We start from the raw sequence: 57671 nt of genomic DNA, 5'->3' as shown, positions 1-57671 counted from the left end.
TACGAAAATTCTCAGAACCTCATGATTTCGTCCGAATTTATCCTTGACCCCGGTATTCAGCTTTCCGTCGGAAAAAGTACCTGCGCCGCCCTCTCCGAACTGTACATTGCTGTTCGGATCCAGTTCTCCTGTATTCCAGAAACGCTCCACCGCATTTCGCCGCTGTGAAGCACTCTCCCCTCGTTCCAGCAGGACCGGGCGATATCCATGCATCGCAAGTTCCCAGGCACAGAACAGACCGGACGGACCGCTCCCGACAATGACAGGAGGAGCAGAAAGCTCGCGGGATCCTGTTTCCGGGAAATGATATTCCGGAGCCGAATATGCGGAGATATGATTTTTGCCGCCCCGGATCAGGATCGACCTCTCCGTTTTTTCCGAAGACAGCCGGACTCCGATGGTGTATACAAAGAGAAGCCTGCTTTTGTCCCTGGCATCAATGGATTTTTTCAGGATTTTCCACTCCGTGATATCCGTGGAACGGACATGCAGCACTTTTTCTATTTTGTGGAGAAGTTGAACTTCTGTGTGAGAGACAGGAAGCTTCAGCTGAGAAATTTGTATCATAAAGAACCGCCTTTTGAAAAGTATTCAAGTTTTGAAGGAAGTATTACAGGTTAGAATTATAAAGCCGTTTATCGCAATAAGCAAATCATTCCAAGTTTGGCTTTTAACGCTTCCTGCAGGACTCCAGAAACGTTAATATGCGCTCTCTCGGCCAGCGCATTCAGCCTATTTGGCAAGGTAACGCTTCAACGCACCATTTTATCAATGGATCGTTGATATGCATAAAGTCAATATCGACAAGAGTAACAATACTTTTCCCCTTAGTTTCTCGTTTGTCTCTTTGTGTCGTGGAAATTTCTCGATTTGGTTTCCCCTGCGATAAACGTCATGATTTCCACCATGCCTTTCAAACGCAAACTCGACTTTTTTAGCCGGAGAATCAGGTCTCTTCAAGAATCACAGAAATGCTGTCCACGCTTTTATCGAAGAAAATAAGCCCGCAAGACAAAATACAGGATTTGGAAGAAAATTATGACATACCAGACACAGAGGCAATTCGCAAGGAGGCGAGCAGTATGTGTAACTATAGCAGTTATGTTTTTACTGAAGGTCGAGACAAAGGAATCATTCTAGGCGCAATTGACACGATGAGAGATGATGGTGTTTCGGAAGAAAAAATTATGCGACGAATTATGAAGAAATATCAGATCTCGGAAGATGACGCAAAACGTCTGATGGATGAGGAAAAAGAGCTTGTCTGATTTGCAAAAGCATCCAAAAGGCTGCCGCACTGTTTTTTTTAGTGCAGCAGCCTTTGGGGGTGTGATGTCTCATTTCGTGACTCCGAGTTTGGCCTTTAATGCTTCTTGTAAAACTCCGGAAACGTTAATATGTGCTTTTTCAGCCAGAACATTCAGCCAATTCGGCAATGTGACGCTTCGACGCACCATTTTTTGATCGACAGACCGACGGTATTCATCAAAATCGATATCTACCAGAGTCACAATACTTTTTCCATCTGAAGCAAATGTTCCTTTTGATGGATCTATCTTTTCAACTGGCGAAGCGCTCGGAATTTCTTCTCCGGCATCCTGCATAGACATTCCTGTTACACCAATGGCATCTCTTGCCATGTATATTGCATCGTTGTAATCTTTACCCTCTGTTAAAATATCCAAATCTGGAACTTCAACGAGCATGCCGCCATTGTTGGTTTGTGTAATGATTGTTGGATAAGCATCTTTCATAATCAATCCCTCCTCATGCGTTCCACTTTCTAAGTATAGCCTGAGCAAGTTTTTCGTTAATCTCTTGGTCTCTTGGAATTTTGCGGACAGACCGATCGTCGGTTTGGGCGCGATATTGCAAGGTATCAATCTGTATATGCGATTTTATCGTTCCATTAGATACATCAAGCATGTCCTGTGGCGATGGCGGATTAATTGTATCTCCATTATCCTCTGCAACCACAAGCCAGCCACTTGCGGCGTCTGTAATCTGATCAATGGCATCGCTGAGGCTGTTTCCGGTTGTAATACATCCCGGAAGATCAGGGACACGGGCAAAAAACTTTTTACCGTCATCAGAGGGGGTAAAGGTTGCAGTGTAAATATATTTCATCTATAGCCCTCCTTTCAGAGGAGAGTGCTTTATCTCTCCTGATTGTGTTTAATTTCTTTCTCGATATACCGCAGATCACTATCGTCATCTCTTTAATACCGCACCGGCCACGTACGGAAGGAATTCTAATCGCAGTTTCATTCCCATACCGGCGGCAAGACGCTGCAGTGTGCGGATAGATGGATTGGCATTTCCTCTTTCCAGCTTGCTGATATCACCTTGCGCAATACCGGTTCGTTCTGACAATTCTTTCTGCGTTAATCCAGACTGTTGCCGGGCATCGATGATGGCTTGTATGATTGCATGTTCAGGCTGTAGAGCTTCATATTCTTTTTTGAATTCGGGATCCTGAAGCTGCTCCTGAAGAAAATCATCAAATTTTACACTCATTTGCTGCTCTCCTTCCTGCGCAGATAGTCTGCGCGATATTTCTTTGCCTGTTCGATTTCTTTCGGCGGGGGTTCTGTGTCTTCTTGATATTCACCTCGTATCAATGTGATATAGGATCAATCCTATATTGTCAACAATAATACATCAAGCGTTATTTTTTTGCCAAAGAAAATGCCAGCCCTCACGAGCCGGCACTTTCCTTTTTACTTCTTCTTAATTTTTTCTGCTCTTTTTTGCAAAAACTCCTCTTGAAGACAGTGTTATGACTTTTTTCTCTTTGTCTTTGCCGTATATACCGCCAGAATCAGACAGCCGATTGCCGCAGACGCATAAACGATATATCTTCCCGTTCCTCCTGTCAGCAGAGTAATGGTTTTATCATTTTTCACCGTCAAAGATGCCACACCATTGTTTTTCCCTTTTGCGGAAGCCCCTGTATACGACTGTTCGTTGTTGTAGGTTCCGCCAAGCTTCATGGTGACATTCCGGGTATTCCCGGTCGTGACGGTCGCCTGTGCCAGCTGTCCGTTCACATGGTTCACGGCAAGGCCGTTAGCTGCCAGGTAATTGGTTGCCGTGCTGGAGCTTTGGATCTGCTCCTGCGTCAGCCCGTTGCCCCCGCCCTTCTGCGTGCCTTCCTGATCGGTCTGGGAAAGCGGCGAAAGCGTGATATCAAAGGTCTGCGAAAACAGACTGAACCTTGTGTCGGTATCGGTCTCCTGAAAACGGTAGGTCTCCGAATCCAGCCCCTTGATCTGAAGCTTTCCGGATTTTGCCGGATGGATGGTAGTTACTGGCGTATTAGAAGAATCCGACGTTTTGGAATATACGTGGTAAACGCCGTCACTTTCCTTTACAAACCGCACGTAATCCGTATCCCCGCCCGTCTTTCCGTCCAGATGTCCGAGATTATTCGCATTGGCCAGAAGTCCTTGTACCTGTCCCGCCGTATCTGCCGTGTGTCCTTTCTGCAGATATCCCTTCTCACCCGCGTATCCGTGGCCAGACGTAACCATCTGTCTTACCGTAAAGGCGGCCTGGGACGGGTCGAAGCTGCTCTTGTTGGCATTGCCGGATGTCCCGCTTCCCGGGGTCTTTGTCAGATCCAGTTCATAGGTGAAAATACGGGTTTCATTGGATTTCTTGGTATGGGTTGACGTGTTGCTGTGCTTCCAGGTGAGCGTAGCCTGGTTGGTGTTTTTGAAATCCGTGCCGATTCTGGCTTTCGGTGTCACCATACTGGTGAAATAAACCACCACCTGGCTTCTCATCTTATCCGTCAGAGCGTTCAGCTTTGCAATGCCTTTATCGGTCAGCTGAACGGTAAATTCGGTACTGGACGCCTTATTATCCGCCGGAACGGTGAAGCTTCCGGAATCCGAGACCGCGTTCCCGGTTATCGGTTTTTTGATAACCACGTAATCCTGATTCACCTGGAGCTCCTGCTTTTTCCCCTGTTCCGTTGAGGTATACTGTTCAAACCCCATTTCTGTGGAGGGGCTTCCGACATACGGCGTGAGAAACACCCGTTCCACACTGCCGAATTTCAGTCCTTCCGTCATGGAGTCGGAAATCGCAAAGGTTGTATACGGCCTTGCCTGATACAAAGACCGTTCATCTTCTGTTCCGGCTTTCACCGCAGCATCCAATTCCGCCTGTGAGTTATACCCGAGATCGTGGTAATCCAGCGTCAGGTTTGCCGGGGCGTCCGCGTAAATGACCTGTCGGACGGTATCCCCGATGTCGTAGTCCTCATAATCTTCCAGCAGCAGCTTGTCCTCCGGATCCGAAGAAACAATCTTTTTTGTGATGGAGGTCGTCTGGTTCTTCGGATAGGATGTGATGTCATACTGCCATACGGTTCCCGCTTCCTTTCCGTCAAGCGTGGAAATGTTGGTCATTGGGACAGATACCAGATAGGGGGAAGAAAAATTCTCGACATCCTGATGGTTCTGTGTGGTATCCCCCTGTACGTCCTCCGCTCCCTGCTGTGATTCCAAAACGGCCTTTGCAGAGGGACGGTAATCGGTTTCCGTAATCAGATACAATCCGAGCGGCAGATCCGTCAGGGACGTTTTGCCCTTGCCGTCTGTCAGCGGGAACTGCTTTGTCGGATGATCCTTTCCGTAACGGATCAGGGCTGTCTCGCCCGGCACTTCTTTGTCTGTCGTCCCCGTGGAAGCATTCATCGCCTTCAGGGCATTTTCCATATCCTTAAAGGTGCAGCTGGACACGTTTTCACCAGATGGCAGGGAAAGACGCGACACGTTCAGGTTGATTCCGTAGGACTTGAGGAGCGCCGTAAATGCGGCGTCCACACCGGTATAGGCGATCCTTGTATCGGTTGTCCCAGCGATTTCCGAAATATCCGCAATCTTTGTTGCGGTAAACTGTACCCCGGACATCGGACGAAGCTTCTGCCCTTCCGACAGCCCGAACGCGGTGTTCAGATCCTCCAGGCTGTGGTACTGTCCGTCTCCTTCGTCCATCACGCCTTCATTATCTTCATATTTATAAATCGTCAGCGATCCCGTTTTTGACGGGTCAAAATTATTTTCTGAATAATGGATGGCAGTGCCGTCGGATGCCTGCACGGTATGCATGGTGACGGTATCCGCCATGGCAGGTACGGCCGAAGACAGTATCCCGAGAACCATCAGGCCTGCCAACCCCAATGTCTCTATTTTTTTCCAGTTTCGCATTCTGCTTCTCCTTCCAAGTTTTGTTGTTTCGCCTTTTTCTCCAAATAAATGAGCCGGATGACCCCCGCAAGGAACAGAGCCATCGGGAGCATGAGCCATAACAGGAGCTTGATCAGGGCCTCTTTTTCAAAGTGATTGTCTGATATGGAACCGCCGCTTCCGGCGTTTATCTTCTGCGTCCCGGTCCTTGTGCCCCTGACCAGAAGCCTGTGGTCGTTCACACCGATCGGCGTGCAGGTGTACAGGGTACAGAGGTCTTTCCCGTCCTCTACCTGGAGGTACTGCGATTCGTCTGACGGCAGGACCGTCAGGATTTGGTCCACGGTGTATTCATGGATCTCGTCCAGGATGTAAATGTAAAATTTATCTCCCTTTTTTAGTTTATGAATATTGGTGAACAAATCGGCACTTTTTAGCCCGGAATGCCCGGCAATGACGCTGTGCGTATTGTCCCCGCCCCATGGGAGAGAAGTCCCGTACATGTGCCCTAACTCGTAGTAGAGATTATCTCCATTCGTCCCGTGTGCGACAGGAAGGTTCAGGCTGATTTTAGGGATCGACATGGTGCACATCATATCGTATTCCTTATTCGGGTTCAGCAGGCTGTAATATTCCTTATCCTTCTTCCCCGGACCCGCTCCCTGATAACGGAATGGCGTGTACTTCTGCTGCTCATAGATTTTTTCGTTGTAGGCTTCCGCCGCGTCTTTCATCTTCGCGATCTCAGATTCGGACAGATCGGAGACCGAACTGTCGTATCCCTTGATTACCGTCGTCATCTTCATCTCGCTATATGCGCTCATAATATGAGGCATGCAAACCAGCAGGGCGATTGCCACAATCCCGAACCAGATGATGAAATAGCGTATCGTGTCGTGTTTATTCATCCAAAATATTCCTTCATCAATTTCCATCCACGTGCCTCATACGAGGCCCGACCGAAACAAATGGTAGAAACAAATAATAAAAGAAGCCCGCCCGCCCGCAGCTGCGGTGCGGGCAGAGCCTCCGGTCATTGATATCCGTCTTTTCTAAAAAACGGTTTATGCTGTTTTCTGTGCTTTCTTTTTGCTCTTTGCGGCATAGATCACCAGTGCCACCACGCCTGCGCCGGCAATCAGGTAAATCATCATTCTGCCGGTACCACCGGTACGGAGGGTAATGGCTTTGTAGTTGTCTACTTCCAGCTCAACGATACCGTTGTTTCTCTGGTTCACGGAAAGCGGTGCAATCGAATCCCCGATGCTCACGCAGGAGGCATTCTTGATCTTTGCTCTGCTGTCCTCATCATCCATGTTGGGATTTACGGAAACCAGACGTCCGTCTTTCCATACATCCTCATCGTTGTAGCTGTCAGATCCGGCCTGCGCCGTCTTGTCTACCTCGGCAAGGTTCACATCAAAGGTACTGCTCAGGAGGTTGTGTCCGTTCTCGGTTGCAATCTCCTTGAGGGTATAGGTATTCGCCTCTGCGTCAAGTCCCTTTACCAGAAGCTTTCCGTTTCCGTCCGGATGCAGAACGGTTACGACATCGCCGACATTTCCGGTTCCTTCTGCCAGCGTGTCATAAGAAGCGTCGTCTGTCTTTCCTACGGCTCCCGCGTTCTTTTTTGCGGAATACTCGTTGTTGACATCATCGAGTGCGTTGTCATACAGGTGGTAAACACCGTCTGCCTCTTTGACGAATGCCAGATGACCGGTCATTTCGGTCGGAGCGTTCTTATAATAAGCATTGGTATGTGCAAGCTGTGTGGTATCAATGCTGTCGCGCCCGAACTCGGTCAGGTTTGCGCCGTTTGCAACGGTCGGGCCTTCGGTAACGTTCTTTGTGTTTGTCACATTGTCTGCAGCCGCTTTCGCGTCATTTTTACGGGTTACGACGAATTCTGCCTTTGTCGGATCGGAAAGTCCGTCCTTCTTGATATCCAGCTCATGGGTAAACACGTAAACCTTGTTGCCCTTTACCTCGCTCTCCGGCCATGCGGAATCCTTGAAATCGAGGGTCGGCTGGTTCATGTTGGCATCCTGCTCCACGTTCGCGTTGGTTGTGGTATCCTGTGCGCCGTCTGTCGGTCCGATCATGGCATCCTTGTTCAGGGTAGCGTCAAAGAAGACGACAACCTGGGAGTCCTGCTGGATCGTGTTCAGCTTGGTAAGTCCGTCCGCGGTCAGCGCAACGGTGAAATCATGAAGGCTTCTGGTCGCGTAATCGCTCTGCTTGTAAGCAGCCTTGTCCGCCTCGCCCTTGGCAGTTGCCGCGGTAACGATATAATCGGTGCCCTCGGAGAGCTCTTTGTATCCGTCTGCGGATGTCAGGTCAAGATCGGTCTTCGGGTTGGCAACCTTGTTGATGATCGCAACCTTTGTAACACCGTCGAAGGAAAGGGAGCTTTCCATCTTATCGGAGATGCGGTATCTCTGATAAGCCCTCTGGCTGTTCGGGGTATTGGCGGTATCCGGGTCGGTGTCTGCGGTAATGTCGTATGCCGGCTGCGGTACCGGGGCGTCTGCCCAGATCACCTGATTGATGGTATCACCGATCTGGTAGTCCTCACGGGTTCTCAGTGTCTTCTCATTCCTTTCGCCGGACTCGTCCGGATCAAGGATGGCCTTGGAAACATTCACAGTGGAATCCTTCGGATATACGTACTGGTCATAAACCCATACGGTTCCCGGGTTATGGGATACGGTCTTGCCGGTCTCATCCTTCTGTGTCAGCGTGGACACGTTGGTTGCCGGAACCGATACCAGGAACGGCTCTGCGCGGTTCTTCAGGATCGGGAACTCGGCGTCGTTGGTATCCTCGTCGCGTCCAAGCTCCTCACCGGTTGCGTCATCGAGTCCGTCATGATGGGTGATATCTGTCTCTCCGATCAGGTACAGGCCAAGCGGGAGTTCTGTTACCGTAGCTTTGCCTTCTGCATCCGTCAGTGCGAAGTTTCCATATGCCTTGTCCTCGGACTGTACCGCGTGGTCTGTGGCCTTGGTATCGCCGTACCGTGTCAGGCCTGTCAGAGCGGAAGCACCGGTTTCGTCTGCGTAGGTTGTCGCGACACCGGTTCCGAGGTTTTCAATCTTCGCGATGTAATTTTCCAGGGATGCCGCGGTGTAGTATGCGCTGTTGCCCATGTCATTGTCAATCGGAACGCCGTCCGCGTCGGTCAGAGAGGTTGCCTCCGGGGTGATGCCGAAATCGGCACCAAGGTCCAAAAAGCTCTGGTCCAGGTTGGTGTAATACAGGCCGACGCCGGTATAGGAATCATCCTGTGTTCTGGTCTCGGTATCGGTGGTCTCGTCATTTCCGTCTGCCTTCTGACGGTTTACCTTTCCTGCCACGGTCACGATGTCAGCGATCTTGCGGTAGGAAAAACCGACATCCGGAACAACCAGGCTCTGGCTGGACTCATCGCCGTCATAGGTCTCATTGTCTCTGCCGGAATCGGTATGTCCGGACGCGCTCTGTCCGCCTTCCAGAACACTGTTGCCGTTGCTCTTTCCGTTTTCGGAGCCGTTAAACGTCCCCTGCTGGGTATCGGAATACACGTGGTCGGAATTGGTATTGTTAAACTCCTCCGTGCCGCCGTTTGCGTCCGCGCCTTCGGGACGGTTCGGTGTGGTCACGGTCATGGACTGGCTGTCATTGGCATTCGTGTTGATGGCCTGCTGGGTGCCGTCCGCCTGGGCAACTTGTCCATTGTTCTCAATAATCTTATAAAGCGTGATCGAACCTTTGGCGTTCGTGTCGATGACAGAATCGGTGAAACGGACCCCTGTGGTCGCTGTGGAAGTCGCCGCAAATGCGGGGACGCTGCTTCCAAGCGTCAGGAGAGCCGCCGCGCCGAGTGCTGCCGCTTTCTTGAATGTGCCATTCATCTTATGCATTCTCTTTCTCCTTTATATATTTTTGGTGCCCCTTCCGGAAGGGCCCGGAAAGGGGCTGGTATTTCGGCTGATTTTACCCTACGCTGATGCCGCTGTCCGGGGATCCCCCGTAATAAGCGGTCCTTGCGTCATCCAGAGCGGTCTTTGCGTCAGACAGGGCGGATTCTGCATCCTGCTGTTTTGCCTTTGCGTCTGCCAGTGCCTTCTCTGCGTCCGCAAGAGCGGATGCCGCATTTGCCGCAGCTGTCTTTGCGGCATCCAGAACGCTGTTGGCAGCGGTAAGCTCTGCCTCTGCTGCGGTAAGGGCAGCTGCCGCGTTCGACGCTTTGCCCTTTGCCTCTGCAAGGGCCCTTGCTGCCTGCTTGCTCGCAAGCTCTGCGTCCTTCATCTCGGCATAAGCGGAAGCCATGGCTTCCTGTGCCGCGTTCGACGCATCTACCTTGCCCTGCAGGCTGGATCCTGCGGTGCCATATGCCTTCTCGCTTGCGTCAGCAGTGGACTGTGCAGCCGCCTGGTTTGCCTGTGCCTCACTCAGGGCGTCTGCTGCTGCGTCTGCCTTCTGCTGTGCCGCTTCTGCTGCCTTGTCTGCGTCCTCTTTTGCCTGTGCAGCCTTGCTTGCCGCGTCTGCCATTGCCCTCTGATAGAGGACAGCAGCATCGTAGGCAGCCTTGGTATCGTCAGCCGCCTTCTGGGCTGCGGTGAGGTTCGCCTGTGCGGTATCGGTATCCTTCTGGTTCTGGTCGAGGGAGTTCTTTGCCGCCTCTGCCTTGTCTTTTACGTTCTGCTTCTGGGTGTCGGTCATGTTGTTGGCATGATCAAGCTCCGCCTGCTTCTCATCTGTAAACTTCTGAGCAGAGGAAACCTTTGCGGCTGCCTCGTCATCTGCCTTCTGGGATGCAGCCTGTGCCTCTTCTGCCTTGGCAAGAGCATCCTTTGCGGACGCAAGACCGGAAGCGGAATTGTTCTTTTCCCTGGTAGCGGATGCGTAATCCTCTTTTGCCTTGTCGAGAGCTGTCTTCTTTTCTGCCAGCGTCTGCTCTGCCTGAATGGAAGTGCCGTTTGCCGCTGTGAAAGCATCATCTGCGGTCTTCTTCGCTGCTGCTGCCTGATCGAGAGCCGTTGATGCCTTGTCAAGGGCAGCCTTGGCAGTCGTGAGGTCTGCATTCAGGGTCGCTTCGGTTGTGGTCGTTCCGGTGCTTGTTGCGCTTCCGTTTTTGATCGCGGCAGCAGCATCGTAAGCAGCCTGTGCGGCAGCCACTTCCTTTTCCGCCGCATCTCTCTTGTTCACTGCTACCTGATATGCTTTCCGTGCGTCTGCCTGTGCCGCATCCGCATTTTTGCTTGCGGTTTCAAGGGAGGCATAGCTGCCGGATCCGCCATTTGCAGCCGTTTTTGCAGCCGTTAATGCATCTGCAGCCTTCTTCTCGGCATCCTGTGCGTTCTTCAGCGCGTTATTGGCGCTTGTGAGCGCTGTGTTCCTGGTGTTGTAAGCGGTCTGTGCCTTTTTGAGCTTGTATTTGTTGACGGCGTTTTTCTTCTTATTGTATGCGTCTTGTGCGCTCTTCAGGTCGGCGTTCGCCTTGTCAAACAGCGCCTGTGCGCTTGTCTGTGCCTTCTGGGCTTTGGCAAGAGCGGCATCCGCGGATGTCTTCGCTGCTTCCGCCTTTTTCAGCGCTGCGTCCAGATCCTTTGTGCCGGTGCCGGATGCGGTCCTTGCGGTATCCAGCTCATTCTTCGCCTTCTGGGCAGCCGCCTGTGCGTTGTTATAGGCTGTCAGGGCATTTGCCTCGTCCTGCTTTGCCTGCGTAAGAGTCGCGTTCGCTTCCTTAAGGTTACTCTGTTTCTTTGCGATATCCGCATAAACGCCGCTGTCCTTGTCTACCTCGTCTTTCAGACTGGAAAGCTTGGTGTTCAGATCCGCTACTTTCGCGTTGGCAAGAGCTTTGGCGTCCTGTGCGCCCTGCAGGGTCTTTGCCGCGTCTTCCTTGTTCTTCTTTGCGGTATCATAAGCGCTCTGGGCTTTTTGGGCCGCAGTCTCTGCCGCGGTATAGTCCTTTTCCGCTTTTTCCATCGCGCTCTTTCTCGCGGTCAGATCGGAATCCTTGCCGCTGTCTGCTGTTTTCGCATCCGTCACTTTCTGCTGCGCATCCGCAGTTGCCTGTTTTGCGACAGCAAGAGCAGCATCTGCGTCATCTTTGGCGGAAGATGCCTCGTCAAGTGCTTCCTGGGCCTTTGTCAGCTCTTCCTGGGCATGGGCGACGGTCTCGTCCTGCGCCTTCAGCATGTTGCTGGCATCGTCATACGCCTTCTGTGCCTTGGAAAGGCTGTCAGATGCGCTCTCATAAGCCGCTTTCTTTGCGTCCCGGTCTGCCACTGCATTTTCATAGTTTTCCTTGGCGCTCGCAAGCGCGGTATCGGCAGCGCTTTGTGCAGCTTCCGCATTTTCGCTTGCGGTCTCTGCGGCAGAAGCGGCGTTGTTCGCGTCGGCAAGAGCGTTATCCGCGGCGGTCTTATCTGCCTGTGCGACAGCGGTGGCAGCCTTGGCGCGGTTGAAAACGTCCTGGTCTACCGCCGCCTGTTTCGCGGCTGCGGAGTTCACGCCGTCATCATTCTGCACGGCAAGGGATGCCGTCTTTGCCGAAGCTTCTGCTGCCTCGTATGCGTCTTTCTTGTCCGCGTAAGTCTGTGCGGCGGTATCCGCTTTTGTCTGTGCGTCCGCCTGTGCCGCGTCTGCGGCATCTTTGTCCGCTTTTGCGGCATCATCCGCCTTCTTTGCGGCGTCTGCTTTTGCCTCTGCGTCCGCCTCGGCCGCATCGGCGGTGTCCTTTGCGGTCTGTGCGTCGGTTGCTGCCTTCTGTGCGGCAGCCGTGCCCTTCTTTGCCGAAGACAGGTTGTTTTCCGCCTCTACATACTTCTGCTGTGCCTCATCCAGATCCTGCTTTGCGGAATCGGTGGATGTGCTCTCTGTCCCCTGCGTGTCTGTGCTGTCATCCGCGAAAGCGGATACCATGCCGGCTGCCGGCATCGACATCGCAAGTCCCGCGGCCAGTGCGCTGACTGCGGCTTTTTTTGCAAACTTGTTCATATTTTTTCTCCTTTCCCATTGGTTTGATCAAAACAAGTTTTTTTGCGTCCATTTATATATGACTGTTTTTCGTTTGCTTTTTTCAAAAAAATGCAAAAACCGGATGCTTTTTTCTCAGCATCCGGTTTTTGTACCGTTTTTTACCTTTTTTTTACTTTTCTTCCGCTTTTCGGAGCGCTTTTTTCTTTTTCCTCCGGTATACCAGCCATGCGGTGACTGCCGCGATCAGGCCGATATCGGTCAGGTAGAAGAGTTTTACGCCCGGACCGCCGGTAAACAGCGTGTCCGTAAACATCTGGAAGAAGATGGTCTGGAAATCATCGTTGTAGTCCCTGTGGTAAGCGACCGTATGTGTGGTCTCCTTTCCGTAATCCGCTTTTACCGTGCTGTCGTAGGTTGTGTTCGTGTGCAACAGATCCTCGAAGACGACCGTCTTCTGGCCTTCCAGATACTGCACGTCGTCAATCTCGACCGGAATCCGGATCACAAGATCCACCGTTTCCGGAAGGTTGATGGTCGCCGTTTTCTTCGTCGGTTTCAAACGTCCGTTTTCATCCGCTTTTTTGTACACTTTTCCGTTTTCGTCTTTCGTGTCGATGGCCATTAGCGTGTCGCTGTAGTGCGCTGTCACGCTGACAATCTCCGGCGCGTTGACCGATGTAGTCCCGGTTACTGTCACCAGGGATTTTGCCTGAGCGTCTGTCAGTGTCCCGGTTGTTGTAACCGGGGCAAGCTCCAGGCTTACGGTTGTCTCGATCCGTTTTCCTTTCACGAGGATCGGTGTCTTCTGGGTCCGGCTCATCAGCACGCCGTGTACCTGGTACTTACTGTTCCCTTCTGCCGTAATATCCACGACCGGATACTTGTCATATGTGGAAGATCCGTCAATCTTAACTCCTGCGGCCGTGCCTTTCTGGTAAATCGGGTTGCCCTTCTCGTTTGTCTGCTCTTCCATCTTGATGTTTCCAAGCTTCAGGTTCTTGATGGTGACGGTATCCCAGATCACGTCTTTGCCGTTCCTTCTCGCAACTTCCTTGTCGGTCTGGTTTCCGCTTCTTACCTTGGAACCGGTCTTGGAGGAATCCGCCGCGGACGTCTTAATGGTCTGGTAGTAGACGGACTGCTTCGCGTCTTCCAAATTGTCATGCGTGGTAAGCGCGATGACCTCTCCGCTTTTGCGTACCACGTAGAGCGTTTCCTGTGCCACGACTTTTGCGTTTTCAAGGTTCGTGCTGTCAAGGTCAAACTCGACATTGAAGTAATTCAGGACTTTCTTGGTAATGCCTGTCACATGGTTTCCGGCGTCGTCCAGATACTCTCCGTTCTCATGAACCAGCGTTCCTTCTGTCGGGGTAAACGCTACGCCCGTGACCGTCTCACCGTTGGTCTTTGCGACCGTCTTTGTCTGCGGCAGAACGGTGCTGTTTCCGTAAGAGCCGGTATAAAGCGTGCTTGTCTTCGGGTCTCGCACTTCCACGCGGGAGATTGTCACTTCTTTTCCGGACGCGTCCTTTACGGTTTCGCCCGCCTTATGGGTGGTTCCCTTGGAATCGGTATAATCTTCCTTATAGACCAGTGTTCCTTTCAGGAAGTAGGTGTTTTTCCCGGACAGTCCGATGACACCTACCGTATCCCGAAGGACTTCCTTATCATATACCTTTCCGATATGATCCCAGGTGCCGCCGATCTCGCTGTCTTTGGAATATCCGGCAGACTGTGCCTTTTCATGGTCGGAGGCGGTGGTAATGTCCCCCAGCGTCGTGTGAAGTTCCGGTACGATGATGTTGATGGTCTGGTCATCATCGTTCAGGTTCTTATGATCTGCCTGCAGCTTTCCATAACCTTCCATCGGGATTTCCACATAGTTTCCGTTTGCGTCCTTCTTATAGGAACCGTCCGCATTTTCGTCGCGGTATACCAGGTGGCCGCCTTTTCCGATCGTCACTTCGTGTCCGTCCTCATCCGTATAGTAGGCGGATCCGTCCGATTTGTAATTGCGTGTCGGGCTGTACAGCTCTTCATAAACTACCAGATTCGTTCCGCCCTGGTCTGAGGAATTCATATAGAAGGGGACGTCAATCCATCCGTCCACCACGCCGAACGGTGTCACGTTGCCGTATGGGGAGGAATCGTCCGTCTTCCTGACACTTCCTTCTGTCAGCCCGTCTTCTTTATATTTGCGGTCTTTGTATTCGCCGAGCTGCCAGTTCTCTCCCTGTTTATAGGTAAGACCTTTGACGGCCTTTCCGCCCCGGAGGGAATAGGTGTATGCCGTATCGCCGTCCACGGTCAGGGACTTTCCGTCGCTGCTGATCGTAAAGGTGACGTATGCCTGCGACTTATTCCCATCCGTGTCCGTATACTCTTTGTTCTCGTCCTGGTCCATGATCCATCCCTTGATGGTATAGGTTCTTCCGGCATCGAGGTTGTGGAAATATACGCGGTCGGTGATGGATGCCTCGTCGTCCGGTATCTGTACGGAGCTGTCCGTCTCATTGTCGGATGCCCCGGTATGGAGGATGCCGACCGGCTCGTTATATACCGCTTTCTTGTTGTCCATACTGAAGGTGAAGGTCTGGTCAGCCGCACCCTTGTCGTCAATCGTAATTTCAGCGCTCCAGGTTCCGGTGTACCCCTGTTCGTTCTGAATTTCGCGGATCAGGAATTTGCCGAGGTTTGTATCATCTTTTTTCAGCCATCTGCCCGTGTACTGTCCGGTCGTCTCGTCATAGGTCCAGTCCACATCCTTATGCGTCAGTTCGCCCATCGACCATACCGGTTCCCGGTACGGCGTCGGTTCGTAAGCGCCTTTGCCGTTATTCAGGTTCTTGTTCCACTGGTATACGGCAAACTTCGTGTTCTTCAGGCGTTTGTTTGTGTCTTCCGTGCTTGTCTTCTGGATCACGACTTTTGCCGCGTGGCTGTAATCATAGGCCGTATAGACGTAATCCATCTCACCGTTCATGGAACCGTCCGTCGCTACCGCCAGCGTATCCTGATGCTCCTCCATGTGGTAGGTCTTGTTTTTGTCGATGGCGGGATCTTCCTTGATGAAATACGTCACACCGTTTTTCAGTTCCCCTGTCAGCTCGGCTGTCCCGTCCGCCCCTGTCGTTACATGGTGCACATCTGAGGCGTCGTCCGGGTTGGTAATGGTAAAGCCGAAATTCGGAACAGCCTTCCCGGTTACTGCATCTACTTTTTTAAGCGTCAGGTGGTTTTTCTTGTTTTCTACAATGTTTTCATCCCCTGTTTTTCCGGATACGATCTTCCCGTTCTGCGAATAGAGGTCATAGGTCCAGTTCAGCTTTTCGGTCAGGTCAATATAGGATTTCCAGCCGTCTGATTTATACACGCTTCCAGCGCCTGCTTCCGCGATCATCCACTGGCCCCCGTTTGCTTTGGTCCATGTCAGCGGAGCGGTCTGCCAGTTCGGGTTTTTAATCGAAGTGGGGTTTTCCTGGTAATTCTTGTCCTGCTGCAGCTCGTAATATCCTGACGCGGCGTTCCACGCAAACCGCATGTCATTACGCGTCTCGAACTGCTGGGTCTGCACATTCAGTTCCGTCACGGTAAACACGGCGTCCGTGATCCAGTTGGCCTTGTTTGACGGATCCGTCCCGGCTTTGATCTTCCGGATGCGTACCGTTCCCTGCTGATTCTCCCCGTTGAGGACGGTCACGCCGAGTTTCTGCTTTTCTTCCATGCCTTCGGAGCGGTACATTCTGCCGTCCCGGTAAACCGTTATCGAGTGAATCTGGCTTGTCCTGGAGATGTCGTTTCCGTTTTTATCCTTAAGCTCACGGAAATGCCATGGGCCGGCCTTCAGCGCGGTCTTGTGGATCTCGCCGTTTTTATCCGTCGTCTCTGTCACCGCGTGTGCCGTGTCCGTCCCATACCAGATGGAGAACGGGATACCGGCAAGGCGTGCCAGATGGTTGTCGCCGTCCACCTTGGTGATCACCAGCTCATTGCTGAGATTCTTCATGGTGATGTCTACTTCCCGCAGCTTTTCTGTCCCGCCCTTGAAGTTGATGTATCCGTTCTCGTCCACCACGATGTTGTAGGTGGTTGTGTCTTTCGCGTAGCCTTCCGGAGCGGATGTCTCCTCCAGCGTGTAGGAGCCGGGGTAAATCTTTTCAAAGACCGCGTAGCCGTCTGCCCCGCTGGTGGCGGTATAGGAGTCCGGATACGTCCCGTTATGGATGTAGTCGCCGGCCCCGTCCGATCCCCTTGTCAGGGTGAACACGGCCCCTGCCAGCGGCTTGTCCGCCTGGTCTACTTTGTGGACCTTTATCTCTGTCGGATAGTTTACGGCATTGATTTCCTTTACAAGGCTCTTTGCCGCGCTCTGGGAGGCGGAAGCCTGTTCTGTCTTCGTCACCATGAAATCATATTGCCAGTTCTTTCCTGTGGAAGGATCGACCGGGGAATACCCTTCCGGCGCCTTCGTCTCGATGACGCGGAATTTTCCCTGGTTGTCGTCGGTAATATACAGTTCGCTGACGCTCTGGTACTTCTTGTCAGCCCGCTGCGCCAGTGTCGTGGCATCCACGTAGGCGTTCTTCGTCCTGCTCCACTGCTGTACGGTAAAAGCCGCGCCGTCCAATGTCTCTTTCGCGGTATTCGTCTTGGTAAGGACGATCTGCACCGGATAGGTCCGTGTCGGAGTATCCACGACGTCGGAAAGTGCTGCGGCCGCCTTGTTATTGACGCCGGTATCCGTCACCTCAAAGGAATAGGTATGGGTATCCAGGTCAAATCCGGCGGGCGCCTTGGATTCCTGGTAGTACCAGGTCCCCTTGGAGAGCGGTACGCCGAGCGTGTATCTGGTGAGCTTCACGATTCCGTCCGCGTCGCTCTTGACCTCGATGCCGCGCACAAAGCTTCCATGCGCGGCGTCACCCTGTTTCCAGACCCTGAATACGGCGTCGGGGAGCTTGTTGCCCTCCTTGTCCTTCTTGACAAACTGGACTGTGACCGGCGTATCCGTGACAGACATCTGCATGGTGTAGCTGCCGTCCGCCTGATCGTCCGTCACCGTAAAGTTTTTGCCGGGGGCTGCGTATTCGCTGTCAATCACGTAGCCGTCCGGGGCCTTTGTCTCGACAAGGGAGAACCGTCCTCTGTTCTCGTTGGTAATCTGGATGTTTTGCAGTGTATAAACGCCCTTGCCGTCCCCTGTCAAGGTTCCGACCTTTCGATAGGAAGCAACTCCCGTGGCGGAAATATTCTCCATCAGGTCGAAGGATGCTCCGGTCAGTTTGGAGCCGTCCGTCTTATCCGATTTGGTGATTTGGAGGTTGAACTTCCCGTGTTTCTTGTTTATGCGGGTGATACTCATATTCCCCGTTCCGTTGCCGTCTATCTTCAAAGAGGCGTCGGAGGAAACAACCGTTCCGTCCTTCTGTACGTCGAAGGAATAGATTTTCCCGGTCTCGCTGTACGGGTCGCTGCCCGATTCATCCGCGATCCAGGTATTGTCTTTCGGTTTTATTTCCGTGAAGGTATATTTTCCTGCGGGCATCTTGGTAAAGGTGATCTGTCCGCTCCCGTCGGTGGTCTTATCAGAGCCGCCCGCGAACGGGTTCGTCCCTGTCCCTGCGTAGGTAAAGCGGAAGGTCACGCCGCTTAACGCGTTTCCGTTCTCATCCACTTTCTTCAGCGTGAATCGGTTCGGCGTATTGGAAATGGTGACAGATGCAGGATCCGCTTCCGTCCCTTTCCCGGCGGCTGTCTCCGGGGTCTTTCCTTCCACTGCCTTCCCGTCGGATCCGGTCGTTGTTGCCAGGTAGAAGGTGGCGGAAATATTGCCGTCTGTGTCAATGGTGAACCCATGCACCCGGCTGTCGATGACATATCCGTCATGCGGCTGCTCCTGATAGTAGTAGGTATCTGGGGCAAGGCCTGCCAGATCGATATAACCGTTGTCGTCCGTCGTCAGCGTCATGGATGAGGCGGGTGTTTCCGTATCGTCCTTCCCTGTTGTAAATGCGTTCTTGCTCTCCGACCATACGCGGAACGGGAAGCCTTTTCTGCTGCTTCCGTCTGAGACGGTCTTCCGAATCCGGAACCCGTTCCTCGTATTCGTTACCGTGGCAACCGCCACGTCACCGAGTGTCGTGCTGGGGTAAATACTCTCATTGCCGTTCTGATTCAGGTGGATATAGAAGTTCTGATCTACCGTGAAGGTATGTGCGGTGGTATCCAGCTTGTATCCTGCCGGGACGGAGATTTCCTGATACGTGTAAGTTCCTGCCTGAAGGCGGGAGACGATATCCGTTTTTCCGTCTTCCCCCGTGATCAGTCTTTTGTCGTATATGGTCTTTCCCGATGCGTCCACGCCGGTAAGGGTAAAGAGCACACCCTGCAGGGCTTTGCCATTTGTCCCCGTTTTTTTGATCTGGAACTGGTTCGTCTTGTCGGTGACGAGGACGGTGCTATTTCCTGTAGAAGTTACCACGCCGTTTTTCGCAGTAATGGTATGTACAGAAGGATCGAGGATGATACCGGAATCTGCCGGAACACTTACTTCATGATATTTAATGGTGACGGTTTGATTCCACGGATAATATTTAGTATCGGCGTAACCGTATTTGTTTGTCGTTACCATATATGTTCCATTAACATCATCTGTAACACTAAATGTTACATTTGGAACTTTTTGACCGTTAGATGTCTGCTTTTTTATTTTTAGACGATACTGTTCTTCATGAGGACTGTTAACAATCTCATCGACAAGCTCTGTCTCTCCATTAATCAAACCATTATGTGTTACCGTCAAAGTATATACATTACCATCGATTTGATACCCATCCGGCGCTTTGGTTTCTTGGTAAGTCCATGTGCCAGGGATCAATCCTTCCAGGACGACAGCTCCCTGCATGGAGGCATCGATATCCGTACCCGTGGCGGTTGTCTTCACGATCTTCTTTCCATTCGGATCGGTAAAGGTAAACTCGCCGCCATCCAAAAGTTTTCCTTTATTATCCACTTTTTTGATGATCACCTTGTTCGGCGTATCCTTGAATTCCGCTGTAATTACGCGGTCATCAGATGGATTCGCTTCGTTCGCGTTTAATTTCGGGGCATGGCGGGCAGCAGAAAACGGACGGGCCTTTGAGCCTGTGCCGGAATCGGAGGAACCGTCTTCCTGTGGCTGCGTGCCGGAACTGCCTGATACGCTGGAACTGCCGGAGGCATTTCCGGAAGAGATTGAGGAAGCCGTTTCCTTGTTCTCCGTCTCTGATGCCGGCCGTTTCTCTGCAGATGTCTTCACCTCTTCCCCAAAGGTATTGCCTGCCGAGAGGTATCCGGTTACTGTGGCAGCCGCCTTGGAAGTAGAATCTGTTGTCACATAGTAGTTGACCTTATCCCCATAGTTGGACGTATCCGTCAGGTATCCGTCTGTGTCACAGGCTCCCGCCGTAACGACGGAATCCATGCCGGCAGGAAGATAGCCGGAGGCGTCGTCCGCGTTATTTCCGGCGGATACCACGATCTGGCTTTCCCTTGCCGCGTCATTAATCACGGTCTGGAGGATGGCGGAATCTGACTTTGCTTTGGTATTGGCGGAGATATTGATAAGATCTGCCTGTTCGGCCTTTGCAAGCTTCAGCGCCATCAGGACAGAGGACAGGTATCCGTTGCCATCTTTGTCAAATGCCTTGATGGAATAAAGATAGGAGGAATCCTGCGACAGGTTGCTGATGATCTGTACCATTTCCGTCCCATGGCCGTTTCTGTCCTCTCCTGTCTCTTTCTTATTTTTGTCCTCTGACTCGTCAATGAGCCATGACTGTTTTTTCACCAGGCCCTCCGGGGCACCGGAATCAATGATCGCAATGACTTTCTTCCCGTCTTCACGCGCCTCTTCAAACAGATATCGGCTGCCCGATTTTTCAGCCGGCGAAGAGGAAGACACCGGTTCGTTCCCGGATTTTGTGTCCGTGTCCGACTCTGCGCTGGTATCCGGTTCCGTGTTTGTCACGGAATCTTTGCCCTGTTCCCCGGATGTATCTGTGTCACTGGAAGCATCCGATTCAGACGCGGAATCCGCCGGGTCGGCAGTAAAGGCGGTATCGTCACTAAGGGCCATAGCCTGGTCGTACTCGACAGCCTCCACACCGTCCAGTGATTCCAGCTTTGCCTTGTATCCTTCCGCTGTTTTTACGGAATCATACTGCGCCACGATCAGCCCGTCGTAATCCGCGTAGCTGTCCGTTCCCAGTTTTTTCCCGTCCCAGTCTCCGGATTTTGCGGAGACAATCAGACGGCTTGTTTTTCCGTCCTCCTCTTTTTCTACCGGAAGGGTGGCAAAAGCAAGGGCTGCCTTCTCCGCCGCCTCCACGGTTTTCTCTTCTTCCGTCTGTCCGGCGGCAACAGTGTCCTCCGACTGGAACGCCGTATCCGCCATAACAGAATTCGGGACCATTCCGATCAGCATCCCGGCACTCAGGACTAAACTTAATACTTTCTTCCTCATCGACATTCTCCTTCGCAAAAGGTTTGAAACCTCTGGTACACAGTATTTTCCGACCTCTGTAAGTCGCAAAAACTCTACTGTTGTATATATAGCTGTTTTTCTTTTTATTTTTTCGTTTTTGGGACTTAAATACCCCTTCTTATCGAATTTGGAAGAAATCGTTCAAGACCAGGATTTCGGTTTTAATGTGTCGGAGTAACTGACTACTCGAACCTATTTGGCTGCATTTTCGAACCTATTGGGTTGCATATTATTGACTTTTTAAACCTTTTCGCATATTATATATATATAAAAAGGAGGCGCATATTATGGCACAAGCAACATTCAGTGTTCGTATGGATGAAACGTTAAAAAAACAGTTTGATCGTCTTTGCCAGGATTTTGGTATGACAGCAACAACGGCGATTAATATTTTTGCAAGGGCTGTTGTTCGGGAACGGAAAATCCCCTTTGAGATAACCGCTTCAGAACCTTCCGTTACAAGAGAAGGGGCAATGCAGGCGTTTATGGCGCTGCGGGCACAGGCGATGGCAAACGGTGTATCCGATCTGTCGTTGGACGAGATCAATAAGGAAATCCGTCTTGCACGCCGGGAGGAGAAGGCATGATTTGCTATGCTGTGATTGACACCAACGTCCTGGTATCTGCCCTGCTCTCCAGTAAGGATGACGCTGCCACTGTGCAAGTAGTTTCCAGGATGCTCCGGGGCGAAATTATTCCTATCTACAGTAACGTTATTACGGAAGAATACCGGAATGTTTTATGCCGCCGTAAGTTTGGTTTCGAAGAGAAACTTATTGACTATCTTCTTACATCGGTAGAAAAATATGGGATCCTGGTGGATCCGTCCCCTTCCGGGATTACGCTCCCCGACATGAAGGATATCCCTTTTTATGAGGTAGTACTGGAAAAAAGGGATGACGGTGCTTATCTGGTTACTGGAAACATCAGACACTTTCCCAAGAAACCTTTTGTGGTAACACCGAGAGAACTCCTCAACCTTCTGGATCACAAAACATCCAAAGAATCCGAAAACTGACCTCCTCCACGTAGTAATGATCCGTCTTCCGAAAAATGAGGAACAGGAGAAAGTATAGAACCAGACAACAAGAATTACAGAAATGCTGTCCACGCTTTTATCGAGGAAAATCAGTCCTGAAGACAAAATACAGGATTTGGAAGAGAATTATGGCATACCCGTCACAGAGGCAATCCGCAAGGAGGTGAGCAGTATGTGTAACTACAGCAGCTATGTTTTTTCAGAAGGGGAAAAGAAAGGTCTGGAAAAAGGAATCATTATCGACGAGATTGATACCATGAGAGACTACGGGTTTTCTGAAGAAAAGATCCTGCAGCGGATCATGAAGAAATATCAGATCTCAGAAGATGACGCAAATCGTCTGATGGATGAGGAAAAAGAGCTTGTCTGATTTATAAAAGCATTCAAAAAGGCTGCCACACTGTTTTCTTAGTGCAGTAGCCTTTTTTCACGCCTTGTGCGGTGAAACTTCTTTTGCCAAAATCGAGTAGGAGGCGGTGATTAGCCGTCGTCCTCTCATACCATCATGCATACCGTTCGGTACACGGCGAGTTCAACAGTTGACACGCATAGACTGATCTCAAACTCTTTCCGCCCCAATATATCGATAGCCGTCTTCTTCTCATCGGCAAACCTCAGATTCTCAAGGCAAGCCTCAGATTCTCAAGACAAGCCTCAGATTCCTTCATGACCTCTGCCATGAAGGAATCCATGTATGCCCAATCGGGGCATCCATGAGAATCGGTTGGAAGTTTAATTTGCTCCGATTTCAATAAATCAGGAAACAACCCATAGTTATACGAATACTTACGGGCAATTGGCTGTAAGCATGCAGTCAAAAACATGCATGCCCCATCACTTAAATCTTGAGTATCTATGTAATAGATATCACGGCCAGATACAAATTCTTCACGCTGATAAAAGAACGTTGCATTTTCAGCGCCAAATGATATAACTCCCGCCGGGCTAGGTTTCATTTCATCACTGCGTTGCACACGACACTTAATCCCATTATCGAACTTCGTTCTTACGACATAAGGAATCCCGTTTTCATCTTCAATGACCTGTCGTTTATGAAGTACAGGCGGTTTTATAATCTTTGGAAACAATTTGCCTATTTCAAACTCTTTCCATCCACTCGTATCAATCTTCGCCATTGCTTTCACCGCCCTTCTTCAGGCTTATGGTCACTTCCGATTCTCCGGCACTAACGCGGCTCGAATACATAGCCGTATCGAGCAGTTTTTCACCAAACGCCTTGGCATCAATGCCTTTCTGGAACATCAGGTAGTCCATAACGGTCTTCCTGAAGTCCTCCTCGAATATCTCGAACGGCTTCTGCGGCATCTGGTAGGACAGGTGCTCGGCTGGGTTCAGCCACTGGCAAGTATCGTCGCCGGACTGCTTCTCGATCACATCGACCCAATGTGCCTCGATATCCGCCCACTTTCCGTAAACGTCATGGCGTCCCTTGTTCTTGACCGTTGCCAACCCATCGGACTCCATGTAGCAAGCAAAAAACTCCTTACCATCCTGCGCTACACCCGCCTCGAACACGAAGATGCTCGTGGTCACGTCCACGCCGAAGAACAAGCCTTCTGGCAACTTGATGACCTTGCGCAGGCGGTGATTCTTCAGAATCCGCTTTATCTGTGTCTTCGATGCCTTTTCCAGTTTTTTGTCAGGCAAAATAAACGCGCACTGTGTGTGTGCTGGAACGTTATCCAGTACCCTGTCGTCCTTGTTAACCTCAAGAATTCGGTACATGAAATCCGTGATGTGCTCAGGCGTAAATACCTGTCCAGCTTCTGATTTCTTCTTGTAACGATTGAACTCGTTGAAGAAAATGCCCATGACATCCTCACCACGCCATGCGTCAGAATTAAGACAATCAGAGATTTCCGTTATCCACTCAATAAACTGCCCAATCAAGTCCTTAACGTGCTTTTGCTCTTTCTCATCCTCGCTGTTCACGTTGAGATTCATGCGAATCTCAGAAAACACATCGAGAAGCAGCTCAAGCTTCTGATTCTGCTGCTTATCGCGAATCAATGCCTTACCGATAGATGACTGAATAGCATTCGTGAACATCGAATAATCCATACCCTTGACCATCAAGGCGTCGTAACGCTTCGCTACAAGGGCGCACGCCGTGAAAATCATGCGATGATACAGGTTCTTGATGCCGAACTCGAAATGCAGGCAGTTATTAATCTTCGCCGTCAGCTCGTAGATGTGTTCCTTGTCAATATGGTCCACCTTGAACAAATCCGTGTAATACTCGACGTTGTGAAGCTCCTTTGCTCCATCACCCTCATATTCCTCGGTTCCCTTGAACACGCGCACGTCCTCGCCGTTGTACAGAACACCGACAACCTTTTCGTACTGCGTTTGTACAATGCGAACATTCTTCAGCACCTCGTTTACCTGCGCCTTGCCAAGGACAATTTTAGACGCCTTTGTTTCAAGCACTATGGCTGTATCTGCATGATTTTCCGGCAAATACCAACCGTCTGGCTTATCTGCCACACCCGAAAATCCAAGCTGATTGAACGTCGTTAACTGTCCAACCCCAGAGCGCACGCCTTTTTTATCTTTAAGTCCAAGAATGTCACGTGCTTTATCGCGCACTGCATCCTCAGTCAAAGTCTTCGCCATTACTCGTTACCTCGTTTGTTGTAATATCCCTGCTCCTGTGAACTACTCGGTCATTAAATGGCCGATCATCTGAAAAAGAAAAAAGATTTGCAGCATCTTTGCCATCTACTTCTCCCCTCCTCAAGATGCTCCTGCACCCACTAGTGGATGATTGCGGCAATTGCTGTCTCGCGCTCCGCAGCCATTATCTTGAGTGCCTTCTTGTCGCTTACCGTGAGCGACAGCGAGAGCGTCGTGCGCTTCTCGTCCGCCGTCGTGTCGGTGACAACAGTCTTCTCGATCTTCTTCTGCCCGGCCTCACAGTCGGCAGTGTGTTTTCTGGACATGTTTGCCATGGATCAGCTTCCTTTAATCATTTATAACTATTTGTATAATTCTACATTGTCAAGACACATTTGTCCAGATGGACAAAGCTTTTGTCTGATACTGATTACAAACTCATCAATTACCCCGATCCCTTTACGGGTCGGGGTAATTGACGTCTTACGCGCTGAAACTTCTTCGCCCCATGATTTCCATTATTTCCCTGTCTCCACAGGCACGAACCAGACATTGGATTCTTTCCCGTTCTGTACAATCATATGCTCCTGATATGGATTTGCCTTTGCAAATGCCTGAATCCGATACAGGGATTCCGACGGATTTTCCGACAGCGTGTAAAGGAACATTTGCTTTTCATACAGGTAAAAATCCGGGACGAACTGCGATCCGTCCGGCAGTTTAAAATGTTGCGGACGATACATGTACCGTTCGCCAAGGGTATCCAGAGTTTCCGCACACAGCCGGTCTATATCCGTTCGATAGGTCATCAAAATTTTCCCCTCATTTTTATAATTCATCAACAGATTCATTTTAAAAAATCGTATTCAAACAGTTTCTGCACAATTTCGTTGTTATAATATTCTTTTACCAGAGATTTTAATGTTTGCAGCGCCGAATGTACCTCAATGTTGTTCCAGACTGTATTACCATCATCATCCTTATATGACGTGTCTATTTCTGCGAAAATCTGATACACGCCATAAGTTAGCTTCGGGTTGTATTCGTCAGTCTGCTTCACCGCGTCCATTAGAGTCTTCCACTGGCTGATCATGCGTTGCTCGGCAGGGCCGCAAACGAGTTTCTGTAAATCCACGGACGCAACAGTTGGGCCATTTGTCGTATCCATGCATAGCTCATTGCGATAGAAACGACCGTCGCTGCCCGTAAACGTACGCATATGATTTTGCATTTCCATACAAGTGAACAACAGGCACTTACGCAGCCACTGATCGAGCTTACCGGATGCCACGTCAGCGTTAAATCGGTCGGCACCGTCTCCCGACTTCATGATACGGGCACGTTCCGTCCACTCACGGTTATATGTGATATAACGAGAGGCGCAGAACATCGGCAATTTTTCCAGATAATTATCTTTTCGCAGAAAAAAACCATTTCCATTATAAATACCTGCTCGAAGAAGGCACGAATGCAGGTCCGGGTTGTCGAACCCCGGGCCGTCTGCTACCATATACCCAAGAATATTTGAGTTGTAGACAGGTTTGATTCGGCACTTTTGACTTCCAACTTCCATTCCATTGTGCTGTAGAAGGACGCCATTTTCCATATCATCCGGGAATGTCCGTTTATCATAATATTGACTGCTGTACATCGTATGGATGCGGTTTATTCGCAAATCGCCATTGGGTAGTAATTCATTTTCTTCACCAATGTCGTATCCGGGCAATGTAAAGGAATCCATGTCATCGTCTTCTTCTGACCATAACGCAACCATGATACATGCATCTATATTCGTATGGAAATGACGTCGGTTACAGCAAAAACCGCCATATATCTTTTTGTTGATCAGATGTTGGACTTTCCAGTATTTTACTGGTGAGAACACAATATAACTATCTGTTGCCTGACGTAAGTAATATTCGAATGCTGACCAAATGAATACGTTACCAAGATCATTTAATGCAGTTCCTGTGACCTGCTTCCTCATTTGGTCGACTGCAAAACTTGATTTCCAGACAGAAGATTTATGTCCGGTATTGGTTTTTTGGTGCTCCATGCTCGTTGTTTCCGCATACGGGGGATTTTCGAACAGGATAATCGTGCAATTTGGGTCATTAATATATTGTTTGATAATCGGATTGTTGACGTACTCCTCACTCAGTGCATCTGCGCCACGCACCAGACCAGCGCTGAATGTATCGTTCGCCTCGATGGGAGGGATAATGTGACGCACCTTCGAACCGAGGATTTCCTGCATTACCTTGTACTCGTAGTATTCCACCGTAGACAGGATACAATGTGACAGCTCCTCGTCCGTCAGTCCTTTTTCCAAATTACCAGTGCCTGCGCAGCGGTCAATAATCACATAGTCGTTTCCTTTTGGAACGCGTGCAATCGCCATGCGCAACAGCTCATGGGATTTTGCGGCGTATATTTCAGGCGTGTAGAACGCGCCCAAATTCCTCTTTTGAAGCGTATCGTTAAGCTTGTCCATTAGGTACTGGAACTTGACGTTCGACGTCCCTTTGTACGGGTAGATGTACTCGGTAAATACCGACGGGTTGCGAATTTCGCCAATTGTCTTATGCTTACCGCTATCGTCTCCGATGAAATCCTCTTTTCGCGCAGTCGGCACCGCCTTATAGAACGCCTTCGCCCAACCGACGATACAGTTTTCGTCGATATGTATACGAGTGAACTCAGTTTCCTTCAGGCGTTTAATCAGGTGTGTCACTGCAACCTGGTCTGTGCCATAGGCATACTTCTCGTTATATGCACGACCGGCAAACCCGGTGTTGGCCTTCGATGCACCGCCTGAATATACCTTCTCGATATCCGAAAGGTAATCATCGGACTTGTACAGATACGCCATTTCGCTGTTCAAATCCACGATGATGATGTTCGCAGGAACGGGCTTACCTTTGATGCGCAACGCCGAAAGGTACTTTACGCACTGCAACAGCACAACGTTTAAATCGTTTACGCGCAGTTTAAATTCAAGCAAATTTCCATTTAAGACGCCGTCATTATCATCTGCCAAAATATCATTTAACGATAAGGAAGGGTTTATCATTGGTAGAAATGTCTGGAAAAAATCAATCTGACCCTCTCGTTCTGTGTCGTAATTTGCCATTTTTACTGTCTCCTTGTCACATTTGACCTGTGATATCAACAAAGGCGGGGCTTTTGAGCCCCGCCCCATCAGTTGTCATGTCCCTTCAGATCCGCTTACGCGTGTCTTCTTTTCCGGTCGAAGATCGCAAGGAAGGCGGCCATCAGTCCGGATCCTGCCATGGCAGCCGCGGCTGTCGCCTGGTTGCTGGTATCCCCGGTCTGTGCTCCGTCAGCGATGGTTGTGGAAGCGCTTCCGTTCCCCTTCGCACTGCCGTCCTGCACATTGGCCTTTTTGCTTCCGACTGTCGCGTTGGTTGCCGTTCCTGCAGCATTATTCTTGACATTCTGCGGAACAACCGCCTTCTTCTCTTCCACTGTCTGGAACGTTCCGTCAGCGGTCAGCCCGTACTGGTACAGGAACCTTACGGTATGCTTTCCACTCCCCAGCGTCTTCAGGTAAGACGGGTTCAGGTAAACCTCTGTGGAACCCTTTCTTACTGTGTAATTGGACGGATCTACCAGCTGTCCGTCGATCATCAGTCCGGTGAACCATTTCATTTCCCCGTCGCTGATCAGTACGAGCGGATTGGAAGAACCCTTTGTCCAGGAGTCTCCATTTCCGGAAATAATTGTGTACTTCGGCATCAGGGAATTGAAATCGTCAATGGCAATAACCTGATCCGCAAGTGCTGTGGTATATGCATTTCCGGCCTCCTTGGCGGCTTCCGCCTTAGTTTCGGCCTCTGCCTTTGCGGCTTCTGTCTCATCCTGCGCTTTCGCAATCGCTTCCTGCGCATCTTTCACCGCCTGTACCGCGTCATTCAGGAAGGCGAAATCCGCGTCAGCTACTGTTTCCGTATCCACACCGTTGTATGCCGGAAGCTTCTTTGCCCTCTCTGCCTTGTCCTTTGCCTTTACAAGGGCATCCTGTGCATCGGAGAGCGCTTTCTTGGCATCCGCAAGTGCCTTCTTTGCTTTCTCTTCCGCCTTAACAGCCTTCTGATATGCGTCAGACGCATTCTTGTAGGCCTGCTGTTTGGCTTCCGCACCATCATACGCTTCCTGTGCGTCGCTCTCGGCTTTCTTTGCGGCATCCAGCTTCGCCATCGCCTTGTCGGTCTTCTCCGCAGCCTTCGCCAGCTTGTTCTTGGCTTCTGCTGCTGCCTTGTCCGCATCAGCCGATGCCTTTTCTGTGGCAGTTACCTTGTCGGAGGCATCTTTAACCGCGTCTGCCTTTGCACCCTGGTCAGCCTGTGCAAGCTTCAGAGCATCTGCCTTTCTGTTTGCGTCGGCCACAAGGGCTTCATATGCCTTCTGGATGTTGTCTTTGACCTTCTTGAGGGCATCCTCCGCGTTCTTTACTGCCTGATCTGCGTCTGCCTTTACGGCGTCTGCAGAAGATTTGCTGTTTGCTGCGGCATTCCGCTTCTTCTCTGCATCTGCTTTTGCTGTGTTCGCTGTTGCCAGTAATGCCTCTGCTTTGGCCAGTTTAGCCTTTTCCTCTGCAAGAGAATCTTCCGCAGGTTTTACAGCAGCAGCCTTTTCCGCTTTCTCTTTTTCTGCGGCGGTTACTTTATCGGAAGCCGCTTTTTCGTTCTTCTGTGCAGAAGCCAGATTGTCCTTTGCAGAAGCAACCGCTTTCTCTGCATTCTGTACCGCGGTCTTTGCATCCGCAACCGCCTTGTCATGATTTGTCACAGCATCACTTGCCTGCTTCTGTTCTGCAGCCTTCTGATCGTAAACAGTCTTCGCCGCATTATATTTATCCGTCTTATCCTTCAGGGTCTTCTGCGTGTCTTCCAGGGCTGTTTCCTTGGCAGGAAGGGCTGCCTTTGCGTCTTTTAATGCATCCGCCTTTGTTACGGACGCGGACTGCGCTTTGGACAGCGCATCCTTTGTGGATATCACGTTGGCGTCAGCGGTATCCTTTGCGGTTTTCGCTGCATCCAGGGCTGCGGAAGCATCTGCCTTTGTCTTATCCGCAGAATCCTTTGCATTTTTCTTTGCGGCTACAATCTGTCCGGCCTCGTGTGCCGCAACAGATGCATGATGTTCGATGTTCGTCTGATTGTCCAAAGCTTTCTGTGCAGCGGTTTCTTCTGACATGGCATTATCGTATGCTGTCTGCGCATTTGCTTTTACGTTTGTCTTGGCATCCACATCGGACTGTGCCTTTTCAGTATTTGCGGCAGCAGTATCCAGTGCGGTCTTGGCAGAAGCCATTGCCGACTTAGCTGTGTCAGCTTTTGTCTTCAGCGTATCCACCGACTCTGCCGGATCATCCAGGGCATCTTTGGCTGCCTGTTCTGCTTTCTTTGCATTCTCAAGAGCAGCATTGGCGGCTGTCAGATTCGCCTTGGCGGTCGCAAGATCCTGTTCCGTTTTGGAAAGCTCTGCCTGATGGTCCGCACTGTTCTCAAAAGTGGTGAGAAGGTCACGGTATTCGGTTGTAGTATAGCCGTTCATACCTACATCGCCCCATGTTGTTCCATCAGGAAGTTTTGTTAATTCACCAATAGAAAAAACCTGTGCGTGAACTGGAGCATACTTTGCATATGCAACGGCGAATCCTGTGTATTCCCAGTAATCAAGGGTCATGTTTGTGTAATGACCGTAATTGTGGTCAGAGGTGTCTGTTCTTTCTGGATATAGTTTATTATCTCGCTCGTCAATATACCATCCGTCAAACGGATCTTTATATCCCGCTGCAAGATTTTCCCCAAATCCCATAGGAGTATCCATATCTCCCAAATGCGTCAAGTCATTCGTTGTATTCCAGTTCGCATGGATTGCTGCTACCGCCATCAGAAGCGAGTTTACCTTGAGCTGCATCCGCTCTACGTTGTCTCCCTGCACTACATATGGCTGATTTTTGTTATAAGCCCATCCTGTATGCGAAGCATCAATCGTTCCGCCGTTTGTCTCGATGTTGCGGAGCTCATTGCACTCATCAATGAAATCCAGGCTTTTCTTAAAATTCTCCAGGTTTGTTGCGTCTTTTTCCTTCCCGAGATTTGTATAGCCGTTATAATACTGCTTGTCCGGATTGTTTTTATACCATTCGTCGGTTCCGTCTGTGATGGATGCCGCCCTTTCCGCATTCTCGTCTCCCTGTTTCATCAGGTACTGATAGAACCTCAGCGTGCTTCTTGCCGTGTCATACGCTTTCTGTGCGTCATTCTCTGCATTCTGCGCACTTATCACATTTGTTTTCGCAGTTTCGGTATTTTTCTGTGCCTGTTCATAGGCCGCCTGCTTGGCATTGCTGCCGGCCACAGCTGCCTCATATGCTGCTTCCGCCTGTGAATATGCCTGTGCCGCATTGTCGTATGCTGTCTGCGCACCTGCCTGCTTGTCCCTGCAGTCGGCAAGGGTCTTCTCCGCAGCTGTAAAATCAGCAGATGCGGTATCCAGTGTAGTCTTAGCAGTCTTAGCGGCATTCTGTTTGTCGTTAAGATTCTGGTACGCATCGTCAAGCCGTTCTGCTTCATCATGATAAGTTATGATTTTGTTATTATATTCGGCCTGTGCAGCGGTAAGCTCGGATGCCGCGGTATCTGCCGCCTTGGAGGCTGTGTCATAGGCAGCCTGTTTATTGGCAAGGTCGGATGCGGCCTGTGTCTGCGCAGCAACCGCGTTGTCATAAGCCGTCTGGGCTACCGTTACGGCTGCCGCGGCATTGTCGGCTTCTGTCTTACAGGAGGCGATTGTCGCATTCTGTGCGTCCACAGCTGCCTGCGCATTGTTTACAGCGGCCTCTGCAGCTGTCTTCGCCTCGTCTGTCGCATTGAGATCCGCCTGTGCGGATGCAAGAGCTTTATTGGCTTCATCAAGGGCGGCCTGTCTGGAAGGAAGATCTGCCTGTGCAGCGGTAAGAGCCGCGTCCGCGTTTGCCTTCTGGCTCTGTGCATTTGTCAGCGTCTGCTGTGCGGATGTTACTGCCGCGTCCGCGTCTGTCTTGTTCTGTACTGCGGTGTCATACGCTGTTTTTGCGTCAGAGGCAGCCTGATTCGCACTATTCAGTGCGCTTTGCTTTTCCGCTACCGTGGCGTTCTGGCTGTCATAAGCCTGCTGTGCCGCTTCTGCGGCTGCCTTTGCGTTATCGTAAGCGGCCTGTGCCTCTTCCAGTGTCTTTGCCGCCGCGTCCGCTTTTCCGGCTGCGTCTGCCTGCTCCGCCTGGGCATCTGTCAGGTCCTTGTATTCCGGGGTGTCCTTCTCATTTCCGGACTCTATGGCAGTCTTCTCCTGGTCTGCCTTTGCCTTTGCCGCGTCATAGGCAGCCTGTGCGTCCGAAACGGCCTTGTCTGCAGCTGTCTTGTCCGCCTCTGCCTGTGTCAGGGCCGCTTTCGCGTCCTCCGCCTTCTGCTTTGCGTCTGCCGATGCCTGGTTTGCCGCATCCAGCGCGTCCTTTGCATCGTTCTCCTGCTTCTGTGCGTCCGCCTTCTCGGACTCCGCCTGCTTCGCGGCCTCGGATGCCGCGTCAAGGGCTTCCTTCTTTCCGGATACGTCCGCAGCATCTGCTGCCTGCTTTGCCGTATCCATCAGGTCCTGCTTTGCGGCGGTATCGTCAACAGCCGCTGTTACTCCGCTTTCTGCGTCGGCCACGGCCGTTGTGTCTGTATCGACGGTCTGCTGTGCTTCCTTTGCTTCCTGCTCTGCATTTGGCACAGCATTCTGGAAGGTGTCAGCCGCATCCTCGTCTGCTTTCTTCGCATTTTCTTCTGCCTCTTTTACCTTTGCTTTCGCGTCAGCGACAGCCTGCTCGGCTGCCTTCCTCTCCGCTTCCGCCTTTTCGCTTGCCGCTTTCGCCGCCTGTGCGGTCTTGTCGGCCGTCTCCTTCTTCTCGATGGCTTCCTCGAAGGTCTTCGCGTGAGACACCGGTGCTTCTGCGGTGGAAGCTTCCTCCGTTGTGTTCTTGTCGGAGGTGTCTGGGCTTCCCGTTGTGTCCGCGAACGCGGTGACGTTCACAGAACTCATGGTTGTCGCGATTGCTGCGGCGGCGATGACCGCCTGGACTGATTTCTTCTTCATAGATATTCTCCTTTTTCCTTCCTGAGAAGGTAATGATCCGGGATCTTGTGGAGATCCCCTGATAACCGATTTCTTTGTTCTATCCCCTATATGGACGAAATTAAAATTTTTCTTCGTTTTTTGCGCGAAAAAAATGGTGTGTTATTTTTCTTTCTTATGAGCATTATCGTGGCTTGATTTTTTCTGTAACCCGGCTATCCTTCCTTTTTCTTTTTTTGAAATCGGATGCACGTTATGCGTAGCGAATTGCCGCATCCCTTTTTTCTGAACATAAGGCAATAACCTGGTCTTTTTTATCTTCATCGGCATATATGGCAAAGGAACATTTTTCCTTTGATTCAGGACTTGCCTGTTTGTACTGTGCCTTATTCACATAGTCACCATATACATCAAGGCCGTTCGTAAAACGTTTTAATATCGCTTTTAGACTTTCTTCGCTATTGTCAACACCGATCCATGCTCTATTAGCTTCAAAGGCAGCAGCCAGAGTTGTACCACTGCCGGCAAAACAATCTAGCACAAGATCGCCGGGATTTGAAGAAGCAGCGACAATCATTTTCAGCATAGACAGGTTTTTCTCTGTTGGGTAACCTGTTGTTTTGTCCGCTTGATTGATGGAATCCCGATAGTTCAGCCAAATATCCTGAATGGGAATCCCTTTGTCAGGATCACAAAACACCTTACGACGTGGATTCCCGGTAGGGCTCCAATATATTTCTCCTGCCTTGTCCATAGCATCTAATTTTTCCGGTGTGTATTGCCAATGTTTGCCGGCAGGCGGCTTCATGCCATGCCATTCTTTACCCGTTTCGCCGTATCGAACACCGGGAGCGTGAACAGGAACTTTTTTATAGCGTTTTCCCGTTTTTTCATCTACGCATGGATACTGTTCAACCATACGATCATAATCCCATGGGTCATACGGCCGATTCCATGTATAGTCCGATGTCTTCGAATAAAACATGATATAGTCAGAAATATTTCCATACGTGTTTTTTGTATAGTTTTTTGTACTGCATTTCTTTCGTGTGATAAAGGCACGACAATTTTCTTCCCCGAATATTTCATCCATGATGATCTTCATATTGAAGGCCATTTTGTGATCCAGATGAAGGTATATCGATCCCGTATCCGATAACAGTTCGCGCATAACCAGTAAACGCTCTCGGAGAAATTCAACATATTCGCCGCCAATAAGCGAATCCTGATAGGCTTGTTTTTGCTTTCGGTTTACAAAAGAGGAATCTGTTGCAAACGGTGGGTCTATATATATCAGATTAATTTTCTCTTTATAGCCGGAATGCAGTAAAAAAAGAAGAACATCAAGATTGTCGCCGTAATAAAAGACATTTCCCTGGGCAGAACCGTTAATATCGGCCGCAAAGGTAAATGATGAATATTTCCTGTTTAATACTTTGGATGTTTCTATTTTACCATCGTATTCAAGGCGAACAGGTATTTTCTTTCTTTTTGGCTTATTCTTTGTTGTGATTCCCGTTGACACTATTCAGCACCTACCAACCAACTTCGGGTTAATCGTTCATCGATCATTCGTAAGGTTAGAACTTTTACTTCGCCGGGATATCTGTCTTCAATGGCTGAATAATCACGCCACATTGTTCCCAAAAGAAGTCCCGGGCCATCATTTATGAAGATGACTTTTGTTTTCAAATTGTGATCATGTACATACGACAGCACCTCATCGGCACAATTTTTGTATCCGCCAGGTCTATCGTCTTCTTGTGATCCGCCTCGATCACTGTCGTATCTCGCCAGACCGACAGCATATATTGTTTTCTTGTCGTTTGACGAGATGACAAAATCAAGAGGTCTTTCTGGGTTTGGATAATCCTGCCATATTTCCGTTGCTTTCACGTCAGATCCAGCACGTTTCGGTCCCCAGATATAAAGATCCGGAAATTTTCCTTGAAGCATATCGAATAATTTTTCCGTGAGATCATATCCTTTTTTCCACGGTCTTTGTATTCCCACAATACAGCACAAATTGCTTCATCCGGTAGCGGACGCGAATCAAATTTTTCTTGAACCTTCTGAATAGGTCTGAACTCTCTGCCGAATTCTTTGCATATTTTTTCTGCCTGTCTTTTTTTCTTTAACATTTCGACGGGCGTTTCAGGAGAAACATATTTTCTGAAAACGCGACAAAGCTGTGTTCTCATCCACGAATTTGGAGTGTCACAAATATTGTAAAATAGAGCAGTGGAACTTTCCGACCGCTTTAATATTTGCGAAAATGTTTCAAGAACCGGCGTATATAATCGGCACGCATCTTGCAAGATATCAGGGTAATATTCTCCAGTGGAAAGCGTGATATAGTTTTGACGTTCTTCCGGTGTATAATCTTTAAATTGTCGCATGAATTACCCCTCTCATTGACCGGAGGCTCAATGGAAGGGATTTCAAACCCTTGATTCAGCATTCGGTTAATTGAAAAATGTTTCCTGACACCTTCGTTGTTCATCGGCAAATGAAACCTCAGCGATTCCAGCACCAGAAGCCCATCCATAAGGCATCTATCCCTCGGCGAATGGAACCTCGGGAATCCTTGGGTCTGACTCTTTTCCATACACAGGCATTGGGTCAGCCGTGGTAACATCTGCTTTAGAAGTATAACTTTTCACAAAAAATACACACTTATTATGCCACAAATATCGGAGATGGGCAATTAGCGGATGCGGATTTTTGTGACCTTTTACAGTGATTTTACAAGGGGTTGCGGTTTCGGAAAGTCGGAATATCTGCCGTTAGATGGGCAAAAGGTGAGGCGCTACAAAAAACACGGCGAGAAAACCCACGGCTTTAACCGTGGGAGGAGGTCAATTGCCCATGCTCGATATCAGTTTCCGAAGCGCCTGTTTTGTCAGATGCGGGTTTTGAAGAGAGATCGAGAGTATTTCTTTATCCTCATCGGTTAACTCATAATCATCAATACCGGAGGCTACAAGATAGGCATCAAGCTCTGCGATGTGCTCCCGCTCAAGCTCAGCGATGCGCTCCCGCTCAAGTGCAGTGATGTGCTCCTGCATGTATTCGAAGTCGATGTCCTCAACCGTGTACTCATGGTCAGGGTCCGGCGATTCGATAACAGGCAGCTCAATTGCAATGTCTTTTAATTTGTTCCACGTCGCCATGTTGTTGTACGAAAATATGGTTGGTAACTTAGACAACGCGCCTTCAAGATACAGCCCGACAAGCTTATTCTTGATGACCGGCCCTGAAAACGAGAAGACATGGTTATGCGTCGCCAGCTTGTACTCAAAATCTCGATAATAAGCATTTCCCCAAAAATCTATCGTGATGGTATTTGGCGGGAACACCCTCGCAGGCCTGTCTGTCTTTCCTTTGATGCCGCGATGATCGATACCGCTGTTGATGAAATAGCATCCCTTGCCATTAATATCCTTTTGCTGCAAATCCACATCACCCTTGGCGCACTTAAACAGCGCTCCGATTGCGAACTTTTTAAACATCAGCACTCACCTCGCCTTTCAGAATCGCATCAACCCTCCATACAAGATAATCGGCAACCGTTTTCTTGAAATCTGCCTCCGTGGGAGTAGTGTCAATCCTCTTATGCTGTCCGAACGTCCAGTCGTTCCCATTCAAGGAAATCGTATCGCGGATAACACGACCGTTTGCCTCAGTGTAATAGCTCGTCTTCGGTTTTTTGCCGAGGCAGATCGCTGCTACCTCGTCATAGCGCTCCAGTGCATGGTCGGTGTTTCGCAGATTGACCTTCTGCGTGGACTTCTTGCGGTTCTGGCGTGTGTAGCCGTCCTCCGAAAAATCGATGAACGTCACGACATCATCCGCTTCGTGCGGACGGTTAACCTGAAACAGATAAATTGCCGTCTGTACGGATGACTTACCATTGAAAAGGTCGCCGGGCATGTGAATGCTCGCAATCAGCGTGTTCTTCTCCAGAATCCGCTTTGCGTACACGTCGCCCTGCCCGCTTCCGGCGTTTTCTTGAATCAAAACGGCTCCGTATCCTGTCTGCATGCGCGACAAAGCCTCATCGACGAAAATCAGCCCCTTGCCCGGAGCCGAAAAGGAAGGATTTAGCAGGAAGACATTCGCCGGGAACGTGTCTTTGTGGCTCTTGATAAACTTCGGTCCTTCTATGTGCGAATCACCGCAGATAATCTGCGAGGAACCGTCTCCCATAAGAATCATATTCAAAACCGCAAGTATGTATATATTACCCAATATCTCACAACCCAGCAGCTGGTTGTGCTTGATGTTTTCAATTTTGCTGTTCAGCGCCTGTGTGTCCTTGATGCGCTTCTTTGCATCTTCAATCATGATTTCCATGGCGGATACGAGAAAACCGGACGAGCCCATACAGGTGTCCCACACGAACGAGTTCATGTCTGTTCGCGTGATTCGAGCCATCAGCGTGGTCACGAAACGAGGCGTCAGTACCACATCGTTAAGCTTGTCGTTCTCGATAGCCACCCAGTCGTTCAGGCTGTTCAGGATCTTTCCCGTGAAATCCAGGTGGATGTTGCTTTCGAGAAGCGGCAGGATATCTTCCTTGACCTGTCTGTAAATGGATTTGATGACGCTTTCGCCGTTCACTGGCTTCCAGAGGTCACGCTTCTCGAACACGGGCTTCAGATAATTCAGTACCATGTCAACCTTGTCGGCTGAACAGTTCTTCTTATGCAGAAACGCCCTCGTCCTGCGCAGAACGGTGTTCCCGTCGTTGTCGTCATGGTCGTCGTTGCTATAAAAATCATCAACTCCCAGCGGTTTCACACCTTCCGTCGTAAGTCCCGCCATGATGAGACCGCAGAACAGATACAGCTTCTCGTTCGTGCCAAGCAGGGTCTTGATGCTTACATCGTCGTAAATCCTCTGATGGATTTTCTTGATGCTCTGCTCCAGCAGCTCCTCCTTGTCACGCTTGAGCTTTTCCTTTTCCGCCTCTGTCAGCGAGAGCTTGTCAAGCTCGGCAAAAAACGTATCAATGTTCGACTGTTTCATCTGCACAAAATCGAAGCCGGCCAGCTCCTTCGGAACCCTGTCATTCTTTTGGGATACATAATAAGCCTTGACTTCCGGATCTTTCACGCAGCCTTCTTCAAGCGTCGTTCCGTTGATGCCGACAATGATGACCTCGCTGTATGTACCTTCATCCAAAATTGCCAGACCGTAATGCAAAGCACCGTTTACAGCGAACTGCTGCACAGCACGGTTTGGGTTCTTGCCGCCGCTTACCAGCTCAATGTCGCCACTGGGCGTCAGCTTTTCCAGCTTTCCCTTCGTTCCTTTTGCCTCAATCATCACAGGAATGTCCCGACGAGTCTTGTTTTGCAAAAGAAGCTGAATATCCGGGTAGTTCACGCCTGAGCCGCCAGATTTGGAATCCGCTTCCCTGAGTGCCTTGGTGATCGAGCTGTTAATCTCCTCAGTTTTGCCGAAATGCCTTATTTCATAGTCATCCAGAAGCGCCTTGAAGTGCTCTTCGACTTTTTCCTCAATACTTTTCGCCATTTATTTCTCCCCTTCTCCAAGATGCTCCTGTACCCACTCGTGGATGATCGCGGCAATCGTTGTCTCGCGCTCCAACGCCATCATCTCGATCTTCTTCTGCCCGGCCTCACAGTCGGCGGTGTATTTTCCGGACATGTTCGCCACGGCTCGGCATCCTTTAATCACTTACACATTTAAATAATTATACATCATCGAGGTGTATTCGTACAGATAGACAAGGCTCTGTCCGATACGGATTACAATGGATGTAGACGCGAAAACAAACAGAAAATCGTGCCGGATGGCGCAGGCTGATACGGGTCGTGGTATCATGGTATGTTTTTCGCAGCTATGAACCCGCGGACAGAGGAAGACCTGCCGGGGCGTGACCGTTAATCATTTTAAATTTTGAAGACAGGAATTCCGGAAAGGTTTTTTCTTGAATGGAAATTGCGGGAAGCAATATTTAATGCTAAAATAACTAGATAAGGAGGGGTTCAATGGAAAAAACAGCAAATCAGCTTGGAAGGGTTTTATACGATACAAGCCGGAATCCGGCACTGGATATGGCGGTTAAGAAAATCCTCTCCCAACGGCCAATCCTGGCATTTATCCTGAAAAACGCGGTATCCGACTTTGAAAAGTTTTCCATGGATGAAATCCAGAAAATGATCGACACGCCGCACATCTCATCCATTGCGGTAGATCCCGGAAGCACCAACGACATGATCACCGGGGAACCAAAGGATTACGGGGAGACCGGGGAAGGTCTTACCATATACGATATCCGGTTCGATGCCGCCATACCAGGAACAGAGGAAGGCGTGACATACGACGTCATGATCGATGTCGAAGCGCAGGCGAACCAGTACAAGCCTTACGACATGGAGACACGTGGTATCGCCTACTGCTGTCGGATGATTTCGGAACAGATGGGCAGGGAGGCCAGGAACAGCCATTACGAAAAGCTGCGGAAGGTATATTCCATCTGGATCTGTATGAACTGTTCGCAGAAAGACGCAAACACGATTTCGGAATACCAGATACAGAAGGTACGGCAGGTCGGAAACTATCCAAAGAATCCGAGAACTGACCTGCTCCGCGTGGTAATGATCCGTCTTCCGAAAGATGAGGAACAGGAGAAAGTACAGAACCAGGCAACCAGAATTACAGAAATGCTGTCCACGCTTTTATCGAAGACAATCAGCCCGGAAGACAAAATACAGGATCTGGAAGAAAACTATGACATACCAGCCACAGAGGCAATCCGTAAGGAGGTGAGCAGTATGTGTAACTACAGCAGCTATATTTTTTCAGAGGGATTAGACAAAGGAATGATTCTTGGCGCAATTGACGCGATGAGAGATGATGGTATTTCTGAAGAAAAGATCCTGCAGCGAATCATGAAGAAATATCAGATCTCAGAAGATGAAGCAAAACGTCTGATGGATAAGAAAAAAGAGCTTGTCTGATTTGCAAAAGCATCTAAAGAATCCACGAACTGATCTCCTCCGTGTGGTAATGATTCGTCTTCCATTATAGAAATGCTGTCCACGCTTTTATCGAAGAAAATCAGTCCGCAAGACAAAATACAGGACCTGGAAGAAAACTATGACATACCAGCCACAGAGGCAATCCGTAAGGAGGTGAGCAGTATGTGTAACTACAGCAGCTATATTTTTTCAGAAGGGGAAAAGAAAGGTCTGGAAGAAGGAATTATTCTTGGCGCAGTTGGCACGATGAGAGACTTCGGTGCTTCTGAAGAAGAGATCTTGCAGCGGATCATGAAGAAACATCAGATCTCGGAAGATGACGCAAAACGTCTGATGGACGAAGCAAAAGAGCTTGCCTGATTCGCAAAAGCATCCAAATAGGCTGCCGCACTGTTTTTTCGTGTGGCAGCCTTTTGGGGTGTGATGCCTTATTTCGTCACTCGACGGTATTCGTCAAAATCGATATCTACCAGAGTCACAATACTTTTTCCATCCGAAGCAAAGGTTCCTTTTGACGGATCTATCTTTTCAACCGGCGAAGCGCTCGGAATTTCTTCTCCGGCATCCTGCATCGATATTCCTGTTACACCGATGGCATCTCTTGCCATGGATATTGCATCGTTGTAATCTTTACCCTCTGTTAAAATATCCAAATCCGGAACCTCAACAAGCATGCCGCCGTTGTTGGTTTGCGTGATGATTGTTGGATAAGCATCTTTCATAATCAATCCCTCTTCATGCGTTCCACTTTGTAAGCATAGCCTGAGCAAGTTTTTCGTTAATCTCTTTGTGCCGCGGAATTTTGCGGACAGACTGATCGTCGGTTTGGGCACGATATTGCAAGGTGTCAATCTGTATAAGCGATTTGATCGTTCCATCAGGCACATCAAGCATATCCTGTGGTGATGGCGGATTAATTGTATCTCCATGATCCTCCGCAACCACAAGCCAGCCGCTGGCAGCGTCTGTAATCTGATCAATGGCATCGCTGAGGCTGTTTCCGGTTGTTATACATCCCGGAAGATCAGGGACACGGGCAAAAAACCTTTTACCGTCATCAGAGGGGGTAAAGGTTGCAGTGTAAATATATTTCATCGATAGCCCTTCTTTCAAAGTAGAATGCCTTATTTTTCTTGATTGTGTTTAACGGAGCATTATCGCTCTTCTTCGCGTTGCCTTACTCTTTCCCCAATGAGAACTTTCGCCCTCTGCTGTACGCCCATCCACTGCTCTTCTGTTATTTCTTCCGGATGTTGCATCGTGCGGATCGCGTTCAGGTTGAGCCGCCCAGCATACGGAAGCGACTGAATGGCAGCTTGTTTTAAGGACATGTTGTGTTCGGTGGTTTGTGCTACGATCCTTGCGTCTTCGGAAAAGGCGTGGTCGTGATCGAACAGCGGGTGCAAATCTCCCAGTTTTCCTGTGTCTGCATCGATGTAAAAGCCCCAGTTTTCTCCGTGCCGGTCTGCATTGCCCAGCAGATAATCGCAAACCTGCATTTCGTGGTATTTGGGGTTTCGTTTGATCTGTGTATATGGATTTACGTGTTCGTCATCACAATGCTCTTCGTAATCATACCAGGTGACAATGGATCTTTGTTCGCTTGTGATTATAGGGCATTTCACCAATTTTTCGTTCCTTTCGTATATTTTTCGAATTTGTTCTTCCTCTGCCTTTTGACGGAGCTCGTTTGAAGCATCCAGGTAAGGCACATGGTCTGCTCCGATTGCATCCAGAATTTTCGATGCTGCCACTTCTTTTTTTCCAATCTTGTACAGCCATAATTTTTGATCCGCATTGCGATACCATGCTTTTGCAGAAAGCCCGGCTGTTGATGGCTCCGGTGTGTGAATATGTCCGTGGAACATCTGCTTCTTGCCAAACAAGCTTGTTTCCGCTACCTCCTCGGATATATCTGCCCGATACAAGCTTACATATTCCCAACTGATATTTTCTGCTTCCTGCCGGATCCAGTAGCAATCCGACAATGACGCGAAATGCATGGATGCTGCGGCGGCATATGTGTTGGACCGCGGTAATCGAAACCCGTCCATGATTCTTGCTGCATTTGAACGGCCCATACTCATAATGCGTGTCTCAATCCATCCATGATAGATGCGGTCAAAATCCACCTCCGGGGTACGAATAGCAAGAGGAAGCAAATCCGGACGCAATACTTCCACATAAAATCCTGTGATTTTTGCAACAGGAATATCTTTACTCATGAGATATTGTGCCTTCGTGTAATTTGTCATGGAAATTCCCCCTGATCATGACAATATTATCGCATATTTTGTTACACGCGTGCAATTATTTGTCCTCGCTTGTTGTGACGAACCGCTTAATTGTGACACCTTTATATGCACATAACTGATGAAGTATCTCTGCAAGGTCTTGCTTGTATTGATTGTAAATGATTTTTCGCCTATACTTTGATGTGAACACGATATGGTGCTTGCACAGCCATTTGGTATGCGCAGGGCTATTCGCCTGATTCGATATGAGATCACCTCTTTCTTTTAAATAGTGGCTTGGACACCTCTATTATAGAAAGAGTTGATCTCAATTGTATAAATATTTGACTCTTACCCACATTGATATATTTTGAGGAGGTGCATAAAATGTGTGACGTTGCTGAACGCCTCGAAAACAGAGGTAAAGAAATTGGAATGGCTAAGGGCAGGGAAATTGGAATAAAGATGGGGCAATCCAAAGGAACATTGCTGGCCATCTACCGTTATACCGCCGCTGGCTATCTGCCGCTTGATGTGGCTGTGAAAGAAGCTTCTGAGTACGGTATTAAGGACGAGGATGACTTTTTGACAAAAGCCATGCAAGCTGGTTATAAAATCAAAAAGAAATAACGCTTTAAATAGAAACCGTCCCTTCGGGGAAACTTCAGACTAAGGAGAGCAAATGCATGAATACAACAGTCGGTAAAATCCCACGAAAGAAAACAGCAAAAGACATTATTGCCGAATTCTATCATAGGCCGTATACAGAAGTACTGGCTATGGCGAATTCTGGTCAAATCGAGCAGGATGCCGAATTAGACTGGGGGGAAGATGTTGGAAACGAGGTGCTGGAATGATTTCATGATATCTTCGACGCGCTCAGGTCGCCACCAGCCTCGGCGATGACGTCCTTCCGGATATAACATTTTGCTTCGAGTTCATCGACGGAATGAGCGTCAAGCCCGTGGATTATCTGTATGTTTTCTTCTACAAGATTCCAGAATTCCGGCCAATAATGTCTTTTCTTGCGTTTGGACTCCTCGTTCTGTTCCAGTGGAATGCCATAAGCTTGTGCGGTATTTATGATTTCAAGGGCAGTTGTTTCCATTTCTGATGTCCATTGCTTGCACCGGCGGAAAATCCGGTCAGGATGAGCCACGAAGTCAAAGTATCCTGCCGTCATGCCCTGAACCATGGCGTCTCCGAGGGCTTTGTATTCGTTTTCTGTCAGCCATGTTTTGTCCATGGAAAAAGAGTATTGAGATGGCTTCAATTCTGCCATGTGCTGTCCCAGGAGCAGAAATTCAATCCCGGAATTTGCCTTCAATTCCCTGTAATATCCGCTACAGTTGAATGATGGAAAGTATTCGGCTTCCAGCCCGACATGTATGTTTATTTTTCCTTCGTACCGCTTTTTCAGGGATTGCAGAGTATCGATATATTCCGGAAGCTGGAAATACCGCATGCGGTTTCCAAATGGGTCTCCCGGGAACGGAGCGTGGTCAGAAAACCATATGTCGGAAGCACCAAGCTGTAGTGCGCGGGTTACATATACCTCGTCAGGCACGTTTTCAGCATGGCCGCATCGGTAAGTATGGACGTGGAACAGATGTTTACCGCTCATCATAATCCTCCCTGCCCATGTCTTTTATCCTGTCGGAGAGGATTTCTATTTTCCTTTGCATGAAATCACGCTCATATTCCTTGAGCCGGCTATCCCATCCCGGAAGGTCAAGCTCTTTCCGAAGGGCCGCAGAAGCATGGTCGTCGCTTTCCCGGTCTGAAGAGAATAAGATTGCCAAGTCTCTCGTCTGCACCGTGATATGGTCGAAGCAGCCAGTTTTCTCAATAGTATCGAGACTGTCCGGGATTTGGTGCACGGTATTGTTGTAAATATCTATCGGTACGAGGCGGGGAATCTGCCCGTGTTCTTTCTGCATTTCAGCCCGCGCAAGGGTAGACTTCCAGGCGAGTTCAGCGTTGCAGGCAACGACAACAAGTTCGGCAGAATACCCTTTCACCTTCAGCTCCTGACAGGTCCTGATTGGCACCTGTGGGTTGCGGAGCGTGCCTTCGATAATAAGGTTATACCCATCATTGCTCAGGTCGGAGATAAGCGTCTCAACCATCTGGTTCGAAAATTTCTGGGTGCGTTCCGCATAATGTTCCGGGTCAGACTTCAGAATCCCCTGAATCATAGGATGGAATCGCCTGTATTCATCCCCGTTGATTGCGGCGTAACTAACAAGATCGTCCCTACTCTGATAGAAAGAAGATTTTCCGGCACCAGGCTGTCCGCCGAGGATGATCGTACATTTGCGGCTTTCCGGCACAATGCCCGCGGTAACTGTTTCTTTAACCTCCGAATAAGCCTCCCTAAATTGCTGTTGAGTATAATCGTTTTCTTCGAAATTGAACATTAAGCGAACACCTCCGCCCGTATTTTCGCCGCGTGGGCTTTTCGCAGGTAATTGTCTACTTCTGTCTGTGTGTAGCTAACCGTGCCAAACCGGATATTCTTTATTAGCAAGCTGAGATTGGCATAATAGCCAGACAACTCTTTGTCATGCCGTGTAAGTGGATGTTGACGGAAAAGAGTGGTGTATTCGGCAAGGACGTCGTCAATTTTCTCAATGTAAATTTCGTTCAAAAGCTCTCTCCGTATCTCGGGAGAAACATACGTTTTATTATTTGCTGACATTTTGATATCCTCCATGGCAATTATTTGCCGACTGTCGTGTTCGTCAACTGTCGCTCGTCCTCTTCCCTTGCATATTTGTTATCTCTTTCATCCTGCAAAAGTCTACCCAATGGGTCATCTGCGCAGATCTTAAGAAGATCCTTGTCAAAACCGACCGCGTGCAGGACTTTGAGGTAAATCCCTATGGAAACCGAGGGATTCCCTCTTTCGACCGCCCATACAGATCGTCGGCTGATTCCGGCGCGTTCCGCGACAAGGTTGACCGATATCTTCCTTCTCTGTCGTACCATACGGATTTGATATCCTACCTGTTCTAGTATCTTTTTCTGCTGCGGCAGCAGAACTGCTCCCCTATGTCCTTCCAATGCCATGATGCCATCCTCCGTGTTCAACATCGATTGTATTTTATAAATCACATTATAACATTTATGTGATTTATAAGCAACGCTACATGACAAAAGTAAGAGAAGGAAATGTATTGTCCCGAACAGGCCGTCTGTCCCCGTCCCGGACGCGAGCTATTGCTTTTCCAGCTTTTCGTACCGGATGATCTTTTCGATCATTTCCGGTACGTATACCGGAGGTTTTCTCCTCCCTTGCTCCCAATCGTGGACTGTCCGGAGCGGGATGTCGAAGTACTCCGAGAACATGCGCTGAGACATCCCTGTTTTTTCTCGCAGCTCCCGTATTCTGGCGCTCACCGTTCATCCTCCGAAAGGTTACGGTCATCCCCCTTGCTCGGAACCGTGTGTCTTTCTTTTGCAGTATCCCCGATTACCGGGTCCGTTCCTACTGTCCGGATGTCGTTCCAGCCTTCCCGCCTTGACGGGGGATGGTTGTGCAGCCTGGCTGCCATGTTCTGCAACTGTCCCGGAGGGAGGTCCGAATTTGCTTTTTCCGGGTTTTGGTACAATACGACAAGTTCTTTTTGTACTTTTCTTCCTTCCGGTATACAGGACAGGACGGCGTTTCTTGTCTCCTCGTCCAGGTTTGTCGCAACATATACCACGCTTTTTCCGGCTGACAGAGCGTTCCTGATTTTTTCGTACGCGATGTCGAAAATGATCTGCTGGTCCATTTCCGGATAATTTTTTCTGATATCATTCGTTCGAACGAATTCGCAGAGGGGAATTTTTTTCGCAATCTCCCGTCCCTTTTCTTCCTTCCCCGAACCCGGTATTCCTGCCAGGACAACCAGCCGTTGTCTGTTTTTCAGATATTTCTCCGCGGCTTCGATGTATGGTCGGTATTCCTCCGGGAGCCTGTCAACAGGTATTTGCCTTGCATCAACTTCCGCCTCAATTTTGTCCGTCAAGAAGTCAATGTACAAGGATGGATGGTCCGGATTTTCCGGTTCGATACAAATAAACTGTGTTTCCTCATCTTCGGATACACTGATCAGGAAACCATCCCTGTCTGCCAGGCCTTCCAGCTCCGGATAGGCTTCCTCCAGCCTTTTGTGTGCTTCTTCTGCTCTTTCCTGTTTTTCCAGATGCAGCTCCGGCACGAAAACGTCTTTTGTATACAGTACTTCCTTTGACAGCACGGCATCAATCTGACGATTGATCATGGATTTCATCTGGCCGATTCGCTCTTTTGTGAACCTGTCGTCGCCTTCAAAGCAGAATGAAAAGTCTTTCAAGTCTTTCAACTTGTCCGCAATCCTGTCGGTTAACATCTTCTGCCCGATACGCGTGAAATCCTCCCCGATTTTCGGACCGTATTCGAGAAGTTTGTCGCCAATATGCTCAAATTCCGAATCAACAACATAGGGGAGAAATGCCAGGTTGAAGTCGAAGACTGGGGCCATCCGGAGCGGTGTTACGGTGTCATTATCAATCAGAAGCCCGAAATTTCCGAAATGTCTGTCCTGGTTGAACGTAATGGCATCGCAGACGACCATTTCACGGAAGCGTTCTTCTGAATCGTCCGGAAACTGTGACATGTAGTCCAGGATGTCCGCGACTGATTTTTTATCCGGGGCGGCGGCAGACATGGGCACGTAGCCATATTTTTCATTCGTGAACAGACGGCACCGACTTGTCGGGATCCTGTGCAGCCTCACCAGATCATAATGAACAGCATTTTTGCATATCCTGGAGGCGATTTCGCTCGTCATAACTTCTCCATAAGGTTCCAGGCCCCCATTCCCCGCATGGCTGTGACCCCGCTTATACAGATAAATCCCGTCTTTTTCTTTTTTCACGCATTTCGGGAAGGATCCGTCCATCACAAGTTCCGGGGATGTAGACGAAAGGTCGATGTCCGCGATGCCGAGACCGTAAAAAGCCAGTCTCGAAATGGTTTCGTTAAACTCGTTCCTGTACAACGAAACGTCATCCCAACTTACGTCGTCACCAGCCCTCTTTACCCAAAAGGTATCATTCACCGATGCCGCATGCGTAACATCAATGAATCCGGACAGCGTATCACATCCGCACTGCTTCATCAGGTCCTGCAGGTGCTGGTTATGCTTCGAAGCCTTTCGATTTTCAATCCATGAGGTGGGCGACTGCAATCCCAAGGGCAGTTTTCCGCTGATTTTGGTGAACTGGACCGCCTCTGTTTCGGGGTCCAGCAGTCCGGTCGCGACAAGGGAGTCTTTGTTCAGGAAAAGGATTTCTTCCGGTTCTTTTTTTCCTTTGTTTGTATTATACATTTCTTTTTTCCTCCTCCCGTTCTTTTGTTTTTTAGTATACGGCATTGCCGTATTTACGTCAAGCGCCCGTTGCCGCTTGTATGCTTCTCCACTTTTAACATATTTTCGGGATCCTGCACTTCTGGAATCGGCCGCTACGTTTTCCTGGTAGCCCTGTTTTTCCCGAAAGGCGAAAAGTACCGCCACGACATTTCTATCATGGCGGTATCTTGGAATTCCGGTGTTGTTTTTACCTTTCCAGTTCCCCTTCACCACAGGAGAGAGGTCTACTGGCTCCTTCTGAAGCAGTTATTCTTCGGCTCCTTCTGGATTGTGGCAGTTCAGCAAATATTCCGAGAAAGTCGCTGTCGGAAGCAATCGGCGTTTTCGAATCATATCCGACCAGATAGTGTTGCCCTCCGCTTCTGAAATAATTTCTGCTTCCATAGCTTCAATCAGGATATCACCGGTCGTGATATGTGAGATATCATATTTCTCCACATAGGGGAGGATATCACGCAGATTATTACTGGCCAGCGTTCCATTCCTCTGTTTCGCCATAGCAATTCCAGCGGCCTCACCCCTGCCGATAATTCTCATTCCTGATTCAGGCGTCGTTGTCATCTGCAGGTAATCTTTGTATTCCACAGAACCTACCTCCATACTCTCAACGGAAAGATCCCCATTATTCTTCAATATATCGACTCGCGCCAGAAGATGAGGAACTCTCTGAAGCTCATTATAGACTTGTGTAGGCAAAACAATTCTTCCTGCATATAGCCGTGCCAAAATGCTCTCCTCTCGAACCCAAAGAAAGGCGGAGAGGCAATCGGTATCAAAGAAATACTTCTCAGTCAATTGCTTCTCCTTCCTGATCTTCTTCATTCAATCCGAATGCGATATCATCGCGGAAGGCATCAAGTAACAGTTCATCGATCTTCCCAAAAGATACCAGGTCTTTTTGCCGCAGCTCTTCTACCTGCTTCAGATAATACCCATACGTTCTTTTCTGCATTTCAACAGGTGTCGGTTTATATAGCTTATCATCATATCCGAGAAGTCTTGCTGCAGACATAACTCCGGAGCTGTAATCTTCAAGCTTATCACGGGAAAGATAGCCTTCTGAGACTAGCCGCCAAAACATTGCCAGATGACTCATCCCAAAATATTGCTCAAGTGCAATAACATTCCGCATGGATACTTGGTTTTCACCAGCCACTTTTTTTATTGCTGCTCTCAAAGACTTGTATGGTGCGAGAAAGTAGGAGGCAAACTGATCCGCACACTTCTCATTCTCACTTTTGGGGTCAAGCTTTTTTGAGCAGACATTAAAGCCAGATTCGTCATCGTAATACAGATGGTACAACTCATGAGCAAGCGAAAACCGCTGACGACCATATGACATAGTCGAATTAATTGCTATCAATTTTATCTCATTATCTCGGACACACATTCCACTGATGTTTGCTCCGAGAGGATAAAATACGAGTGTAAGTCCATCAATCTGATTTGCAAGAGAAAAAATATCAACCGGTGAATTGGCATCTTCTCCAAGCAATTCTCTCAGTTCCTGTGCTTTTGTGTTAAGATCCAGTTTATCCAACGTGCTTCTCCTCCAGTGCTTTCGCCATGAATCTGCTATTAATTACAATCTTTCCTATATCAGCAATGATGCGCAAATCTTCCTGGCTAACATCCTGTGCTCTAAAAGCAAATTGGATTGGATGGGGCTCCTCTACCATATCCGCAAATTCAGCGAGACTATATCCGTAGAGATTCACAACACTTTCCAACTGATCAACAGTGAGGTTTCTCTCTCCGGTCTCAACTTTTGATATGAAAGTTTGAGTCACTCCCAGATAGTCCGCAATCTGTCCCTGCCGCAGACCTGCTTTCTCTCTCATCATTTTAAGTTTTTTATAAATTGTAGCCATGGCAAATCCTCCTCTCTCCTCCTGTGAGTATTATACACTCCCTGTGTCATATTTTCAATCTATTTCTCGTCATAATTATGACTCGATACTTAATTCTCGTCCTTTTACAAATAGAACGGCGAGAAAGCCCACGGTTTTAACCGTGGGAGGAATCGCCATACTTTTTGTAAAATCAATCATATCGTGTTCTCCATTCGCAAATATTCACGTCTCAAATAATCCGCCTGTTGTCTCGATATGCAGCAATCGTTTTCAGCGGCATTGATGTCCGCGTTTAATTCGCACCATTTGGCATCCCACAACATATCTTTTCCGCCATTGTCGATGATCTGCCAGCTGTGTTTCATGGCACACAAGGACTTTTCAAGATAAGGTGGAAGCCCCTTCTCAAGATATGATTGGTCTTTCGGTAATCCTGTTTGTTCGTCATACCTGCATGCGTCCATTAAATCCTCCATCCTGCATCCAAGCGCCTTTGCAATGCGGTAAACCGTTCCGACATTACATCCCGCAATATTGCTTTTCCCTGTGCAGATATCGATCACGGTGGTTTTCGGGACACCGCTGATTTTTGCCAGACGGTACATCGACATATTTTTTTCGTTTAATAGCTCTTTTATCAACATCATGATCCCCCCCCCTTTGAGAAGATCATATCGGTTGTCCGACCTAATGTCAATATCCAAGCATGGCCCTCCTGTCCGGGAAGGCGGCTATATTCCCTTGTTGACAGTGAAAGCTTCGTGTATGGATGCACCATACACGAAGCTCTTTTTTTAAACGGTTTGTCTACAGGTTCTATACTAAATATATGTCTGTTTTTTTATTTGATAATTTTTTTTTGACGTGTCCTTGTTCATAGTCAGAATCCGAACATATTCCTGTTTTCTCTGCAAAAAAACCGCCAAGGCTTTCCTGCCCTGGCGGTATTGCTCATGGTTCTATATTATTATCACTTTCCGTTCTTTTCAGGATTGGGGTCTGTCCTGTCTTGGAATCCACGAATTCGAACGGCGGAACGGCCTCGAAATGCGCGACCATCGTAATTCCGACGTTATGTCCGTATTTCCCAGCTCCGCGCATGTCCAGCCGGTAAATTTCTCATTCGTCAGTCGCGGGTTTTCAAAATACAGTCCTCCGTGTGCCGGATACACGACTGTTTTCTTGTTCGCCAGAGAAACGGTTCCCGGCATGTCAATTTCCGCATCACTGTCTTTCTGCAGTTTATACGTGATGGGATAGCTGTGATACCTCCATCGGGCGATTATCCTTGCGGAAATCGACCGGGGCTTCCCAACCTCACATACCGGAACCCGAAGGCCCGTATATGCTCAGTTCTCCTGCCTTATGGCAGAAGACTTCTTTGAGCGGGACTTCCATTGCCTGCGGATACGGCATCCGGAGGTTCCCCATTCCGCAGAACAGTTCGCGTCCGAATGTTAACAACAGGCAGGTGCGGGTGTATCGCCGCAGCCGGCAGGAACTTTTGCCTTGCCAGCCACACCGTTCTTTTAGTGCCGGATGTGCCGCCATTTCTGACGGAGAGCGAACCCTTATCCGGTTTTTATATAGTAACGGGTTTTGCCTACGAGTGATTTATGAAATCAGGCTGCAGCTTCCTTGTGCTGGACCTGGTTTCTAACCTCATACAGGGTGCTCAGCGTTCTCTGCGGAGTAGCCGGTATTTCCAGATTCGGATATACCTTCTTCCACTCCCGCAGGAAGAATCTTGCACCGATATTGTAGCTTGCGGACAAATCACAGTTGTACTGTTTTCCGTTTGCGAAGGTACAGATGCTGTGATTGTGTTTGTCCCGCGTGACTTTGTCGGAACCATCAAACGCAAGTTTTGATGTTCCCCAAGCGCAGACGCGGGAAATCCGCATACCATCACGATGCGCCATTGTTTCGACACGATGCTGTACATCACAGGCTCTCCAGTGATGGATGCGGGAAGCAAGTCTTCCGCTCACATGACCTGTTTTGTCCAGATGCTCGAATACAATGCAGTCCACACTGTATAATTCCGCCACAGCCATGATAGCTTTAGCGGTACATATGGACAGTTCACGGTTCGCGTACCGAACAAAACGATAAATGGATTTCGGATGCCTTTTGCAGCGCTGGTACTTGCGTACACGGTTCAGGATGTGACAGAGACGGTCTTCTTCAGCCCGCGCGTGAAGAACTCCCCGCGCATGGACAGTACCATCTGCCGTCATCACCGACCATGTGGCCGCCGCATTAATTCCGAGATCCACCGCAAGGATGCGGTAGGACAGTTTGTCTTCGTCTGATACCAGTTCCCGCTTATCCTCAAAACAGAAGCGGATCCGGTATTCCCCGCGTACCTTCTCTACTGTCGGGGAGAGCATCGTGTGATGCTCTGCCGTATGCGCAAGATACCGCGCATCGGAAGGCTTTAAAAGGAAAGTGTACCATTCCCAGGTTTTGCCGTTATACAGTTTGAGTAGAATCTGACCGCGTTTCAGATCTTCTGTCTTTCGTTCCGACTTGTAAAACGTGAGCTGATACCGGGACGGAAGCCCAAGCGTTGGTTCTGCTCCTCGTTCGGACGGCTTTAACGCCTCCCAGTTCTTATGATTCGACATGTAGGAGCTGACTTTGCCAAGTGCGTCGTTAAGAACGGCACGGCGTATACCGAGTGGAAGCTTGTGAAAGCGTATATCGAACTCTGGATACTGTGCATCATGATGCTTCGTCGTATGGATTAGAGCTTCTGCTGCTGATTTGCGTTCCAGACTCTTTAATGGTTTCAACTCATCCCAGTGTTCCAGAAATACGCCGCAGCAGAACTTTAAAGCCGAAAGACACAGCTGCGCGGTACAGTTCATCAGATCACTCGAAACGGGGCCGCACAGGTTATTATCCGACAGCTGTCCGCGGATAAACACGGTATAAGATGTATGGATTTTCATCTCTTTCGACATAGCGGCCTCCTTTCGATAAATGTATTGACCTTAAGCATATGGCCCTATCAGTTTTCCCTACACCTTATATATGGACGAAATCGCAAAAAAAATTTATTTTTTGCGCGAAAAAATGCGACACGTAAAGCGTTCATCATTCGATTTTGCGAAAGACATGCAGAAATGATCCAAGAACGCAAAAAAGCCGCCAAGGCTTTCCTGCCCTGGCGGTATTGTTCATAGTTGTATACTGTTGTTACTTTCCGTTTTTGTCCGGGAATGTTAGGTTGCGATAATCGCTGTCCTGATATTCATGCGTATCATCGTTATCATGGATATCGATATCGTGGTACTGATCCTCGTAGATATAGCCTGGCGAGGATTCAACCTCTTCTACTCGGAATTTACCTTGATTCTGCTCTGTCTCGTTGAGGATTGGTGTCTGCCCTGTCTTGGAATCCACGAATTCAAACGGCGGAACGGCCTCGAAATGCGCGACCATTGTAATTCCGACATTATCGTTTTTATCTGCCTTCGCTTGATACCACGTCTTGATCTGATCAGAGGAAATGGTTAGATCCTTCGTCTTTTCTGTATTTCCCAGCTCTGCGCATGTCCAGCCAGTGAATTTCTCATTGACCAGCCGCGGGTTTTCAAAATACAGTCCTCCGTGTGCCGGATATACGACTGTTTTTTTGTTCGCCAGAGAAACGGTTCCCGGCATGTCTGTTTCTGTGTCACTGTCTTTTTGCAGTTTGTATGTGATGGGATAGCTGTTAATTTTCCATATCGCATACAACGTTCCTCCATTTCCCGGCGCTGGATTGGCGGTGATTTCAGCTTCATCAGCAAATTGCGCTGCTGTCGCATTCTTGTCAATATTCCATCCGGTAAACTGGTAGCCGTATGTCGCGTATGTGTTTTTTGTAAGCTTCGCGGACTGTCTGTACTGGATGGTCTGGTCTGCCATGCTTCCGGATACTCTTGCCGGATTGCCATCAGCGCCCTGCGGCGCGTTGGAATCAAAATGAATCGTATACTGCCAGTGCGCAACCAGCGTTACATTGCCCGCGTGCTCCCAGTAGCCATGATACCAGAGGCTGGCATCAGTGTAAGTTTCACTGTTGTTATCTACTCTGTCACCATTTTCATTATAGACCTGATGCTCCTTGCCGTCCGTGTCCGTGTAGTAATAACCAAGGAAGCGATAACCCTGTTTCGTTGGCAAATTGATTGCGCCGTTATTGTCTGTGGAACCAGCAGTTACACCGATCTTTGTGGTAGCGCTCTCGCCGCCGTCGGTGTCAAGCGTTATCGTATAAGTGTGAGGGATCAGCTGAATGCCTTCGCCGATATTTCGGATTCGTATCGTACTTCCGGTATAGCCTGTCGACGCTCCGTTTTTCGCGATCACTTTGTCCTGTCTGGTACCGCCTTTCAAGTACCATTTGGTCTGCGTTGTCTGATCCCAAAATACAACATCACAATTCGCGTAACCATCCAGATAGTATTCCACATCGAACAGTTTTGCAAAATCGCCTGTCAGATTCAACCTTAGTCCTTCCAAGGGTCTGGAATTTGCTACTGTTCCGGCATAGTTTGCTTCATCTACTGAATATAAGTCCGTGTATTGATCGTACCCTGTTTTTTCACTTTCCCAGAAGCCGGCACGATATATTCTTGTATTTTGGTTTTCGTAGTTGCCCCCGCCAACCTCGCCCCGGTAGGAAACACCGCCGCTTACATTGTCCAGCGCGTTTTTATTCAGTCGGAAGGAGATGGCCTGCAGGTAGGGAGAATGCTGCGTGCCCGAATCACCGATGAACTCGTGTGTTGCCATGGCAGCACCACTGACAGCCTCTGTTGTTTTCCAGCCTTCGACACCATGATGAGTCGCCATAGTTATGGAAGGTGACTTATCGTTTGGAAGCCAGTTGGCGAATAAGGTTACACTTGATGCGGTGTTAAACCAGGTATAATGGATCCAGTTATAGCTTGTGGCATCGTTTACTCTCCAGTAGCCGTCTGACGGGTCACCTACCATGCCATTTCGGCCATCTTTTCCGATCACGATGCCATAGACCTTTTTCCCGGTACCGTTTTTTCCCGTATAATATCCGTCAAACGTATACCCGTCTTTTACAGGTATTGGCAGTACGCACATATTAGTTTTGTCATAACATAAATTCAGCTTATTATCTGATTCTGAAAGCTGAGTTGTTCCGCCCTGCGCGTCAAAGGTAACGGTTGTTTTCTCTGGCACCCAGTGCGCATACAGCGTCAGCGATCCGCCGTTTATCTGCCACTCACAGGCTGTTGTTCCAGTCTGCTTCCAATATCCGTATGCCGGGTATGCAATCATATAGATTTTACTGCGTTCGTCGATGTCTGGCGTCTTTGGATTATCTTTTGCGCCGGCGTCGCTTGGATCAATACCTGTTCCGTATACTTTGTTCCCTGTGCCGTTCTTCCCCGTATAATATCCTTCGAACTTATAGCCAACCTTGGTCGGCACTTCCTGCGTATAGTACACGCCGCTTTTGTACTCAAGATAGATCTCGTTATCTGTAACATTTTTGTTCCCAGAAGAGCTTTTATAACTGAAATGGTTTGTTCCGCCCTGCGGATCAAATGTCACGTGCGTATAGACGGCTGCTTCTGCCTTTACCGGATGAAACAGGATCAGACCTGCTATGGCAAAGCAGATGAGTACCAGTAATCGAAGAATCCCTCCCCGCATGATGTCTTCTTTTCGTCTTCTCATTAAAACTCTCCTTTCTTTTTCTGATTCGACATGTGCAGACTCATATTGAATATATGTCTGTTTTTTGTTTAATTTTTTTCTTTTTAACGTGCCCTTGTTGGTGGTCAGAATCCAGAAATGTTCCTGCTTTCTCTGCAAAAAAACCGCCAAGGCTTTTCGCCCTGACAGTATTGCTCATAGTTGTATACTGTTGTCACTTTCCGTTCTTTTCAGGAAATGTTAGGTTGCGATAATCGCTGTCCTGATACTCGTGCGTATCATCGTTATCATGGATATCGATATCGTGGTACTGATCCTCGTAGATATAGCCAGGCGAGGACTCGACCTCTTCTACTCGGAATTTACCTTGATTCTTTTCCGTCTCATTCAAAATCGGTGTCTGTCCTGTCTTGGAATCCACGAATTCGAACGGCGGAACGGCCTCGAAATGCGCGACCAGCGTAATTCCGACGTTATCATGCTTATCTTTCTTTGCTTCGTACCATGTCTTGATCTGATCTGAGGAAATGGTTAGATCCTTTGTCTTGTCCGTACTTCCCAGCTCCGCGCATGTCCAGCCAGTGAATTTCTCATTGGTAAGTCGCGGATTTTCAAAATACAATCCTCCGTGTGCCGGATATACGACTGTTTTCTTGTTCGCCAGAGAAACGGTTCCCGGCATATCTGTTTCCGCGTCACTGTCTTTCTGCAGTTTGTATGTGATCGGATAGTTGTTGATTTTCCATATCGCATACAACGTTACGGTATCGCCGTTATTTGGCGTTGGGTTGGAAAGAATCGTTGCGCCGTCCGCATACTGAGCATTCACATCTGTTTTGTTTGTACTCCATCCGGCGAATGTGTAGCCGTATATGGAATAGGTATTGGACGGAAGCTTCTGTCCCTGTTGATAATGACAAACGAGAGGGTTTGCTGCTGACGGCATTCCGGTGTTGACAATATCGCCTACTGTTGAGACAGAATCAAGATTCGGATCGAAGACAACATTGTACTTCCATTGTGCATACAGCGTAATGTCATGGAGGTACGTCCATTGCCACGGTTTTGTTCCGTTGCCGTTTTCGTATACTCCGTAATTGTTGAATCCCCATGCTGTCCCGCTTCCATCTGCCTTCTCGTTCCAACCGTTAAAATCATACCCCGTCTTTGAGAACGCGTTCTGCCGGGTTACAAATTCCGCATCATAGGTTGCCGTCTGATCGTTCATGAATCCGTCAGTAGCACCGTTTCCATCATATTTAACTGTATAAGTGTTGGGGTGGAATCCCGTGACATTTATAGCCGTGTCCGTTGTTATCGTAGCTTTATATTCTGACGGTCCATCGTAATGATAACCGGGATCCGGTTTAATGTCTTTTATGACGATTTGCGTGTTATAATTTTGTCTCTCATGGTAATCCCGTACATCATTCCTTATCTGTTTCCCGTTGGCCCACACATCGACGGTTCCATGCAGGATTTTTCCGTAGTCGTGAGAACCATCTTGAAGATCGAAATCAGGGTTTATCTGATATTTGACATAAATCTGATTATTCACGTTGAAATAGGTAAAATTTTCCTTCTGATTTGTATTACCTACATCATTTTTTGAAAATCCGAATCCGATCACCCTGTATCCTGAACGCGCGAAAGAGTAGATACGCGTATCGGACGGATACGTTTCATGTATTCCATCGGATTTAAGTACAAGTTTCCACCCGTAGGCGGTGCCTGAATCTAGGTTGACTGTTTTTGTCTCGTTTAAATTTCCAGTCAAATGAACAGTAACCGACTGTACCGCATGTTTTTGCGATGTATTATTCGGCGGAGGGTTATATTGGACCAGGGTGTTTCCATAGCCATCTTGAATATAGACTGAATTATTCGTCCCTGCTGTTTTATATTTGACAGCGGTATTGTATTGATAACCACCTCTATTCCAATAATAGCCCAAACTACTATTCCAACCGTCTTGTTGTCCTTTGATGCATGGACTAATTACGAATGTGCCTTCCTGTGAATAATTGGTAATGTATTTTTGTTCTCCGCCTACTTGAATATATTGATAACTGTTATTGCGGTTAAAAAACAGCGTTAATTCATGTGTTCCTTCCTCCCAGCGGAAAGTGAACGGTGCCGGATTTGTCGCCGCTTCTGCCTTCACCGGACGAAACAGGATGAGACCTGCTATGGCAAAGCAGACGAGTACCAGCAATCGAAGGATCCCTCCTCGCATGATATCTTCTTTTCGTCTTCTCATCAAAGATCCTCCTTTTTTTTTGATTCGAAATTGATAAACTATATTTTAATTAATTTGCCGGAACGCTCTGCAAAATCGCCGTGCTATCATCTGCCAGTTTATCGTACTTTCCATCAAGGAAATGCTCCCCGAGGAATGTTACGAATCCGTTTCCATCACTTCCGCCAAGCGCTGTGACTTTTATCGCAATACCGCCCGATTTGGTCGTTCCGTCATTCGCTCCTGTCAGCAGCAGGACATCGCCTTCCCGTACTTTTTCTGTTGCGTCGGTATCGTCAATCATGAGAGAATATTTGCCGTCTGCCAGAGCGTCCAGCGTGTAATCATCCGCAAAAAATGCGTTCGTCATGATCGGATCAGAACCGCTCAACCGAAGAGCAAAAGAGATTTTTGCCCTTGACATATCCGCATGCTTTCCATTCGTGCCGAAACCTTTTGTTTCCTCTGTCGGTTCCTGTTCAGATGAAGAAGAACTGGAAGAGTTTGCAATGCTCCACGCAATATCTTTCGATGCTTCCTGACGAGAGGATACCGATGCTGCGGAAACAGTCTGTACCGCTTCCGACTGCGTGTCTTTTTGTTCTGTTCCGCAGGCCGTCAAAGATACGGCAAAATATACGGACAGAATTAATGCCAGTGTTTTTCGTTTCATTTTTTTACTCCTTCTGAATATATGACTGTTTTTTATTTAATTTTTTCTTTTTTCCGTCTTCCTGATCTGCCGTCT

Annotated in this window: 48 protein-coding genes (1 of these 48 only partly in view); 8 read left to right on the top strand and 40 right to left on the bottom strand. The window is 48.8% G+C overall.

The window, feature by feature from the left end; all coding sequences use genetic code 11:
- Nucleotides 1–567, bottom strand: the start of a protein-coding gene (locus tag ACTQZS_RS02520; protein WP_441474436.1) for an NAD(P)/FAD-dependent oxidoreductase. The gene continues 1065 nt to the left of window position 1, outside the view; the window shows 567 of its 1632 coding nt (coding positions 1–567); its start codon is at nt 565–567; the stop codon falls past the left edge of the window.
- A 515-nt stretch (nt 568–1082) separates the two neighbouring features.
- On the opposite strand from ACTQZS_RS02520, the gene ACTQZS_RS02515 reads away from it, so the two are divergent.
- Nucleotides 1083–1268: a hypothetical protein gene (locus ACTQZS_RS02515; protein ID WP_441474435.1), complete on the top strand. Its 186-nt coding sequence runs from the start codon at nt 1083–1085 to the stop codon at nt 1266–1268.
- A 69-nt stretch (nt 1269–1337) separates the two neighbouring features.
- Here the strand turns inward: ACTQZS_RS02515 and ACTQZS_RS02510 are convergent, their stop codons facing one another.
- From ACTQZS_RS02510 to ACTQZS_RS02475, 8 genes are all read right to left on the bottom strand, one after another.
- Nucleotides 1338–1754 (bottom strand): type II toxin-antitoxin system HicB family antitoxin, encoded by a 417-nt coding sequence (locus ACTQZS_RS02510; RefSeq protein ID WP_441474434.1) that lies wholly within the window; start codon nt 1752–1754, stop codon nt 1338–1340.
- Between the two features lie 13 nt (nt 1755–1767).
- Nucleotides 1768–2127, bottom strand: a complete 360-nt coding sequence (locus ACTQZS_RS02505) for a type II toxin-antitoxin system HicB family antitoxin (protein ID WP_441474433.1) — start codon at nt 2125–2127, stop codon at nt 1768–1770.
- A gap of 84 nt (nt 2128–2211) precedes the next feature.
- On the bottom strand, nt 2212–2517 hold the full coding sequence (locus tag ACTQZS_RS02500) for a helix-turn-helix domain-containing protein (protein WP_441474432.1): 306 nt from the start codon (nt 2515–2517) through the stop codon (nt 2212–2214).
- A 260-nt stretch (nt 2518–2777) separates the two neighbouring features.
- The gene (locus ACTQZS_RS02495) at nt 2778–5219 is read right to left on the bottom strand and encodes a hypothetical protein (RefSeq protein ID WP_441474431.1); all 2442 of its coding nucleotides are present in this window, start codon (nt 5217–5219) and stop codon (nt 2778–2780) included.
- The gene (locus tag ACTQZS_RS02490; RefSeq protein WP_441474430.1) at nt 5198–6106 is read right to left on the bottom strand and encodes a class C sortase; all 909 of its coding nucleotides are present in this window, start codon (nt 6104–6106) and stop codon (nt 5198–5200) included. The genes ACTQZS_RS02495 and ACTQZS_RS02490 overlap by 22 nt, the downstream gene beginning before the upstream one ends.
- 156 nt (nt 6107–6262) lie before the next feature.
- On the bottom strand, nt 6263–9100 hold the full coding sequence (locus ACTQZS_RS02485; protein WP_441474429.1) for a hypothetical protein: 2838 nt from the start codon (nt 9098–9100) through the stop codon (nt 6263–6265).
- A gap of 73 nt (nt 9101–9173) precedes the next feature.
- Nucleotides 9174–12185 (bottom strand): hypothetical protein, encoded by a 3012-nt coding sequence (locus ACTQZS_RS02480; protein ID WP_441474428.1) that lies wholly within the window; start codon nt 12183–12185, stop codon nt 9174–9176.
- Between the two features lie 151 nt (nt 12186–12336).
- Nucleotides 12337–20670, bottom strand: coding sequence for a SpaA isopeptide-forming pilin-related protein (locus ACTQZS_RS02475; RefSeq protein WP_441474427.1), 8334 nt, complete (start codon nt 20668–20670; stop codon nt 12337–12339).
- A 308-nt stretch (nt 20671–20978) separates the two neighbouring features.
- On the opposite strand from ACTQZS_RS02475, the gene ACTQZS_RS02470 reads away from it, so the two are divergent.
- The 3 genes from ACTQZS_RS02470 (at nt 20979) to ACTQZS_RS02460 (ending at nt 22100) form a co-directional block, all read left to right on the top strand.
- Nucleotides 20979–21278: a type II toxin-antitoxin system RelB/DinJ family antitoxin gene (locus ACTQZS_RS02470; RefSeq protein ID WP_441474426.1), complete on the top strand. Its 300-nt coding sequence runs from the start codon at nt 20979–20981 to the stop codon at nt 21276–21278.
- Nucleotides 21275–21709 carry a PIN domain-containing protein gene (locus tag ACTQZS_RS02465; RefSeq protein ID WP_441474425.1) on the top strand — a complete coding sequence of 145 codons (435 nt, stop codon included), beginning with the start codon at nt 21275–21277 and terminating at the stop codon, nt 21707–21709. Before ACTQZS_RS02470 ends, ACTQZS_RS02465 begins: the two co-directional genes overlap by 4 nt.
- A 193-nt stretch (nt 21710–21902) precedes the next feature.
- A complete protein-coding gene (locus ACTQZS_RS02460; protein ID WP_441474424.1) occupies nt 21903–22100 on the top strand; it encodes a hypothetical protein in 198 nt (65 codons plus the stop codon).
- Nucleotides 22101–22344: 244 nt separating this feature from the next.
- Here ACTQZS_RS02460 and ACTQZS_RS02455 read toward each other — a convergent pair whose 3' ends face one another.
- From ACTQZS_RS02455 to ACTQZS_RS02400, 12 genes are all read right to left on the bottom strand, one after another.
- Nucleotides 22345–22866 (bottom strand): restriction endonuclease subunit S, encoded by a 522-nt coding sequence (locus ACTQZS_RS02455; protein ID WP_441474423.1) that lies wholly within the window; start codon nt 22864–22866, stop codon nt 22345–22347.
- Entirely contained in the window at nt 22853–24367 is a 1515-nt protein-coding gene (locus ACTQZS_RS02450; protein ID WP_441474422.1) for an N-6 DNA methylase, read from the bottom strand. Before ACTQZS_RS02450 ends, ACTQZS_RS02455 begins: the two co-directional genes overlap by 14 nt.
- 140 nt (nt 24368–24507) lie before the next feature.
- On the bottom strand, nt 24508–24702 hold the full coding sequence (locus tag ACTQZS_RS02445; protein WP_441474421.1) for a hypothetical protein: 195 nt from the start codon (nt 24700–24702) through the stop codon (nt 24508–24510).
- Nucleotides 24703–24885: 183 nt separating this feature from the next.
- The gene (locus tag ACTQZS_RS02440; RefSeq protein ID WP_441474420.1) at nt 24886–25179 is read right to left on the bottom strand and encodes a hypothetical protein; all 294 of its coding nucleotides are present in this window, start codon (nt 25177–25179) and stop codon (nt 24886–24888) included.
- A gap of 35 nt (nt 25180–25214) precedes the next feature.
- Complete coding sequence (locus ACTQZS_RS02435) at nt 25215–27500, bottom strand: hypothetical protein (protein WP_441474419.1); 2286 nt, start codon at nt 27498–27500, stop codon at nt 25215–25217.
- Nucleotides 27501–27595: 95 nt separating this feature from the next.
- Entirely contained in the window at nt 27596–32512 is a 4917-nt protein-coding gene (locus tag ACTQZS_RS02430) for a hypothetical protein (RefSeq protein WP_441474418.1), read from the bottom strand.
- A gap of 232 nt (nt 32513–32744) precedes the next feature.
- On the bottom strand, nt 32745–34016 hold the full coding sequence (locus ACTQZS_RS02425; RefSeq protein ID WP_441474417.1) for a site-specific DNA-methyltransferase: 1272 nt from the start codon (nt 34014–34016) through the stop codon (nt 32745–32747).
- Entirely contained in the window at nt 34016–34387 is a 372-nt protein-coding gene (locus ACTQZS_RS02420; protein ID WP_441474416.1) for a hypothetical protein, read from the bottom strand. Before ACTQZS_RS02420 ends, ACTQZS_RS02425 begins: the two co-directional genes overlap by 1 nt.
- On the bottom strand, nt 34384–34890 hold the full coding sequence (locus ACTQZS_RS02415; RefSeq protein ID WP_441474415.1) for a hypothetical protein: 507 nt from the start codon (nt 34888–34890) through the stop codon (nt 34384–34386). The genes ACTQZS_RS02420 and ACTQZS_RS02415 overlap by 4 nt, the downstream gene beginning before the upstream one ends.
- Before the next feature lie 459 nt (nt 34891–35349).
- Nucleotides 35350–36003 (bottom strand): restriction endonuclease subunit S, encoded by a 654-nt coding sequence (locus tag ACTQZS_RS02410; RefSeq protein ID WP_441474414.1) that lies wholly within the window; start codon nt 36001–36003, stop codon nt 35350–35352.
- Nucleotides 35996–38032, bottom strand: coding sequence for an N-6 DNA methylase (locus ACTQZS_RS02405; protein WP_441474413.1), 2037 nt, complete (start codon nt 38030–38032; stop codon nt 35996–35998). Before ACTQZS_RS02405 ends, ACTQZS_RS02410 begins: the two co-directional genes overlap by 8 nt.
- Nucleotides 38033–38176, bottom strand: coding sequence for a hypothetical protein (locus ACTQZS_RS02400; protein ID WP_441474412.1), 144 nt, complete (start codon nt 38174–38176; stop codon nt 38033–38035).
- A 335-nt stretch (nt 38177–38511) separates the two neighbouring features.
- On the opposite strand from ACTQZS_RS02400, the gene ACTQZS_RS02395 reads away from it, so the two are divergent.
- Together ACTQZS_RS02395 and ACTQZS_RS02390 are read left to right on the top strand one after the other, a co-directional pair.
- Nucleotides 38512–39483, top strand: a complete 972-nt coding sequence (locus tag ACTQZS_RS02395; RefSeq protein WP_441474411.1) for a PD-(D/E)XK nuclease family transposase — start codon at nt 38512–38514, stop codon at nt 39481–39483.
- A gap of 183 nt (nt 39484–39666) precedes the next feature.
- Nucleotides 39667–39864 carry a hypothetical protein gene (locus ACTQZS_RS02390; RefSeq protein ID WP_441474410.1) on the top strand — a complete coding sequence of 66 codons (198 nt, stop codon included), beginning with the start codon at nt 39667–39669 and terminating at the stop codon, nt 39862–39864.
- A gap of 68 nt (nt 39865–39932) precedes the next feature.
- Here the strand turns inward: ACTQZS_RS02390 and ACTQZS_RS02385 are convergent, their stop codons facing one another.
- The 4 genes from ACTQZS_RS02385 to ACTQZS_RS02370 form a co-directional block, all read right to left on the bottom strand.
- On the bottom strand, nt 39933–40226 hold the full coding sequence (locus ACTQZS_RS02385; protein WP_441474409.1) for a type II toxin-antitoxin system HicB family antitoxin: 294 nt from the start codon (nt 40224–40226) through the stop codon (nt 39933–39935).
- A 13-nt stretch (nt 40227–40239) separates the two neighbouring features.
- Nucleotides 40240–40599, bottom strand: coding sequence for a type II toxin-antitoxin system HicB family antitoxin (locus tag ACTQZS_RS02380; protein ID WP_441474408.1), 360 nt, complete (start codon nt 40597–40599; stop codon nt 40240–40242).
- A 59-nt stretch (nt 40600–40658) separates the two neighbouring features.
- Nucleotides 40659–41729, bottom strand: coding sequence for a hypothetical protein (locus ACTQZS_RS02375; RefSeq protein WP_441474407.1), 1071 nt, complete (start codon nt 41727–41729; stop codon nt 40659–40661).
- 85 nt (nt 41730–41814) lie between these two features.
- Nucleotides 41815–42006, bottom strand: a complete 192-nt coding sequence (locus ACTQZS_RS02370) for a transposase (RefSeq protein ID WP_441474557.1) — start codon at nt 42004–42006, stop codon at nt 41815–41817.
- A 119-nt stretch (nt 42007–42125) separates the two neighbouring features.
- Between ACTQZS_RS02370 and ACTQZS_RS02365 the strand changes: the two genes are divergently transcribed.
- Both ACTQZS_RS02365 and ACTQZS_RS02360 read left to right on the top strand, forming a co-directional pair.
- On the top strand, nt 42126–42368 hold the full coding sequence (locus tag ACTQZS_RS02365) for a hypothetical protein (protein ID WP_441474406.1): 243 nt from the start codon (nt 42126–42128) through the stop codon (nt 42366–42368).
- A gap of 56 nt (nt 42369–42424) precedes the next feature.
- Nucleotides 42425–42595 carry a hypothetical protein gene (locus ACTQZS_RS02360; protein ID WP_441474405.1) on the top strand — a complete coding sequence of 57 codons (171 nt, stop codon included), beginning with the start codon at nt 42425–42427 and terminating at the stop codon, nt 42593–42595.
- 2 nt (nt 42596–42597) lie between these two features.
- On the opposite strand, the gene ACTQZS_RS02355 is transcribed toward ACTQZS_RS02360, so the two are convergent.
- From ACTQZS_RS02355 to ACTQZS_RS02285, 15 genes are all read right to left on the bottom strand, one after another.
- Nucleotides 42598–43365 (bottom strand): PHP domain-containing protein, encoded by a 768-nt coding sequence (locus ACTQZS_RS02355; RefSeq protein ID WP_441474404.1) that lies wholly within the window; start codon nt 43363–43365, stop codon nt 42598–42600.
- Complete coding sequence (locus tag ACTQZS_RS02350) at nt 43352–44158, bottom strand: zeta toxin family protein (RefSeq protein WP_441474403.1); 807 nt, start codon at nt 44156–44158, stop codon at nt 43352–43354. The genes ACTQZS_RS02355 and ACTQZS_RS02350 overlap by 14 nt, the downstream gene beginning before the upstream one ends.
- Nucleotides 44158–44439, bottom strand: a complete 282-nt coding sequence (locus ACTQZS_RS02345; RefSeq protein ID WP_441474402.1) for a hypothetical protein — start codon at nt 44437–44439, stop codon at nt 44158–44160. The genes ACTQZS_RS02350 and ACTQZS_RS02345 overlap by 1 nt, the downstream gene beginning before the upstream one ends.
- Before the next feature lie 20 nt (nt 44440–44459).
- On the bottom strand, nt 44460–44810 hold the full coding sequence (locus tag ACTQZS_RS02340; protein WP_441474401.1) for a helix-turn-helix domain-containing protein: 351 nt from the start codon (nt 44808–44810) through the stop codon (nt 44460–44462).
- A 147-nt stretch (nt 44811–44957) separates the two neighbouring features.
- A complete protein-coding gene (locus ACTQZS_RS02335) occupies nt 44958–45140 on the bottom strand; it encodes a helix-turn-helix domain-containing protein (RefSeq protein WP_441474400.1) in 183 nt (60 codons plus the stop codon).
- Nucleotides 45137–47098: an AAA family ATPase gene (locus ACTQZS_RS02330; RefSeq protein ID WP_441474399.1), complete on the bottom strand. Its 1962-nt coding sequence runs from the start codon at nt 47096–47098 to the stop codon at nt 45137–45139. The genes ACTQZS_RS02335 and ACTQZS_RS02330 overlap by 4 nt, the downstream gene beginning before the upstream one ends.
- Nucleotides 47099–47386: 288 nt before the next feature.
- Nucleotides 47387–47836 (bottom strand): hypothetical protein, encoded by a 450-nt coding sequence (locus ACTQZS_RS02325; protein ID WP_441474398.1) that lies wholly within the window; start codon nt 47834–47836, stop codon nt 47387–47389.
- Nucleotides 47837–47927: 91 nt separating this feature from the next.
- Nucleotides 47928–48680 (bottom strand): ImmA/IrrE family metallo-endopeptidase, encoded by a 753-nt coding sequence (locus ACTQZS_RS02320; RefSeq protein WP_441474397.1) that lies wholly within the window; start codon nt 48678–48680, stop codon nt 47928–47930.
- The gene (locus ACTQZS_RS02315; protein ID WP_441474396.1) at nt 48673–49011 is read right to left on the bottom strand and encodes a helix-turn-helix domain-containing protein; all 339 of its coding nucleotides are present in this window, start codon (nt 49009–49011) and stop codon (nt 48673–48675) included. Before ACTQZS_RS02315 ends, ACTQZS_RS02320 begins: the two co-directional genes overlap by 8 nt.
- A gap of 176 nt (nt 49012–49187) precedes the next feature.
- Complete coding sequence (locus tag ACTQZS_RS02310) at nt 49188–49640, bottom strand: helix-turn-helix transcriptional regulator (RefSeq protein ID WP_441474395.1); 453 nt, start codon at nt 49638–49640, stop codon at nt 49188–49190.
- Nucleotides 49641–50615: 975 nt separating this feature from the next.
- Nucleotides 50616–51962, bottom strand: a complete 1347-nt coding sequence (locus ACTQZS_RS02305; protein WP_441474394.1) for an IS200/IS605 family accessory protein TnpB-related protein — start codon at nt 51960–51962, stop codon at nt 50616–50618.
- 235 nt (nt 51963–52197) lie between these two features.
- Nucleotides 52198–54705, bottom strand: coding sequence for an InlB B-repeat-containing protein (locus ACTQZS_RS02300; RefSeq protein WP_441474393.1), 2508 nt, complete (start codon nt 54703–54705; stop codon nt 52198–52200).
- A gap of 40 nt (nt 54706–54745) precedes the next feature.
- The gene (locus ACTQZS_RS02295) at nt 54746–54883 is read right to left on the bottom strand and encodes a hypothetical protein (RefSeq protein WP_441474392.1); all 138 of its coding nucleotides are present in this window, start codon (nt 54881–54883) and stop codon (nt 54746–54748) included.
- Between the two features lie 15 nt (nt 54884–54898).
- On the bottom strand, nt 54899–56944 hold the full coding sequence (locus ACTQZS_RS02290) for an InlB B-repeat-containing protein (RefSeq protein WP_441474391.1): 2046 nt from the start codon (nt 56942–56944) through the stop codon (nt 54899–54901).
- Nucleotides 56945–56993: 49 nt separating this feature from the next.
- Nucleotides 56994–57596: a hypothetical protein gene (locus tag ACTQZS_RS02285; protein WP_441474390.1), complete on the bottom strand. Its 603-nt coding sequence runs from the start codon at nt 57594–57596 to the stop codon at nt 56994–56996.
- Nucleotides 57597–57671: the final 75 nt, after the last annotated feature.

It is taken from the genome of Bilifractor sp. LCP19S3_H10 (assembly GCF_052119185.1).
Taxonomy (GTDB): domain Bacteria; phylum Bacillota; class Clostridia; order Lachnospirales; family Lachnospiraceae; genus Bilifractor.
Note: the sequence above shows the minus strand (reverse complement) of the source record. Positions and strands in the feature narration are given on the sequence as shown.

Coding starts and splice junctions, on each gene's coding strand:
- ACTQZS_RS02290 (WP_441474391.1), bottom strand. CDS start 56,944: ATGAGAAGACGAAAAGAAGATATCATGCGAGGAGGGATCCTTCGATTG.
- ACTQZS_RS02415 (WP_441474415.1), bottom strand. CDS start 34,890: ATGCGACAATTTAAAGATTATACACCGGAAGAACGTCAAAACTATATC.
- ACTQZS_RS02390 (WP_441474410.1), top strand. CDS start 39,667: ATGTGTAACTACAGCAGCTATATTTTTTCAGAAGGGGAAAAGAAAGGT.
- ACTQZS_RS02515 (WP_441474435.1), top strand. CDS start 1,083: ATGTGTAACTATAGCAGTTATGTTTTTACTGAAGGTCGAGACAAAGGA.
- ACTQZS_RS02380 (WP_441474408.1), bottom strand. CDS start 40,599: ATGAAATATATTTACACTGCAACCTTTACCCCCTCTGATGACGGTAAA.
- ACTQZS_RS02405 (WP_441474413.1), bottom strand. CDS start 38,032: ATGGCGAAAAGTATTGAGGAAAAAGTCGAAGAGCACTTCAAGGCGCTT.
- ACTQZS_RS02350 (WP_441474403.1), bottom strand. CDS start 44,158: ATGTTCAATTTCGAAGAAAACGATTATACTCAACAGCAATTTAGGGAG.
- ACTQZS_RS02340 (WP_441474401.1), bottom strand. CDS start 44,810: ATGGCATTGGAAGGACATAGGGGAGCAGTTCTGCTGCCGCAGCAGAAA.
- ACTQZS_RS02460 (WP_441474424.1), top strand. CDS start 21,903: ATGTGTAACTACAGCAGCTATGTTTTTTCAGAAGGGGAAAAGAAAGGT.
- ACTQZS_RS02480 (WP_441474428.1), bottom strand. CDS start 12,185: ATGAACAAGTTTGCAAAAAAAGCCGCAGTCAGCGCACTGGCCGCGGGA.
- ACTQZS_RS02305 (WP_441474394.1), bottom strand. CDS start 51,962: ATGTCGAAAGAGATGAAAATCCATACATCTTATACCGTGTTTATCCGC.
- ACTQZS_RS02430 (WP_441474418.1), bottom strand. CDS start 32,512: ATGAAGAAGAAATCAGTCCAGGCGGTCATCGCCGCCGCAGCAATCGCG.
- ACTQZS_RS02455 (WP_441474423.1), bottom strand. CDS start 22,866: ATGGCGAAGATTGATACGAGTGGATGGAAAGAGTTTGAAATAGGCAAA.
- ACTQZS_RS02475 (WP_441474427.1), bottom strand. CDS start 20,670: ATGAGGAAGAAAGTATTAAGTTTAGTCCTGAGTGCCGGGATGCTGATC.
- ACTQZS_RS02365 (WP_441474406.1), top strand. CDS start 42,126: ATGTGTGACGTTGCTGAACGCCTCGAAAACAGAGGTAAAGAAATTGGA.
- ACTQZS_RS02300 (WP_441474393.1), bottom strand. CDS start 54,705: ATGAGAAGACGAAAAGAAGACATCATGCGGGGAGGGATTCTTCGATTA.
- ACTQZS_RS02510 (WP_441474434.1), bottom strand. CDS start 1,754: ATGAAAGATGCTTATCCAACAATCATTACACAAACCAACAATGGCGGC.
- ACTQZS_RS02355 (WP_441474404.1), bottom strand. CDS start 43,365: ATGATGAGCGGTAAACATCTGTTCCACGTCCATACTTACCGATGCGGC.
- ACTQZS_RS02505 (WP_441474433.1), bottom strand. CDS start 2,127: ATGAAATATATTTACACTGCAACCTTTACCCCCTCTGATGACGGTAAA.
- ACTQZS_RS02375 (WP_441474407.1), bottom strand. CDS start 41,729: ATGAGTAAAGATATTCCTGTTGCAAAAATCACAGGATTTTATGTGGAA.
- ACTQZS_RS02485 (WP_441474429.1), bottom strand. CDS start 9,100: ATGCATAAGATGAATGGCACATTCAAGAAAGCGGCAGCACTCGGCGCG.
- ACTQZS_RS02345 (WP_441474402.1), bottom strand. CDS start 44,439: ATGTCAGCAAATAATAAAACGTATGTTTCTCCCGAGATACGGAGAGAG.
- ACTQZS_RS02500 (WP_441474432.1), bottom strand. CDS start 2,517: ATGAGTGTAAAATTTGATGATTTTCTTCAGGAGCAGCTTCAGGATCCC.
- ACTQZS_RS02495 (WP_441474431.1), bottom strand. CDS start 5,219: ATGCGAAACTGGAAAAAAATAGAGACATTGGGGTTGGCAGGCCTGATG.
- ACTQZS_RS02410 (WP_441474414.1), bottom strand. CDS start 36,003: ATGTTTAAAAAGTTCGCAATCGGAGCGCTGTTTAAGTGCGCCAAGGGT.
- ACTQZS_RS02465 (WP_441474425.1), top strand. CDS start 21,275: ATGATTTGCTATGCTGTGATTGACACCAACGTCCTGGTATCTGCCCTG.
- ACTQZS_RS02360 (WP_441474405.1), top strand. CDS start 42,425: ATGAATACAACAGTCGGTAAAATCCCACGAAAGAAAACAGCAAAAGAC.
- ACTQZS_RS02395 (WP_441474411.1), top strand. CDS start 38,512: ATGGAAAAAACAGCAAATCAGCTTGGAAGGGTTTTATACGATACAAGC.
- ACTQZS_RS02295 (WP_441474392.1), bottom strand. CDS start 54,883: ATGAGCAATACTGTCAGGGCGAAAAGCCTTGGCGGTTTTTTTGCAGAG.
- ACTQZS_RS02435 (WP_441474419.1), bottom strand. CDS start 27,500: ATGGCAAATTACGACACAGAACGAGAGGGTCAGATTGATTTTTTCCAG.
- ACTQZS_RS02445 (WP_441474421.1), bottom strand. CDS start 24,702: ATGGCAAACATGTCCAGAAAACACACTGCCGACTGTGAGGCCGGGCAG.
- ACTQZS_RS02315 (WP_441474396.1), bottom strand. CDS start 49,011: ATGGCTACAATTTATAAAAAACTTAAAATGATGAGAGAGAAAGCAGGT.
- ACTQZS_RS02385 (WP_441474409.1), bottom strand. CDS start 40,226: ATGAAAGATGCTTATCCAACAATCATCACGCAAACCAACAACGGCGGC.
- ACTQZS_RS02310 (WP_441474395.1), bottom strand. CDS start 49,640: ATGATGTTGATAAAAGAGCTATTAAACGAAAAAAATATGTCGATGTAC.
- ACTQZS_RS02285 (WP_441474390.1), bottom strand. CDS start 57,596: ATGAAACGAAAAACACTGGCATTAATTCTGTCCGTATATTTTGCCGTA.
- ACTQZS_RS02330 (WP_441474399.1), bottom strand. CDS start 47,098: ATGTATAATACAAACAAAGGAAAAAAAGAACCGGAAGAAATCCTTTTC.
- ACTQZS_RS02450 (WP_441474422.1), bottom strand. CDS start 24,367: ATGGCGAAGACTTTGACTGAGGATGCAGTGCGCGATAAAGCACGTGAC.
- ACTQZS_RS02490 (WP_441474430.1), bottom strand. CDS start 6,106: ATGAATAAACACGACACGATACGCTATTTCATCATCTGGTTCGGGATT.
- ACTQZS_RS02470 (WP_441474426.1), top strand. CDS start 20,979: ATGGCACAAGCAACATTCAGTGTTCGTATGGATGAAACGTTAAAAAAA.